Below are 57,671 nucleotides of genomic sequence, written 5' to 3'. Positions count from 1 at the left end.
ACTGCCGCTGTTCATCATTTTGATCTTGTCACCGGGTTTAACAGTGCCTTCGAATAAACGGACACTTAAAACGACTCCACGGTAATCATCATAAACCGAGTCAAAGACCAGGGCCTTTAGGGGTCCTTCAACGTCTCCGTCGGGCGCGGGAATTTTGTGGACAATTTGTTCCAACAATTCTGGTACACCGATCCCCTTTTTTGCGCTGGCCAGAACGGCATCAGAGGCATCCAAGCCAATCACGTTTTCGATTTCTTCTCGGACCTTTTCCGGTTCAGCCGAGGGCAAATCAATCTTATTAATGACTGGCACAATTTCCAAATTGTCATCAATCGCCAGATAAACGTTCGCCAGTGTCTGAGCTTCGACTCCCTGTGCTGCATCGACAACCAGGACGGCACCCTCACAGGCAGCCAGACTTCGAGAAACTTCATAGGAGAAGTCAACGTGTCCTGGGGTATCAATCAAATGAAACTCATAGTCGTGGCCGTCTTTGGCATGATACGTCAATTCCACGGCGTTTAATTTGATCGTAATGCCCCGCTCACGTTCGAGGTCCATGTTATCCAGTAATTGATCTTTCATATCCCGCTTGGCAACGGTATCCGTCATTTCCAGAATTCGATCGGCTAAGGTCGATTTCCCATGGTCGATGTGAGCAACGATGGAAAAGTTTCGAATATATTTTTGGTGATTCTTCATTTTATCTAAATCCATGTTGTATTCTCACTTTCATTTGTTTACTGATAATAATTATACCAGCCATTCCAGTTTATCCAAAGTTAAACGGAACCAGCAGGGTTGCCTTGACATAAAAAGAGGTCAAGCAACGGCAAAACAGCCGGCTGACCCCTCCACATGATCATGTTATTTATCAAAAGCATCTTTCATCTTGTCAAAAAAATTACTACCGCCCTTGCCAGCAATGTTGTCACCACTGGCCTTGGCGAATGCTTCCAAGGCAATCTTTTGATTCTTATTAAGCGACTTGGGTGTAACCACATTAACGGTCACCCGCTCGTCGCCATTACCGTTACCACGAAGGCGAGGCGCACCCTTACCTTTGAGACGGAAAGTTGTCCCGGTCTGGGTTCCGGCTGGTACCTTTAACTCAACATCGCCATGAACCGTTTTGACTTTGATCTTGCCACCAAGTGCTGCTCTGGCAAAAGTGATGGGCTGGTCAACGTAGATTGTTGACCCATCACGCGTAAAGTCTTTGCTGGGTTTGACTCGGAAGACAATGTATAAGTCACCGTAAGGACCACCATTGTCCCCGGCTTCACCTTGGCCTTGAAGACGCATTTGCTGACCGTCATCAATTCCGGCTGGTACGTTGACTTCAAGTTCGTGACGCTCATCAGTTTTACCACTACCGCCACAGGTTGGGCACTTTTCCTTGATTTCTTTACCAGTCCCATGACAAACCGGGCAAACTTGACGGGATTGCATTCTGCCAAGTGGGGTGTTGGTCTCAGTGGTAACGTAACCACGGCCGCCACAGTTGGAACAAGTGACTGGTGAAGTACCAGGCTTGGCACCCGTCCCGCCACAAGTCTTACACTGGGCTTCACGGTTGTACTTGATCACGGTCTTCTTACCGAAAATGGCTTCCTCAAATTCAAGGGTCATCTGGTATTGAAGATCACGGCCCTGTTGGGGTGCGGACGGATCTGCCCGCTGTTGGCCGCCACCAAAGAACTGACTGAAAATGTCATCAAAACCAAATCCACCAGCGCTACCGCCAAAGTTACCAAAGCCCCCGCCTTGGCTACCGCCGCCAAAGCCGGCACCGGCACCATCAGCTGAACCGTATTGGTCATAGTTGGCGCGCTTTTGTGGGTCACTCAATGTCTCATATGCTTCATTGATTTCCTTAAATTTTGCTTCAGCATCCGGCGCTTTATTGATATCTGGATGCCACTTTTTAGAAAGCTTACGATAGGCGTGTTTGATTTCGTCATCGCTGGCGTCCTTGGAAACTCCAAGAATATCATAATAATCTTTTTCTGCCATTAGAAACTCCCATCCTCATTCAATTCATTAACCATGATAATATACCATATTTTAACAAAAAGCCAAAGCCAGCCGGCCTTGACTTCTCATTACAATATCTGATTATAAATTACTTTTTATCATCATCGTGAACTTCGTGGAAGTCGCCGTCAACGGTGCCGTCGTCACCTTTGCCGTCGGATTTGTCATCAGTTGAACCACCCTTGGCACCTTCGCCGGCAGCAGCACCGCCGTCTTTAGGAGCCTGTTGTTGATACAGCTTGACAGCCAAATCTTGAACAATCTTGTTCAAATCGTCCTTCTTAGACTTCATTTCGTCAACGTTATTGTCTTCCTTAGCTTTCTTGAGGGCATCACGTGCATCTTCAGCCTTCTTGATTTCGTCATCGGAAACCTTACCCTTGACGTCTTTGAGAGTCTTGTCAGTCTGGAAGATCAATTGGTCGACTTCGTTGTTCAAATCAGCTGATTCCTTACGTTGCTTATCAGCCTCTTCGTTTTCTTTAGCTTCCTTCATCATCTTTTGAATCTCTTCATCGGAAAGGCCTGATGAATCTTTGATGGTGATCTTCTGCTCTTTACCGGTTCCCTTATCCTTGGCAGAAACGTTCACAATGCCGTTCTTGTCAATATCAAACTTAACTTCGATTTGAGGAACCCCACGAGGAGCAGCCGGAATGTCAGTCAACTGGAATTGACCCAACGTCTTGTCGTCAGCAGCCATTGGACGTTCACCTTGAAGAACGTGAATGTCTACGGCAGGTTGGTTATCAGCAGCTGTTGAGAAGACTTGTGACTTGCTGGTAGGAATGGTCGTGTTGCGATCGATCAGCTTGGTGAAGACACCACCCATGGTTTCAATACCCAATGACAATGGGGTAACATCAAGCAAGACAACGTCTTTAACATCACCGGTGATCACACCACCTTGAACAGCGGCACCCAAAGCAACGGCTTCATCAGGGTTGATTGAGTGGTTTGAATCTTTACCAGTCCATGATTTGACGGCTTCTTGGACGGCAGGAATTCGAGTTGAACCACCGTTTAAGATCACTTGATCAATGTCTGAAGTACTTAATTTGGCATCTTTCAAGGCATTATCAAATGGGACCTTGGTCTTGGCAACCAAGTCGGCAGTCAATTCGTTAAACTTGGCACGAGTCAAGGTTGTTTGCAGATGCAATGGACCGTTGTCACCGGCCGAAATAAATGGCAAACTGATTTCTGATTCAGTAACACCAGAGAGATCCTTCTTGGCCTTTTCAGCGGCATCCTTCAAACGTTGCAAAGCCATCTTATCTTTGGATAAGTCAACGCCATTATCCTTCTTGAAACCGTCAACCAACCAGTCAATAATTCGTTGGTCAAAGTCATCACCACCAAGATGTGTATCACCATTGGTTGAGAGAACTTGGAAGACACCGTCACCCAATTCAAGGATGGAAACATCAAACGTCCCACCACCTAAATCGTAAACCAGAATCTTTTCATCTTTCTCCTGTTTGTCCAAACCATATGCCAATGCAGCGGCAGTTGGTTCGTTGATGATTCGCTTAACGTTTAAACCGGCAATTTTACCAGCATCTTTAGTCGCTTGACGCTGTGCATCATTGAAGTAGGCAGGAACAGTGATAACGGCATTTTCAACCTTGTCACCTAAATAATCTTCAGCAAAGTCCTTGATGTACTGTAAAATCATCGCAGAAATTTGTTGAGGGGTGTATTTCTTGCCTTCAATGTCAACAGTGTAACCTTGTTCACCCATGTGACTCTTGATTGAGCGAACCGTGTTAGGGTTGGTGATTTCTTGTCGCTTGGCAACTTCACCAACTTGTGGCTGACCATCTTTAAATGCAACAACTGATGGTGTCGTACGGGCACCTTCCGGGTTTGGAATAATTTTAGGCGCGCTGCCTTCAAGAACAGCAACGGCAGAGTTAGTAGTTCCTAAATCAATACCAATAATTTTATTACTTGCCATAAATAATCCTCTTTTTCTTTTAAAGTTTTATTTTGCTACAACAACCATCGCTGGTCGAAGCACTCGGTCCTTCAAACGATATCCGTCTTGGAGGACCTGAACAACCGTGTCAGCTGGATGATCATCATCTGCCGGCGCCGTTTGAACAGCCTGATCGAATTTGGGATCAAATGGTTTGTTCAACGCATCAATCACCTCAACGCCATTATCAGACAAAGCCTTGGTGAAATGCTCGTAAACCATTGAAACCCCCTGCTTAAGTTGCTTGCCGCTTTCGTCAGTGACATCAACTTTAAGTGCTCGCTGCAGGTTATCAACAATGGGCAGGATATCATGGGCCAGCTGCTGGCCGTCATACTTGATTAAATCAGCCTGTTCCTTCTTGGCATGGGTTTCAATATTTCGCATATCGGCTTCCGCACGAAGGAACTTATCTTCCATTGCATCAAGTTTCTTTTGTAAATCGACTACCGTTTGTTTCAACTTTTTAATATCATTTGCGTCTGGGCTTTTGGCCTGATCAGCCTTTTTTTCCGGCTTAGCTGCCTTTTTGGCTGCCTTGGCTGGTTGAGTTGATTGGTCCTGTGTTGGCCCACTTGGATTCTTCTTAACCGAATCATCTTTGTTTTCTGCCAAACAATCGCCTCCTTAAATTATTGATTATCGTCATCGTAGTAGCCAAGTAACTTCTTGGTCAATTCTTCCCGCAAAGCACCAACAATTCCGATGACCTTTGAGTAAGGCATTCTGGTTGGTCCAATGACTGCAATCACGCCATGACCATACTCTTTCAAATCATAAGTTCCTGTGATAATACTATAATCTTTTAACAGGTCGTTGCGCAGCTCGCCGCCAATTCTGACCTGAACATCTTTAGAGTTGGGATCAATAATCTTTGAAACCGAGTCCTCGGTGCCCAGTAAATTGTAGAGTGGCTTAAGCCGGTCAACATTTTGCCGTTCCGCAAACTTCAATAGATTCAGTTCACCATCAACGTGAACTTTATCTCGGCCCGCTTCGTCCAGCATGTCCCCGAAGATCTTCAAGAAGCCTTCGGGGGTCTGAATATATTTGGTCATCAACATTGGAATATCAAATTTTAACTTGTCCATGACATCCTTGAGCGGCTTGCCGACCAGTTCGCTGTTAATGATATTCACAATGGTTTCAAGTTGCTCGGACGAGACGTTGGCCAGCCTGAAAATCTTATCAATGACGTGACCTGTGTTGGTAACGATGATGGCCATTACCTGACGATCATCCAACTTGACCAACCGGAAACCGCCAAGTTTCAAGTTATCGCCAGACTCTGGATTAAAAGTCAGCGCCATGTAATTTGTCAAATCTGACAATACTTTGGCTGACTCCTGGACAATCTCGTCAATCCGATTGAACTCACTGTTAAAAGAAGTTTTGATTAAGTCTTCCGCACCTTCGTCCAGCGGGTCCGGCTGAACGAGGTTATCAACATAGTAACGATAACCTTCGATCGATGGAACCCGTCCGGAAGAAAAGTGAGTCTTCGTAATTAAGCCCTTTGATTCAAGTGCAGCCATATCATTTCTGACCGTCGCGGAACTAACGTGGGTCGGAAACTCCTCAGCCAATGCCTTGGAACCAACTGGCATTCCCGTTCTTGTGTAATCACGAATGATTATTTGAAGAATATCTTTTTGCCTATCCGTTAGCACCCAAATCACCTCTTTTTAGCACTCAATATAACCGAGTGCTAAGGCACATTTATAATTTAACAAACCGTCTGTTATAAGTCAAGGGAATATAGCCTTATTTTAGCATTATTTTGTGTAGAGTGCTAATAGTGCTAATTCAAGATCTCAGGATGCTGCTCTAAGTACTCACGGGTCGCAACTTTGTCTTTATCCAACTGATCAATTAAATCTTCAGGAGTCTGAAATTTGATCTCAGCTCTTAAGTATGAAAGCCAGTTCACGTTGACGACTTCACCATAGATGTTGCGGTCAAAATCCATCAAATTGATTTCCACCGTCATCGGATGAACATCCGAGAAGGTCACATTCTTGCCGATTGAAGCCATTCCCAAGTACTTTTTGTCGGCAATTTCGACGGTAACCACGTAGATTCCAATCGTTGGCAGCCATTGATATTCTGAGTGTTCAACGTTGGCAGTTGGATAGCCCAACAGTCGCCCCCGCTCCTCGCCGTGGACAATGACGCCACGGGTTTGAAATGGGCGCCCCAACAATTTGGTAACACTATCAACGTCACCTGAATCCAATTCAATCCGAATCCGGGTCGAACTGACCTTTTTATCATTAATGTCGACAGACGGCACTGTGATGACGTCAAAAGCCCCTTTAACAAATTTGGGGAAATTGGCCATCGTGGCCACTTTTTTATCACCATAGGTGTGATCAAAACCAGCCACGACTGCCACTGCATTGAACCGCTTGAGAAAGTTGTTGATAAATTCTTCCGGAGTTTGACTTTGAAAATCATACGAATAATTCACCAGAAAGACTTGGTCAACACCAAAATCTCTTAGCAGCTGCATTTTATAATCATTCAGCGTCAAATATCGCTGTTCATGGGGCGACATTTTTCGGTAGACAATTGCCGGATGATGATCGTATGTCAACACCGCCAACTTGGCACCGCGCTTTTCAGCCTCGGTTTTTGCCCGTTGTAAAACTGCTTGGTGACCTTTATGAAAGCCATCAAAAAATCCCATTGCAACGACAGTCGGGCCATCGACCTTAAAATCATCAGACAACGGATAGTGTAATCTTGAAATTTGCATTGTTAAAAACCACCTTCATTAAGCTAAAAACATTCTAAACGGTCTGTATTGACCGATTTGTTCATCCAATCGGTATAACGCTTTCACCTGTTGTTGATAATCTAATCGAACCACCGGCGCGTGGGTGGGACTGATTGATTGGTCCAAGAAGCCACCATGAGAAACGATTGACCAGCGGCTGTCGTCCAATTGATAACCGGGATATTCCGCCAGTGCTTCAGATAACGGATGAAGGACGATACTCAGGTCTTCCGCAGCAACGGCTTCTTTGACTTGAGCCAAAGTGGATGTCTGTGAAATATCAAAACCACCGCTTTTAATTCTGGTCAGATCAGACATGACAGACGGCAAGCCAACCCGTTTTCCAAAATCTACTGCCAGCGTTCTAACGTAAGTCCCCTTTGAACAGCCGACTTCAAAATAGATTGTCTGCGTGTGGGCAGCGTCATCATACGTTGCCGGCTTAATTTGCTTAAAATAATCAATATGAATCGGACGTGGATCCCGGTCAATGGTGATCCCCTTGCGCGCATATTCATAGAGCTTGTGGCCATTGACTTTGACGGCCGAATACATCGGCGGCGTCTGCAGAATGTCACCGGTCAATTGAGCCAGAGCGGCGTTAATCTGTTCATCCGTCAGCGGCGTTTTAACCGGCACCTGTTCAATCAAGTGACCGTCCAGATCCTCACTATCATAAGCAACTCCCAGGGTAATCGCACCGCGATATACTTTTCCGGACTGCATTAACAGTTCACTGATCTTGGTCGCCTGGCCGATACAAATTGGCAGCACCCCATCGACATTTGGATCCAAGGTGCCGGTATGGCCAACTTTTTTGGTGTGCAAAATTTTTCTTAACTTGCTGATGCAGTCGTGACTTGTCATGCCACGTTCTTTATATAGTGCAATTACGCCATCCATTCGAATTCTCCTAATTTTTTCATGTAAGAAAATTATATCACAAAAAAACTGCCCAGCCATTCAGGCGTGGGCAGTTGAGATGATTATTCACCATCTTGATTTAATTTATTAATTAATCGGTCAATCTTGTCACCATACTGAACTGATGTGTCCAGCTCGAACTTGATTTCCGGTGTTTTATAAATGCTTAACCGATGACCAAGTTCGCCGCGGATTAGTCCGCTGGCTTTTTCCAATCCCTTTGCAGTTGTTTCTTCGTCCTCTTTTTTATCGGACAAAATACTGTAATAAATGGTCGCCTGCTGGAGATCACCTGTGACTTCGACACCAGTTAAAGTGACGCCCTGAACTCGAGGATCGCGGACCCGCTTTAACAGAATGTCGTTAACTTCTTTTTGAATTTCCTGTTCTAATCGGCCAACCCGATAATGAGCCATCAAAACACCTCCAAATTACTTGACAGGCACTTGTTTCATGACATATGCCTCAATCACATCGCCGACTTTGATATCGTTATAATCTTTGATAGTTAAACCTAATTCAAAGCCTTGTTTAACTTCATTGACGTCATCTTTGAAGCGTTTCAAACTGTTTAATTCGCCGGTATAGACAACGACTCCGTCACGAATCAAACGAACTTTACTATTCTTCTGAACGACACCGTCAACCACCATACCACCAGCAATCGTTCCGACTTTAGAAGCCTTGAAGATGTCACGCACTTCAACCTCACCAGTAACTTGTTCAGTGTAGGTCGGAGCAAGCATCCCCTTCATTGCTGATTCAACTTCATCAATGGCGTTGTAAATAACTTGGTGAAGACGAATGTCAACGTGGTCGCTGTCAGCCTGTGACTTGGCTTGTGGTGTCGGTCGAACGTTGAAACCAATGATAATGGCGTTGCTGGCTTCGGCCAAGGCAACATCACTTTCATTAATCGCACCAACTCCGGAATGAATGATGTTGACCTTGACGCCTTCAACTTCAATCTTTTGCAGACTGTTAGCCAAAGCCTCAACTGAGCCTTGCACGTCAGCTTTGATTACGATGTCAACTTCCTTCATTTCGCCTTCTTTAAGCGAATCAAACAAGCTGTCCAAGGTAACCCGGGTGGTCTTTCGTCGTTCCTCAACTTGAGCTTCCTTGGCACGTTCTTCACCAACGGCACGAGCGGTCTTTTCATCATCAAAGACGACGTAACGATCGCCGGCTTCTGGTACTTCATTCAAACCAGTGATTGATACTGGGCTTGATGGCGTCGCTTTCTTAACATCGCGGCCACGTTCGTTCGTCATGGTCCGCACTCGGCCGAATGTATGACCAACAACGATTGGGTCACCGACGTGTAAAGTGCCTTGTTGAACCAGTAAAGTGGCAACCGGCCCCTTACCTTGATCCAGACGAGCTTCAATTACCGATCCGGCAGCGGGTTGATCCGGATCAGCCTTCAATTCCATCACTTCTGCTTCCAAGATGATCATATCAAGCAATTCGTCAATATTCTTACCAAATTTGGCTGAAATATCAACGAAGATGGTATCACCACCAAGTTTTTCAGGAACCAGACCATACTGCATCAATTGATCGGTAACATGTTGTGGATTGGCATCCGGTTTATCGATCTTGTTGATAGCCACAATGATTGGCGTCTTGGCAGCTTTGGCATGGTTGATAGCCTCAATAGTTTGAGGCATTACGCCATCGTCGGCAGCAACCACCAAAATCGTGATATCGGTAATATTGGCACCACGAGCACGCATTTCAGTAAAAGCGGCATGTCCAGGAGTATCCAAGAAAGTGATCAGGTTGTCACCGTGACGAACTTGATAAGCACCGATTGCTTGAGTAATTCCCCCTGCTTCACCAGCAGTAATGTGTGAATGCCGCAAGTGATCCAGCAAAGTGGTTTTACCATGGTCAACGTGTCCCATGATCGTCACAACTGGTGGTCGGGATACCAAGTGATCGGTATTCTCCATTTCTTTTTCAAAGATCTTATCCAAATCGGACAAATCTTCGTGGACTTTTTCTTTTGCTTCAATACCATAGTCGGCTGCCAAAATCTCAATCGTATCCTTATCAAGTGATTGGTTTTGGTTCACCATGACGCCGAGCATAAATAGCTTCTTAACAATTTCTGCTGGCTCACGATGCAACAATTTACCCAATTCCTGGGCGTTCATACCATCTTGATATTCAAGCACCTTTGGTAATGGACGATTCTTTCGTTCCGGTGCACCATGGTGTTCAACTTCACGCAATCGTTGATTCTTTTGCTTACGTTGTTTCTTGTTGCGCTTCTTCTTGGCTTTGCGGGAGCCGCCACGATTATTATTCCGGTTCAAGCTGCCGCCAAAACGACCACTGCCGGTATTGTGATTTGAGAAATTGTTGGAACTACGGTTTGTATTACTGTTATTATTCGAACTGGTATGATTGCTTGCAGTTGTATTGCTGCCAGTTGAATGACTGTTTGTATTACGGGTCGACGTATTGGATGAATTGTTTGAAGCTTGGTGATTGCGTCGATCATTATTCTGGTTGGTCCGGTGATTATTGGACTGGTTCGAATTGTTGGAATGATTTTGACTATTCGAATGGTTATTATTGTTGGAATGATTTCTTTGAGCAGTATTATTTGTGTTGCGAGCAACACTTGAGTGGCCGTTGTTACTACGGTTGCTCTCTGCATTTCGGTTAGCCTGCTGTGTGTTTCGGCTTACCGGATGGGACCCGTTGCTGTCATGGTGAGCAGCCGGTCGACTTTGTGCATGAGCAGTGGCATGTTCTTTTGGCTTTGAGCTTGCTGAATGAACATTGTTATTGCTGCTCTTATGGCTTGATTGACTGTTTCCAGTCGATTGATTGCCGCCTTTACTAAACATCGCCCGAATTTGACGCTCTTGGTTAGCGTCAACGGTTGACATGTGATTTTTGATATCGAAGCCCTGTTTATTACCACGGTCAACGATTTGCTTACTGGAGACATTCAGTTCTTTAGCTAATTCGTAAATTCGCTTTTTCCCCATATAATCACTCTCCTTTATTGTTATCGGTTAATTCAACCAATTTTTTTGCCATACCCCGATCGGAAATGCCAATAATGGTTCGTTTCATTCCAATTGCTTCACTAAGCACTGCTTTAGTGTAACTGTTATTCACGGGTATATGATAGTAATTTGACTTATCATTAAACTTCTTTTGAGTTGCCTTGCCGGTGTCTTCTGCGATAAACAAGAAAAAAATCTTGCCGCTGCGGATTTGAGACAAAAGCATATCTTGACCGGAGACAATTTTGCTTGCCCGCCGTGCCAGACCTAAAAAATTCAAAATTGCCTGATCATTGTCCATCTTCAAACAACTCTTTTCGGGCTTGCTTATGGTCAACATAGGCAATTAGATCGTCATAAAAGTTGTCATCCAAAGTTGTTGAAAAGACTTTTTCAAAAGTGTGTTCCGCTTTAGCTTTGCGGGCAATCTCAACGTTAATTGAGATGTAGGCACCACGGCCGGATTTCTTTCCAGTCTCATCGATTGAAACGTGGCCGTCTGAGTCACGGACAATTCTGACTAATTCCTTTTTCGGCGCCATTTCACCAGTAACGATATCTTTACGCATTGGAATTTTTCGTTTTTTCAAAAAATCGCCTCCTAAAAATTAGTCTTGAGTGTCCTCATTCGACTCATCGGGATTGGTATTAACATCCGCACCGTCTGTCGGGGCATCCTCAGTTGAATCCTCTGTTTGATCGCCTTGGTCGGAAGCCTCATCAGCTTCTGTATCATCGCTAGCGGCAGCGGCTTTGTCGGCAAGAATTTCCTTGGCTTCAGTTTCTGATTTGATGTCAATCTTGAAGCCCGTTAGCTTAGCTGCCAACCGAGCATTTTGCCCCTTCTTACCAATTGCTAATGACAACTGGTAGTCAGGCACAATGACCGTGCAGGCCCGCTCGTTGTCATCATCAAAGATAACATCAATGACCTCTGCGGGATTCAAGGAGTTGGCGATGTAAGATGCATCGTCTTCATCCCATTCAACGATATCCATGTTTTCGCCGTGGAGTTCGTTAACAATGGTTTGAACCCGCTGACCTCTTGGGCCAACGGCGGTTCCAACCGGGTCAATGTCGGAGTTGTTTGAGCGAACGGCAACTTTGGCCCGGTCGCCGGCCTCTCTGGCAATTGAGACAATTTCCACAGTTCCATCATAAATCTCGGGAACTTCTTGTTCAAATAAACGTTTGAGCATCCCTGTAGCCGTTCGGCTGACAAACACCTGAGGGCCCTTGGTCGCATTCTCAACTTTGGTGACATAGACCTTGATACGATCCTGTGGACGATAGACTTCGTTGGGCATCTGGTCTTTTGAACCCATAACGGCTTCAACTTTCCCCAGATTAACGTAAACAAATCGGGTGTCTTGACGCTCGACAGTTCCGGTCACCAATTCATCTTCATACTTGGAATATTCATCAAAAACGTTTTCCCGTTCAGCTTCCCGAACCCGCTGCATGATTACCTGCTTAGCAGTTTGAGCAGCAATTCGGCCAAAGTTCTTGGGGGTCACTTCAAATTTGATTTCGTCTCCCAGTTCGTAACCTTTGTTAATTTCAAGGGCCTCATCAAGAGATACCTGAAGCTGGTCATCAACAACATCGTCGACCACCGTTTTAACGGCGTAAACGTGCATCTCGCCTTTTTTGTCGTCGAATGACACTTCAACGTTTTGGGCCTGACCGTAGTTTCGTTTGTATGCAGAAACCAACGCGGCTTCCAAGGCTTCAATGACAACCTCTTTTTTGATGCCCTTTTCTTCTTCCAGAGCAGACAGCGCTCCTAAAAGTTCTTTACTCATTATTGTGTCTCCTTTAACTAAAATTGAATTGCAAGCCGTGCTTTGGCAATTAAGTTCCGCGGTACTTCCAACGTATCCTGCTTACCCCACTTATCATTTTGAAGCACCAGTTTGTCGTCATCCAACGACTTCAGGATGCCTTCAAATGTTTTATTGCCGTTAAGATTTTGATAGAGGGAAACGTGAATATACTCGCCAATTGCCTGTTTGAGTTCGGCGTCGTTTCTAAGTGGTCGCTCAGCACCCGGAGACGAAACTTCCAGGAAATAGGCCTGGGGGATCGGGTCGGGATCCATTGCATCCAGCTTTTCGCTTAATTCATCGCTGACCAAGACGCAGTCATCAATGGTAATGCCGCCTTTTTTATCAATATAAACCCGTAAATACCAGCTTTTGTTCTCTTTTACAAACTCAACATCGAATAAGTAAAATGAGTGTTTTTCCAGAATTGGTTCAACAACTTGTTTGACCGTTTCAACAACATTGCTCAAAAATAGGCCTCCTAAAAATTATCCATTAAAAAGAGCGAGCATCTCTGCTCACTCCCTTACAAGTTATTTAGTAAATTAACTATAACATATTCGATGATTCATTACAAGGCTGGCGCGTTTTAACGCCGATGTGCAAATCAATTATGCTCGCCTTACATCAAATCAAACAAGTTCAACTGATTTTCATCTGGCAATCCCGCCAGCACATTGTTCTCAGTCATGAAGTCAATCAAAGTTTTGGAAACTTTACCGCGTTTGGCTAAGTCTTCTTTGGAAATAAACGGCTTGTCCTCTCTGGCAGCAACAATTTGCTTAGCCACGTTCAATCCCAATCCTGGAACTGAATTAAATGGTGCAATTAACGTATCACCATCGATCAGCCATTGACTGGCATCAGACTTGTCCAAATCCACCATTTGAAAATGATACCCGCGTTCGAGCATCTCATTGGCCAGTTCCAAAACTGTCAGCAGGTTCTTCTCTTTGGTCGAAGCTTCCATTCCCTTATCATTAATCATCCGCATGGCATTTTTGACCGCTTCTTTACCTCTGCACATCGAGACAATATCAAAATCATCGGCACGAACGGAGAAGTATGAAGCATAGTAAACCATTGGGAAGTAGACTTTGAAATAGGCAATCCGAAGGGCCATCAAAATGTAAGCAGCCGCATGGGCGCGGGGGAACATATACTTAATCTTCAGACACGATTGAATATACCAATCAGGTATCTTGGCTTTCTTCATTTCGGCTTGCCAGTCGTCAGGAATTCCACGACCATGACGAACACTTTCCATAATCTGGAAAGACAATTCAGAGTCCAGTCCCCAATTGATTAAGTCGGTCATGATGTTATCCCGGCACCCAATCACGTTGGCAATGGTTGCCGTTCCGTTCTTAATCAGCTCATCGGCGTTACCCATCCAAACATCGGTTCCATGGGACAAACCGGAAATCTGAAGCAACTCGGAATAGTTACTTGGATGCGTCTGTTCAAGCATTCCACGGACAAATCGAGTTCCAAATTCCGGGACTCCCAGTGTTCCAGTCTTAGATTGAATCTGATCTTCAGTAACCCCCAAGATTTTTGGGCTGGAGAAAATCGACATCACACCGGGATCATCCATTGGAATCGTTTTTGGATCGATGCCTGACAAATCTTGGAGCATCCGGATCATCGTTGGATCATCATGACCCAAGATATCAATTTTCAAAATATTATCATGAATCGAGTGGAAATCGAAGTGGGTTGTTTGCCAAGCGGCATCCTGATCGTCGGCTGGATACTGGATCGGCGTGAAATCATAGATGTCCATGTAATCCGGGACAACGATGATTCCAGCCGGATGTTGGCCAGTGGTCCGTTTGACGCCGGTTGCGCCCTTTGCCAGTCGATCTTCCTCGGCTTGTCGGTAGACTTCACCCTTATCGCGTTCGTAAGCCTTAACGTACCCATATGCGGTCTTATCGGCCACGGTACCAATCGTTCCGGCACGAAAAACGTTCTTTTCGCCAAACAAAACTTTGGTGTAGTTATGGGCAATTGGCTGATAATCACCAGAAAAGTTCAAATCAATATCAGGAACCTTATTTCCGGTGAAGCCTAAGAAGGTTTCAAACGGAATGTTGTGGCCGTCACCAATCATCATGGTGCCGCACTTGGGACACTTTTTGTGTGGCAAATCATACCCGGAGCTGTATTCACCCTTGGTAAAGAATTCAGTGTGTTGACAGTTCGGACAACGATAATGTGGCGGCAGTGGATTGACCTCAGTAATTCCGGTGAGGGTCGCAACCAAACTGGAACCAACCGACCCACGGGAACCTACCAAGTATCCGTCCTTGTTACTTTTGGCAACCAGTCGTTGGGCAATCAAGTAAATCACCGAGAACCCGTTTCCGATGATACTCTTTAATTCTTTATCCAAACGATCAGAAACAATCTTAGGCAGTGGATCACCATACCAAGCGTGGGCGGTGTCCATCGTCCGTGACTTAATCTCGTCTTCGGCCCCTTCCATTCTTGGGGTGTACAACTTATCCTTCAATGGATGGACGTCCTCAATTTCATCAGCAATTTGATTGGTGTTGTCCACAACAATTTCTTCGGCCTTTTCTGGGCCCAAGAAGTTGAAGTCACTCAACATTTCATCAGTTGTGAGGAAATGAAGGTCGGGTAATTCTTGACGGTTCAGAGGATTGGCGCCACCTTGCGAATTAATCAAGATTTTTCGATAAATGTAATCTTGCGGATTGAGATAGTGAACGTCCCCGGTTGCCACGACCGGCTTGTCCAGCTCATCGCCAAGTTTGACCATATTGGTTAAGATTTGCTCAAGATTCTCATCATCGGCGATCAAACCGGATTCAATCAGTGGCGCGTAAGCACGTTTGGGCTGAACTTCAAGATAATCATAAAAGCCAGCTTTTTGGCGGGCCTCATCCAATCCCTTTTGCATCATGGCTGTAAAGACCTCACCCGATGAACAGGCAGAGCCGACAATCAAGCCATCCCGGTACTTCTCCAGTTGCGTCCGGGGGACCCGTGGAACCCGGTAGAAGTACTTGACGTTTGACAAGGAAACGATTTTAAACATGTTTTTGAGGCCGGCCTGGGTTTTGGCCAATAAAATGGCGTGAGACGGCCGAGCATGGCGGTACGCATCGTTATCAGTCATGTGATCATTAAGCTGATCGTGATAGACAATGCCGTATCGATCTTCAGCATCCTTTAAAAATAGATAGTTTAAGTGGCCGGTGGTTTCAGCATCATAGATTGCTCGATGGTGGTGTTCCAAACTGACATCAAATTTCTTAGCCAAGGTATTCAGTCGATAACCCCGTAAATTAGGGTACAAAAATCTGGCCAAAGTCAAAGTATCGATGATTGGGTTTTGCATCTCATGCATGCCATGACGAACGTAGCCGGTGTTCATGAACCCCATATCAAACGTCACGTTATGGCCGACGACAATCGCATCGCCACAAAATTCCCGGAAAAGTTTGAAGACTTCTTCCTCAGACTTTGAGCCGTGAACCATCTCATCGGTAATTGACGTCAGATTCGTCGTTCGTTCCGACAAATGGAAACCCGGGTCAATAAATTCTTCAAATTGATCAATCACGTTACTGTTCTGCATTTTAACGGCTGAAAGCTCGATAACGCGGTCATAAATGGCTGATAAGCCGGTTGTTTCAGTATCAAAAACGACGTAAGTCGCATCCTTTAACGGAACGTGCTTATCATTGTAAGTAATCGGAACGCCGTCATCGACCAGGTTAATTTCAACACCATAGAGCATCTTGATGTCATTTTTTTGGCCGGCATGAAAGGCGTCTGGAAATCCTTGGACACCCGCATGATCGGTGATTGCCAGGGCTTTTTGGCCAAAGTGCTTGGCCTGCTTGGCAAAGTCAGCAATGTTATTAGTGGCATCCATTTGGCTCATTGTGGTGTGCAGGTGTAGTTCAACCCGTTTCTTATCATCATCTGCAGTATCTTGACGGCTAACCGTCTTAATGGGGTTAATATCATAGGCATTCAAAGTTAGTTCATGAGAGTAGTTATCCTCTTGGACGCTACCACGAACCTTCACCCAATCGCCTTCGTTAACGCCTTCAAAGAGCGCTTCTTCACCTTTATTGGAAAATTTCTTTACTTGAATGGATGATGTATAGTCAGTAATCTTCAGCATCAAAAGCTGGCGGCCGGAACGCAATGCCCGGATTTCTTTATCGAAAATGTAGCCAGAGACAACCACAGAGCGTTCCTCTTCTACAATTTCTTCCATCTTCATTACGGGTAAATCATCTTTGATTCGCCGACCAATGGTTGACTTGCCCCCACCGTTACCACTCTTGGGATGAGCTTGAGCATTCTCCTTGATCGCTTGGTTAGCCTTCTTGACTAATTCCGCATTGGCAGCATCGTTTTTCTTCTTGAGGGCTTGAATGTTTTGCTGAGAAGAACTTTCATCGACGATCGTGTGAATTGTAAAGTCAGGAAAGCCTGCCCGCTGAAAGGCATCTTCAATTGGCCCCAAGGCAGTGTTGGTCATAAAGTCCTTGACGATGTCATTTTCAGCGACAAACTCCACCCGCGAATCGACAATGGAGGGAAACTTGTCTGCACATAATTCCTTCATTAACGGTGAGGTAACCCCACTATGTGGAACGACCCATTGCCAGTATTGCCGAAGCAGTTGTTCAGTAAAGGTATCATTTTTTGCAGAAATATTCAGTGAAACATCAGCGATTTCTTTAAACGCAGACTGTAGTCTGGCATTAAAATCGTTAAAAACCTCAAATGGCAGGATTCGTGGAAGTGAAATGTCAAATTGCCACCGCTGGCTTTGTTTATGAACTTCCAGGCGATCAATTTTAGCATCCTCAAAATAAGGCAATTCATTTGCCTGTGTCCATTGAAGCTGTTCAAGCAACTTTTCAAATAATTGATTTCGATCCAAACTCATCACAATACCTCTTCTAAAAATAACGGTTTAACAACAACTGGCTGGACACAAAACCCAAGTTTTGGTCCAACCAGTTTAGAAGTGACGAAAACACACGTCTATATTAATTAGTTACGACATCATTAGTCAAGATTCTTCAACATTTTTTTGATTGTGTCACTCAATTCGGTGACGTTAACCTCAACGGTTTCGCCAGTTTTTCGGATTTTGATTTCAACAATTCCCTCTTCAGCCTTTTTCCCGATTGTTACTCTCAGTGGAATTCCCATCAAGTCAGAATCTGCAAATTTAACCCCGGCCCGTTCTTTGCGGTCATCGACAAGAACCTGTAATTGATCAGCTGTTAATTGGGCTTCAATTTGATGAGCTAAATCCATTTGAACGGCTTTTTTGGCATTAATAGGGATGACGTGAACATCAAATGGGGCAACCGCTTTGGGCCATACCAACCCATTTTCATCGGCATTTTGTTCAGAAATTGCTGAAAGTAGGCGGCTGACACCAATTCCATACGATCCCATGATGACCGGCACAGCGCGCCCATTTTCATCCAAGACGTTGGCTTTGAGACTCTTCGAATAGCGCGTACCCAGCTTGAAGATATGGCCAATTTCAATGCCACGGGTAAATTTCAGTGTTCCCTTACCATCAGGTGTTTTCTCGCCTTCTTTGACAACTACAAAATCGTCCACGTCATCAATCCGGAAATCACGATCAGAATTGGCATTGACATAATGGTAACCATTTTCATCGGCACCAACAACGGCATTCTTCATGTTGGCAACCCGTTGATCAGCGACGATTCGAACATCCTCACCAACGCCAACGGGCCCTAAAGAACCAAAGTCTGCCCCCAAATAGGTCTTGGCTTGTTTGTCAGTGGCCAACTCCAGAAAGTCAGCCCCCAGATAGTTCTTTAATTTAACGTCATTGACATCGTAGTCACCGCGGACAAGGACCATCACCGGCTTCTCATCGGCAATGTACAGCATCGATTTGATGGTTTGCTTATCTGAGACTTTTAGGAAAGCAGCCACCTCGGCAATGGTTTTCGCGTTGGGCGTTTCAACCTTCTTAAGGTCTGCTTCAGGTTCAGTTGAAGGCTGGTCGTCGACTTTTGATTTGGCCATTTCCAAGTTGGCAAAATAGTCACTTTCATCGGAATAAACAATTGTATCTTCGCCGACAGCAGCCATAGCAGAGAATTCTTTGGAATCAGATCCCCCCATTGCACCGCCATCACCGATGATCACTTTGTACTTCAAACCAATTCGATCAAAAATATTGCGATAAGCCTGCTCCATTGCATTGTACGTTTTATCCAGATCCTCATCGTTAGTGGCAAATGAGTAAGCATCCTTCATAATAAATTCACGGCTTCGCAGTAATCCATACCGCGGACGATTTTCATCGCGGTACTTATTTTGAATTTGATAAAGAACCAGTGGCAGCTGTTTGTATGATTTAATGGAATCGCGAATTAACGCCGTAAACGTCTCTTCGTGAGTTGGTCCCAAAATAAAATCGGTTTCATGGCGATTTTTAAATTTGAATAGCTCTGGGCCATATGTATCATAGCGCCCTGACTCTTTCCAAAGATCAGCCGGCAAAATGTCGGGCATCAGCATTTCATGAGCTGATGTTTTTTCCATTTCCTGGCGAATGATGGTTTCAATTTTGTTTAAAACGCGATAGGCCAATGGCAAATATGCGTACATACCTGCAGAAATCTGGCGGATATAGCCACCACGAACTAACATTTGATGACTTAAAGCTTCGGCGCCTTTGGGGGTTTCTTTTAACGTTGGGATCAGCATCTGTGATTGTTTCATTTATAAGGTTCTCCTTCAAAATTAACTTGTTTAATGTAAAAAGTATCTCTCAATATCATTCCAAGTAACCAGAATCATCAACAGCATCAAGAACGCGAAGCCGATCAATGTGATAACAGTTTCCGTTGTTTGAGAAACCGGCTTTCTTCTGATAGCTTCCAAAATGTTTAAAATCAGTTTACCACCGTCCAAACCAGGAATTGGAATGAGGTTGATAATTGCCAGGTTGAGTGAGAGAAATGCGAGGAAGTTCAAGACTCCTGAAAGTCCCATCTTGGCTGCTTGGGAAGTTGTCGCAAAAATTGCCACCGGCCCACCCAAATCGTTGAGACTAAAGTGGCCGCTAACCATGCTCCACAGGGCGCCAAACAGCTGCTTGGCGACTGTCCAAGTCGTCGTGAAGCCTGAAAGGATCTTGGCTTTAAAGCTGGTATCCATTGTTTGAGTAATGCCAATGAAGCCTGTCTTTTGACCGCCAGAAGTCTGGGCTTTGGGTTTCATGGTTAAGACTTTATCCTGACCATCCCGCTGGACCTTCACAGAAATTTGCTTATCAGCTTTTGATCGGATCTGAACAGTAAGATCCTGCCAATCAGTGGTCTTGTGTCCGTCAACCTCAACGATTCGATCACCGGATTTGACACCGGCAGTCCGGGCGACTGAATCAGTGGGCATGACATTGACTTTATTGGTATTGGATGCAACACCACCTTGAACAAAACCTAAAATTGTATATACCAAGATGGCAAGTAATAAGTTATTAAACACACCAGCAACGTTTGTCAGCATTCGATTAGGCAACGATGCCGACTGAAATTGAACATCTCGAGGAGCAATTTGTAACTCGGTCCCGTCTTTTTCGATAATAGTTGCGTCATGATCAACCGGATACGACTTAACTTGGGACTCATCACCATTTTCATATCCTTTGACATACAAATTATCGTCAAGATTGGTATCGGTGATGGTTAAGGGAATGCCCTGGAAAAGCGAGTGTTTATTGCTGGTGTTAATTGATGTTACCACACCACTGTCATTCAATTGAAGGGTCACCGGTGTCCCTGGTTTTAATTCGTCCTCACCGTCATCGGCCTCACCGGCCATCCGAACATAACCACCCAGCGGCAATAATCTTAGGGTAAAAGTTGTACTATTTTTTCGATAATAAAATACTTTTGGCCCCATCCCGACAGAAAACTCCCGGACAAGAATGCCCGAGCGTTTAGCGGTAATATAATGGCCAAACTCATGAAAGATCACAAGAATACCAAAGACGATAATGAAAACAATAATTGTAGTTATCAAGTGACACTTTCCTCCTAAAAACTAAATAACAGCTAACAAATGAAGCATTGGTAAAACAAAAAGTAAGCTATCAAAGCGGTCCAAGATTCCACCATGTCCAGGCAGAATCTTCCCCGAGTCTTTGACGCCATAATAACGCTTCAATGCAGATTCAATGAGGTCGCCAAATTGACCAGCTATAGAGAGAATAATCGTGAAGATGAACATTTGCAAGAGTGAGTGTCCGGCAATTGGGTAAAATGCGATAAATGCGGTACATAAAATGGTGGCTGCAAGTGAACCGCCGATTGAACCCTCCCAAGTTTTATTGGGGCTAATTCTTGGTGCCAACTTGTGTTTGCCAAACATTCTACCAAAAATGTACGCGCCACTGTCAGTTACCCAAACGATAAACAAAGCATATAGCAATACCGTCAGTCCAACTCCCCGCGCGGCAACGAAGTAGTGAAATCCCATACCGATATACAGCATGCCCAGGACAATTACTCCGGCATCATCAAATGAGAACAGGTTTCGACTCAGAACCGTTTGGAGAAGCAGCATCAAAACAAACAAAAAGAAGACAAAGTTTTGACTGATGTGTCCGGGTAAAAAGCTCGTCCATGCATCTGGCAGAATGAGTGAACAGACTCCCAAATAAGCAATAATTGATTCAGGTGAAATCAATAATTTCTTCTTCATCACCAATATTTCAGAGATGGCTACAATCCCAAGTGCCAAAGCGGCAATATCAACCCAGATTCCACCCATTACGATGATTGGAATAAAGATTAATAAAGCTACTACGGCTGTTATCACACGTTGTCTCAATTTGTTTCTCCTCTATTTACTAGTTTTAATTCCGCCAAACCGACGGTCACGCTGCTGATATTCCATGATCATTTGTTCAAAAACCGTTCGATCAAAATCAGGCCACAAAACATCAGTAAAAACAAGTTCACTGTAAGCAATCTGCCACAGCAAGAAATTGGATATGCGCTCTTCTCCACTGGTGCGGATCAGCAGATCGGGATCGGCTAAATCGCCGAGAAATCCGGTCATTAAATTTGCATCGATGGTTTGATCCGTGATCTGCTCTGGATCCAGTTGACCGCTGGCAACCTGACGACCAATTTGCTGGACTGCCATTCTGATATCCAAACGGCTGCCATAATTCAAGGCAAAGTTCAGAATCATCCCAGTACAGTCAGCGGTGTCTTTAATAGCGTCATTAACCGCCTTTTGAGTTTGAACGGGCAATTGATCCTTGATACCCATCACACGAACTTGAACATTATTTTTAACCAAGTCTGGCACGAAATCGTTGAAGAACTTAACCGGCAAGCCCATTAAATAAATGACCTCGTCATGGGGCCGTTTCCAATTTTCGGTCGAAAACGCGTATAACGTCAGAACCTTAACACCAAGATCACTAGCGACTTTGGTAATCGTTTTAACGGTTTCCATCCCGCGTTTATGACCAGCAATCCTTGGTAAATGGCGTTTCTGTGCCCATCGACCGTTACCGTCCATAATGATGGCAACGTGTGCCGGAATGTTGTCTGTTTTGAGTTGCGGGGTTGCTTGTTGATTGTCTTGTGTGTTCTTAAACATTTTACGCTCCTTAAAAACTGAATGTTGGCTTGGCTGTCAGATTCAAAAACAGCATGGGATCCTCGCGACATATCGTTAAACACCAAATGGCTGGAACAAAACCAAAGTTTTTTCCCAGCCATAAAATGCTATTCGTATTAGTCGGATTCGCCGTCTGGACGTTCAACCATTCGCCATTCACCGCGGTTTGCCTCAGCCAATGTGTTGAAATACTTCAACAGCTTATTGGCATCTTCCGGACTCTTTTGGCCCAGCAGGTTTAAGCCTTTGCCGGTTGTATAGGGTTCTGAAAGGTCCGTGATTTCATGGTCGTTTTCAATAGTTGCTGTAGAAAAGGCAATTACCCAGTCGTTTTCAACCAGTTGCGAAACGATGAAGAATAAGTTAAAGTCGTCGTTTACATATGCAGGCATTGCATATAAACCATCTTGAACCGGCTGCAAGTGGCCGCCGTTATAATCCAAGACGCCCAAATTGTCCTCAGTAACAGGCGTATTCAGTTTAAAGAGCATCTTGCCAAATTCATCGGTTCCAGGGACAACCGCAATTTCATCGTTATCTGAATTATTATTGTTATTATTATGATTATCTGCCATCGTATTGACCTCTTTCTAGCCGTTCATGACTTCTTGTTCTTTGTCGGCGACAATTCCGTCGACACCTTTAATTGCATCATCAGTCAATTTCTGAACTTGATCTTCATAGCGATGCAGTTCGTCGTCAGTGATATCTTCACTCTTATTGCTACGCTTGAGTGTGTCCATTGCCTCTCGACGGACATTTCTGATGGCAACCTTACTCTTTTCACCGGTTGCCTTGACCTGCTTCGCAATTTCCTTACGCCGATCTTCAGTTAATGCGGGAACAGCCAATCGAATTGCCGTTCCATCATTAGCCGGACTGATGCCCAAGTCTGCTTCATAAATGCCTTTTTCGATGCCTTCCAAGGCACTTTTATCGTAAGGGGTAATCAAAATCACCCGTGCTTCTGGAATGGTAATCGAAGCGATTTGGTTTAAGGGCGTTGGTGCACCATAGTAATCCACCATGACCCCACTCAACAAGCTGGCGTTGGCATGACCGGCACGGATACTGCCCATATCATGTTCCAATACCTCACGGGTATTCTTCATTTTTTCTTTCGCTTCAGTTAATACTGATTGTGCATCTGCCATAAATTATTTCTCCTTCACAGTTGTTCCGATATTATCACCAGTCACGACCTTACGGATATTGCCGGGCTTGTTCAAATTGAAGACCACCAATGGAATGTGATTATCCATCGACAGAGAACTAGCCGTAGAGTCCATCACTTTAAGGCCTTTTTCCAAAATATCCATATATGAAAGGGTATCAAATTTAACTGCATCTTTGTGAGTTCGGGGATCGGATGAATAAATGCCATCCACACCGTTTTTAGCCATCAAGATGGCGTCAGCACCAATTTCGGCAGCTCGCAACGCTGCAGTGGTATCCGTTGAAAAATAAGGATTACCGGTGCCGGCAGCAAAAATCACGACCCGGCCCTTCTCCAGATGGCGAACAGCCTTCCGACGAATATAAGGCTCGGCAATCTGCCGCATTTCAATTGAAGTTTGAACCCTGGTCGGAACTCCCAAATGTTCAAGGTTGTCTTGGAGGGCCAGCCCGTTCATTGTTGTTCCAAGCATGCCAATATAGTCTGCTTGAGCACGTTCCATACCCATCTCGGCACCGGCTTCACCACGCCACATATTGCCGCCGCCAACAACGATTCCGATCTGGACACCCAGGTTAAAGATATCTTTTATTTCTTGGGCGACGTTTTTGATAACAGGTGGATTAATACCAAAGCCGCGGTCTCCGGCCAATGCTTCTCCACTTAATTTTAAAATAATTCGGTTGTATTTTACTTCAGACATCCAAGTGCCTCCCATAGTTAATCGTTACTACCAATTTTAGCATATTAACGTTGCAATCAACAAGAAAACAGGGATATTCAAGAATTCTTATCAAATATTCTCAGCCAGTTCACAGAGATGTTTCAGAAAACAGGGTTGAGTTATTCATGATGGTAAATAAAAAGAGTTAGGAAAAGCGGAATGCTCTGTCCTAACCCCTATTATTTGGTTACATCAGTATCTTTGGAAAAATGATTTATAAACTAAATTCGCTCAGCTTACTTCAATTGATCGCGAACTTCATCTTCGAAGCTTTGGGTCTTCTTTTCGATGCCTTCACCGACTTCGTAACGAACGAATTTAACAATTGAACCGCCCTTGGAAGCAACGTATTTGGAAACCGTGACGTCTGGGTCTTTGACGAAGTCTTGATCTTCCAGGCAAATTTCGGCCAAGAATTTGTGGAGACGGCCTTCAACCATTTTTTCAACGATCTTTTCAGGCTTGCCTTCATTTAAAGCTTCTTGAGTCAAAACTTCCTTCTCATGAGCTAAACGGTCAGCAGGAACTTCTGCTTGATTCAAATATTCCGGATTAGTTGCAGCAACATGCATGGCAACATCCTTGGCAGTTTCTTCGTCAGCGCCTTTTAATTGAACCAAAGCACCAATCAGTCCACCATTGTGCAGGTATGAACCAAAGACTTCGTCATCATTTTTTTCGACAACTTCAAAACGACGTAAAGTAACTTTTTCACCAGTCACTTGAGTCGTTTCAATTAAATCGTCCTTAACAGTTCCTTTGTCGGTCTGCAATGCCATTGCTGCATCAACGTCTGCAGGCTTGTTGGCAACGATTGCGTCACTAACACGTTTAACTAATTCTTTGAATGGATCACTTGACGCAACAAAGTCGGTTTCGGAGTTGATTTCAACGATTGCAGCGGTATTACCCTTAACTGCGATGGTTGCCAAACCATTGGCGGCAACGCGATCACTCTTCTTCTCAGCTTTAGCAACTCCTTTTTCGCGCAAAACTTCAATTGCTTTGTCGAAATCGCCTTCAGTTGCAACCAAGGCCTTCTTAGCGTCCATCATACCGACACCGGTCTTCTTACGTAAATCCATTACTTGAGATGCTGAAATTTTTGCCATCTTAGTGGCCTCCCTTTAATTGTGACTAATAATTGTGACTAAAAACTGACTCCACACCAAGGCCAAATTGGTCCAAAGCGGTAGAGTCAGCCCGAGTGCTAATATTTATTTGTTAGAATCGTTGCTGCCTTCTACGGCGTCTGCAATGTCTTCAATTGAATCTTCTTTTTTGTCTGCTTTGGCGCCATCTTTACCTTCAAAGGTCTTTTCGTTAACGTCATCTTCGCCTTGGCGACCTTCAATGATTGCGTCAGCCATCTTTGAAGTGATCAAACGAACGGCACGAATAGCATCATCGTTTGATGGGATAACAACGTCGATTTGATCTGGGTCAGTGTTGGTATCAACCATTGCCACGATCGGAATGTTCAATTTCATTGCTTCGTGAACAGCAATTTGCTCTTTACGAGGATCAACGATAAACATAACGTCTGGGATCTTAGGCATGTCTTCAATACCGCCCAAGAATCGTTCCAATTTCTGTTCCTGCTTGATTAAAAGAGAAACTTCCTTCTTAGGAAGAATGTCAAAAGTACCGTCAGTTGACATCTTCTTCAAGTCCTTCAAACGCTTAACACGTGATTGAATGGTTTCCCAGTTGGTTAAAGTACCACCAAGCCAACGATTGTTGACGTAGTATTGACCGGCACGGGTTGCTTCTTCAGCAATTGAATCCTGAGCCTGCTTCTTAGTACCAACAAACAAGACAACGGCGCCCTTGGCAGCTTCGTCCTTCATGAAGTTGTAAGCAACATCGATTAACTTAACAGTCTTCTGTAAGTCAATGATGTAAATACCATTACGTTCAGTAAAGATATAGTCCTTCATCTTTGGATTCCAACGACGAGTTTGGTGACCGAAATGTACTCCGGCTTCCAGTAATTGTTTCATAGAAATAACAGCCATGATGTAGCCTCCATATTGTTTTTTTCCTCCCCAACGATCATTTGAATTAAGAACCATCCCTGGCAACTCTCAACCCATTACGTCAGGTGTGTATTTAAAACACCTTTAAAAGTATATAAGAAAAGCCGCGGAAGCGCAAGCACAAATACCCGGAACAGATTAATTTTTTGTCAAAATTGTTAAATTTCGATGAATCATGTTAGAATGATATTTCGTGGCGAGGAGGAATTTATACATGATTAAAGCCATCGTTTTCGATATCGACGATACTTTGTATGATACAAAGCCCGCATTTGTACAGGCTTTCGAAGAAACATTTAATCTAAATTTACCAGAAGAACAGATGAATCAGATCTTTGCCAACTACAATGAGCAGGAACAGTTGGCAATTGCAGAATCCAACTCAGACTCCGATTTGAAATTATCTGACGAAGAAATCAACTATCATTCATTACACCACACGTTTAAAAAGTATGATTTGCCCGGACTGACACAAGAATCTGCGAAAGCCTTTTCGGAGGCCTTTGAAACGGCCAGCAGCTCCATTCATCTATTTGATGGATTGACCACTGTCTTTAATACCCTGACCACCAAGTTCAAGTTAGGCATCATCACCAACGGAAGCAATGATGTTCAACTTGCCAAAATCATGAAGCTCAAACTTCATCATTGGTTTAGCCGCGAACAAATCATTACCTCAGAAGATGCGAAGGCTAAAAAACCGGACCCGCTTATTTTTACCTTGATGAACCGAAAATTCAATTTACGGGGCAATGAGATGATGTACATCGGCAGCTCCTATTTTGAAGACATTGTGCCCGCAAAAAAAGCCGGCTGGGAAACCGTGTGGTATAACAGCCATCAAAGTCCAATCGCAGATCCTCAAATCATTCCCGACCAGACAGTCAAAACACCGGAAGAATTAAAAGACTTACTCATGGATTTGGCTGCTCAAATAGACTAACCTAATTTAAAATAAAAAGGTTTCAATCAGATATCCTCTGACTGAAACCTTTTTTGTATATCAAGCCGGTTAAATTAAAGTTCAACCAACTTGTCTGATTTACCAGTATTAATTAATGATTTGTTTGCGTCCATGGCGAAGTAGACCATGTTACGAGCGGCCCGTTTTGTGTAGAAGGCAATATGTGGACTTACCAAAACGTTTTCACGTTTCATCAAGTTCTTGAGTCGTTCGTCAGGGATCTTGTCAAAGCTGCCAAAGTCGGTATTGAAAATACCAACTTCGTTTTCATAAGTATCAAGGGCAGCACCGCCCATTTTACCTGAATCAAGGCCGCGAATTAAAGCATCAGTGTCAACAAGGGCACCACGAGCTGGGTTAAGGATGAAGACACCGTCTTTCATTTGAGCGATTGTCTTATCGTTAATCATATGTTCGTTTTCCTTGGTTGCAGGCGCATGCAATGAAAGAACATCTGATTGAGCATAGAGTTCTTCAGGAGTATCAACATAAACCCCTTCTTTTTCAAGCTCTGGATTATGATAAATATCATAAGCAATTACTTTGGCACCAAAGCCTTTGTAAATGCGCATTGCAGCCCGGCCAATCCGACCAGTTGCAAAGACACCAACAGTCATTTGGTTCAATTCGTCAGCAATATCTGGTGCCCAACGAAGGTCACCATTTGCTTGTTTGCGGTCGAATGTGTTGGTCCGACGAAGTAATCTCATTAACTGAGTTACAGTAAATTCGGCAATTGCTTCTGGAGAATATGCAGGAACATTGGTAACTTGAATACCGTTACGCTTGGCAGCGTCGGCATCAATATTATCAACACCTACGTTACGAAGTGAAAGGTACTTGATACCAAAGCTGCCCAGCTTATCTAATACAGATGCAGTGTAAGGCTTTTGTTGGTATGTAACCACACCATCAGCACCTTTTGCTTGGTCAACAGTTGAGTCGTCAAGTAATTCACCGGTTGAAGCAACTTCAACGTCGGGATTTTCTTCACTCCACTTGTCTAAATAAGGTTTCTCATCGTCACGAATGCCATATGCAATAATTTTCACGAATATTACCTCCTAACAGAATACTTAAAGTATAACACTTTTTGATAATAATTTTCACTACTTTTCGTAGTTTGTTCAATAATTCACTCTAATTTTATCCCCGCTTGAGCTAAATGGGCAATTTTTTGAGCCCGACTCAATTGTTTAAAGGCGTATTCAGCGCTCAAGGCAGCGTGTTTGGTGTCAAATTGTTGCTTGAACAAAATTTTGATTGGTCGGTGAGAGCGGGTGTATTTGGCACCCAAGCCTTTCACATGCTGTTGAAATCTTCTTTCAACATTCGTGGAAAAACCGGTGTACAAAGTGTCATCGGCACATAAAAGCACGTACATATAATACTTATCTGTTTGTTCCATAAAGCATCTTCTTTACTTCATCAGTATAGTCATCGCCGTCATAAGTAATAATATCGCGGTTGACTTTGAGACCGTTTGGCTTGCCGTCTTTAATCGCCTCAACCAGGACCATGTTGGCATCCTCTTTGATTCGGGGTCTGACAAATTGAAGCCGTTTTGGCTCCAGTCGGTGACTTCGTAACGCCACGATCAAATCCGTCAGCCGATCGGGCCGGTACACCATGAAAAGTTTGGCGTTCATTTTCAACAGTCCGGCTGCTGAGCTGACAATTTCATTTAAATTAGTGGTGATTTCATGCCGCGCGATGGCCAAGTATCGATTCGGATTCTTTTCGCTGGTCTTGTAGTTGACGAAATACGGCGGATTGCAGGCAACAACGTCAACAGAATCTTTTGGAATATATTGGTCGGCATTTTTGAGGTCGTCGTTGACCACTGATATCTGCTGACCCAAGTCATTGAGTTCAACGCTCCGATGTGCCATATCCGCCAGCCTTGTCTGAATCTCGATCATGGTGATGTGAGCAGCCGTTTTTTCACTTAAAAACAGTCCGACTGCCCCATTGCCGGCGCACATGTCGACAATTTGTTTGGTTCTGTGTTGCGTGGTCCGAACAAAGTCGGCCAGCAAAACCGCGTCCAATGAAAACGAAAAAACGTCTTTGCTTTGAATAATTTGGATGCCTTTGCTGTATAATTGGTCAATTCGTTCGTCTTCATGTAAGTTTACTTGCATATCGTTATGTTCCTTCACAAATTAGTTTGCCAAACGCTTCTATTTTAAGTTAATATAATTCTATCAGATATGAAAGAAGGAAATGAATTGTTTTATTCATTCATGAGAGTCCTTGTCCGAATCCTGGTGTTTATTATCAATGGCAATGCCCGTTATGAGCACAAGGAGCGACTGCCAAAAGGCAACTATATCCTGGTTGGCCCCCATCGCACCTGGTTTGATCCAATTTACTTTGCACTGGCGGGCAGTCCGAAAAAGTTTAGTTTCATGGCGAAAAAAGAACTATTCAAAAATCCAATTTTGCGTTGGATTTTGGTTCATGCCAATGCTTTTTCGGTTGACCGTGATAACCCCGGTCCTTCTGCCATCAAGAAACCAGTCCGAATTCTCAGAAAATCAGATTTGTCTTTGATCTTATTCCCATCAGGCACCCGGCATTCCAGCCAATTAAAAAGCGGCGCCGCCTTTATTGCCCAGCTGTCAGGTGTGCCGCTGGTCCCGGCCGTTTATCAAGGACCACTGACATTCAAACAGCTTTTTACTCGAAAACGGGTCACGATTGCCTTTGGAGAACCCATTACAATTGACCGTAAACAAAAATTAACGGATGATTTTCAAAAACAAATTGAAACGGAAATGCAAAGCGCGTTCGACGCCTTGGATTATGCCGTTAATCCGGATTTTAAATACGTTGATGTATCAAAAAAAGAAGAGTAAGTGAAATGACAAAAAGCCCTCACCAAGTTGGTGGGGACTTTTTGTCATTGAAACATTCTAATTTTTACCAGTTTGGTTTTGCATCGAATGCATCATTTGATTTAATTTCTTTTGGGAAGGTTTTTGACCCATTTGTATCATCAGTTGGCGCAATTGATCTTCGCTGAATGGTGGGTTTTCTTTGAGGTACTTTTCCATATACTTCCGAGCACCGTAAAAGCCACCAACCAAGCCCAAGATCAAGGCTAACACAACGATTAATATCCAAATCCAAGTTGCCAAGACAAGGCCTCCTTTATCATATCACTAAGTAATTTTACACAATTATGCCATAGAATTAAAGGGCTAATCAACAAAATCCCGATTCTTAGGGGAAAACTGCCCCCTAATCGTCCCGAAGACCTTTGTGACGTTGGACTTCCCTGACTTTTCCGGGCGTCACTTCCTTGCCATTCTTATCATAAACTTTCATCATTTCAATCTGTTTTTTGAAGTTTTCACGGAAGTGAGCAACGTATTTTTTACGCAAATCAGCCTGTTCCAACTTTTCAACTTCAGATAAGCCCTCATTTTTTGCTTTGTGGGCCAGTTCATTAATTCTTGGGATGAGTTCTTTGAAAACATCGTCACCGATTTTTGATTGCAATTCTTTTTTCTCTTGTTCGTTCATTAAAATTCCTCCATATCGACTATAATAACACAATTATTGATAGTTACGCGAACGTGTGTTTTGAAATGTGACCCAGGTTATGATATGATTTAGGTATTAAACAAAGACTTATGAGGTGTCTAAAATGTCAAAAACGACCAATGATCCCCAAAGTAAACAATACCAGATCCTTCACTTCATCTGGGAACGGGTTAATGAGCAGGGCTATCCACCAACGGTCAGAGAAATTGGTGAAGCCGTTCATCTATCCTCAACCTCCACGGTACATGGCCATATTGCTCGACTTGAGCGGAAAGGCTATATCGTGAAAGATCCAGCCAAACCCCGCGCGCTGGAAGTCACCAGTAGTGGCTTGGATGTCCTGGGTATGCAGCCGCAGCAAAAACAGATTCCGGTTTTAGGAACTGTGACTGCCGGTGAACCGATCTTAGCTGTTCAGGAAGCCACCGACTACTTCCCGCTCCCGCCTGCTCTGGCACACAGTGATCAACCATTATTTATGCTGCAAATTCGGGGCGAAAGTATGATTAACGCCGGCATTCTCGATGGGGACTATGTGGTTGTCCGCAAACAGGAAAGCGCCGATAACGGTGACATTGTCATTGCGATGACCGATGAAAATGAAGCAACCTGCAAACGGTTCTTCAAGGAAAGCGATCATTACCGACTACAGCCAGAAAACGATACCATGGCGCCCATTATTTTGACCAAGGTCAGCATTTTGGGAAAAGTGGTCAGTTTGTACCGCAGCGATATTTCATAATTATTTCTACCTAAGGACTGTTCTGCTAACAGTCCCTTTCTTTTACCCTGAGTTCTGGTCCAGGACTTTTCGGCAATGCCCAACGAGCCCTTCTACCATCAATATTATGCCTGTTGATCTCGATAAACCAGCTGGTCGGCCTGTCTGCCAAGCAACACGAATCGACTGTCATCATCGGCAGCATCAAATGTAACATCTCCACCGGCGTTTGGCAATCCATTTGCATACATCGCTTCATACTCAGGAACAGACAGCCTCGTTCGGTTGGCAATCACTTGTTCAACCTGGCCGGCAAGGCTCTGCGGTTGGATTTCAGGGGCAATTGTACCACTGTAAAATTCCCCTTGAGCTCCCGATCCATAACTAAACAAACCAATTCGATCACCTGGCTGAAGCGTTTTGGAGTTGGCCAGTAGTGATAACAAGCTTAAGTAGAGTGACCCGGTATAGAGATTACCGACGAGGGCATTATACTTTTTAGAATGATCGAATTCTTTGAGCAGCTGTTGTGAGTGAGCACCATCATCGATAACCGTCCGAAGCGCTTTTAGGCCCATCTTGGTGAATGGCAGATGAAAAGCCATCGCGGAAAAATCACTCAGCGTCCGTTGATATTTCGCAGAGTAATCTTTAAATGTTTGGTTGAAGAAATCGATATAAATATCCGTTGAGTAATGCCCGTCGACAATTGCATCACGACGGTAAAACGGCCGCCAAAAATCCATAATATTTTCTGAGTAAAACGCACTTTGATTGTCCAAAGCTAAAATTTTTGGATCCTGACTCATCAGCATGGCAATTGCCCCGCCGCCTTGGGTGACCTCACCAGCTGTTCCAATCCCATATCGGGCAATGTCTGCTGCCAAGACCAACACTTTACTTTCAGGATGCATTGCAATATGATCGAAAGCCATCTGAACGCCGGCCGTACCACCATAACAGGCTTGCTTAATTTCAAACGATCTGGCGGAGTTGGATATTCCAAGCAACGACTGAACATAGATGGCCGCTGACTTGGAGTTGTCAACACCGGTTTCAGTTCCAAAGATCACCATATCAATTGCTTGTTTATCGTCATCGCTTAAAATCTTGGCGGCAGCATTGGCAGCCATCGTGACCACGTCTTGTGTTGGCGGGATTACCGCCTGGTTCTTCTGTCCAATCCCAATCAAATATTTATTGGGATCTTCCCCGCGGGCATTTGCCAAATCTGCCATATCCAAATAGTAATCAGAAGTAAAGAAACCCATTTTGTCGATTCCAATTGTCATAATACTCTCCTTTAAGAAAGAATGAGACCGAATATTTTAGGTGCAATATCCAGTCTCATTATGTATGCCGCTGATTGTTAATGATTATTTATTCGTAAAATGAATTTGGTAGGTGTCATTGCCGTTCATCGACTGGATCACTAAGCCTTCCAGTAATGGACCCGCATAGACAAAGCCTTCATGCTGATGGCCGGTTGAGATAAAGGTCCATTGAACAACTTGATTACCGCTCAAGGCTGAGCCGAAAACTCTGGCACCAGTCAACGTCCCAACCGAATTATCAGAAAGAACAACTTGTTGGTTTCCTAGATTTCCATTGACATTAATAGTTAACATTAAAATTCTCCTAGTTATTTCCTTTATACAACATAATAATATAGCATAATTGCAATGCAAATGCGAATTGGTTATAGTAAGCTTATACTTAAATTAAAATATGGAGATGATGATTATGAAAATTAATATCCATCGTTCCGCAACAAACAAGGTGCTTGCCGGCGTCATTGGTGGCTTGGCTGAGCACTTTCAATGGGATCCCACTTTGGCACGGGTCGTATTTGTCATTCTGGCATTTACCCCATTCTTCCCGGGAATCATCGCATACCTACTGCTTTGGATTTTGATGAAAGCACCAGAATAATTAGTGCTGTTTCAGTGATCTGCGGCCAAGCCAGTAGATGACTGCCAACCCACCAAAAAATAGGACAAAGAACAGTAGAAAGCATTCCAAGAAAAACGTATCCGGCAGCATGTTAATCACCGGATCGGTGTTCGGGTCAAAAATCCAGTCCTGGTTTCTAAATAATACTTCATGAAATGCCACAAATACCTGGTCAAAATTAACAAACATCAACGCGATAATCACTAACGAAACTGTGGTGACGACCTTAATTGGCGTCATCAACAGCCAAGTTAGTGATTTTTTGTTGAGCCGATGCAGTAGGTAGGCACCAGTCGGCACTAAAATCAGCCCAACAAAATTGTTGAACAGGATCAACCCTTTAACGTCCCGAAAGTGCTGCAGTCCCTTTGCAGAACTGAAGAAGTAATCCAGCTTTAAAGAAGGAATCCACGGCAACTGTAAATAGGCGATAATCCTGACATAATCATGATGCATCTGGCTAGCAGTGCGACCGGTAGCCGCAGCTAATTTGAGCGGATTAATATTGAGGTCAAACAGCCAAACACTGTTGACAGTCAAAAAGATGGCGAGGGCAAGGCACCCCAATATGATTAAAGTGCCATAGCCAATTTGTTTTCCAAGCATTTTCACATTTATAACCGCCAATCATCAAGTGAGTCAATCTGGTGAGTCGGCTGAACCGATTCTTTGGCAACCTGTTGCTTTGTCGAAAGTCCGGTATAAACCAAGAGCGTATCGACTCCGGCATTAATCCCAGCTTTAATATCCGTGTTGTAATTATCCCCGACCATCACGACGTCAGACTGTTCAAGGCCAATTTTTTTAATGGCACTTTCAATAATTCTGGCTTTGGGCTTGCCAATCATGATCGGTTCAACTTGGGTGGCATACTCGACAAACTTCACAACCGAACCGGCTCCAGGCATCATTCCACGCTCTTTGGGAATGTTTGTATCGGGGTTGGTACCAATGAACGTCGAACCGCTTCGAATGGCTAAGACGGCCTCTGAAAGCTTTTCATAGGTTAGGTCTGAATCCAGCCCCACGACCACGTAATCCGGATGATCGGCTTCCAAACGATAATCGTTGGCTAAGATAACTTGTTTCAAGCCCATTTCACCAACGATGTAAACAGATGAAGCATCCCCACTACGATGCTCATTCATGTAATCAACCGTCGCCATCCCTGATGTATAGACATTTTCCGGTTTGACGTGAATATCATGGTTATCAGCCAGGTTCTTAACCACGTCTCTGGGGAGCTGAGTGGAATTATTCGTCACAAATAAAAATGGAATATTGGCCTTCTGCAGGCGCTCAATAAATCGTTTGGCGGCCGGAATGCGTTTTTTACCGGCATACACAGTCCCATCAAGATCAATAAAATAGCCCTTATAGTTTGTCATCAAGTCAATCCTTCTAATTATTTTTTACTCTCACGAATAATAAAGTGGTGCTTTTTTGATTTTTCTTCAGTCTTCACGACCATATTATGGCGCTTTTCAACTGGCTTATGGGCGGTAACCTTCTTTTCTTCAAAGGCGTGGTTCCGATGATTGCGATGATTACTCCGGTTGCGGGAATTATGAGACCGGTTTGATCGATGGTTACCTCGATTATTCCGGGATTTTCTGATCACCGGTCGGGCCTCAAGATTATGAACGACAAAATAAGCGGCACCGAAGTTGACGTCCTCCAAAATCCAGTCGTTGAGTGCAGAAATAAACGGGCCGGAAGTTTCAGTTCGGTCATCATTAAAGAATCCCCGCAAACGTAATTTGCCGTATCCCCAGTCACCAACAATGTAATCATACTGACTAAAAGCCGGATTGTACCGACGAACGAATTCGTCAAAGTCAAAACCATCCGTGTGATTGGTATCCAATTCATACTTATGATCATTGATTAAGAATTCTGTTTCACTGACTCGGTTGATTCGTGCCAATGGCTTTCGATTCTCGTCTTGTTTCGCAACGAGTTCATCTAAGGTTTTTCTGTCCAAAGTAACCCTCCTTTCACTGATTAAGTGGATAATGTTTGGCGAGATAATCCCCAAACACATCCCTTAAATTTTCATCGTATAAAATTTCGTTGTGGCCGATAATCTCCAATGTCGGGAAGAACGGAATAAACAAATAGTGGTCCGGCATGGCAATCTGGTATGTTTTCGCCGGTGAAACCAACTCTTCATGGAAAAAGAGCTGGCCGGCATCTTGATCATACCGCAATCCGCCATAATGTAGCTGGCCAAAATATTTGCCACGAAAGCCCATCCCTTTTTGTGGGAATTTGGTCAAAAAGTTCTTGTTCTTTTCCATTTCTTTGATGAGGCGCCAGAGATTATAACCGTCCAAAGTGACCCGCATGACATGCATCGCGTGGGGCAACATCTGATGCAATTGATTTCGATCAACAATCCCTTGAGGCAGGTCGGTTAAAAATAGGCCCGAACTTAAAATGGCAGCGCGAGTATCGGCTTTTTCCATTATCGCATGCAAACCTTCGTTTACCAAGCGCGAATGGCCGATGAGATTAGTTGTCATGGGGGCTTTGATTCTGGCAAGTTTGTTGCGTGCCAGCAGTTTTTCACCGTGTTCTTGATATTCCTGAATTTCAGCATCATCTTCAGGTTCGCTGGGCAAATCAGCGGTTTTAATCACTTTGGCTTGACTGGCTACAATCCGATGGGAACCATCGATAGTCAGTGTAATCTCACCAATATAATGGCCCCATTTTTCGGCAGCTGCCAGTAGTGAATGATTCACTTTTTCACCGTGAACAAGTAAGTGATGCGTATGCGAGCCGATGATCACATCCAGCTGAGGAAACTGACGTGCCAATAGACGGTCGGTTGGCAGCCCCAAATGTGATAGTAACACACAGATATCATATTTGCCGGCATTGTCGGCGAGAATTTTAGGCAGGACCGTTTCCGGTTTGAGAGGCTCCCACCCCAAGATCGGATATGTCAGTAAATAAGGCGCTGTCAGCCCAATCAGAAGCACGCGTGTATGCTGCGGGGTGGTAATAATTTTGCTGGGATGAGCCCATTTGGGAATTGATTTGGTCTGCTGATCCAAAAGGTTTCCCAAAATGACGTCGAAATTGGCATCATTGTACAACTCGTCCAATTGCTCATGACTATTGGTCAAGCCCTCGTTATTGCCAATTGTGACGGCATCATAATGAATTTGGTTGAGCAACTCCACATTGGCCTTGCCGTTGGTTACCTCAGTGAGCGGGTGAACGCGATCAACCGCATCCCCCAAGTCGACAGTGATAACGGAAGAATCGGCTCGCTGAAGTTCTGCGCGTCGCGTGGTGATAAATTGACGAATACGTGGCCAATTTTCGAAATGGGAGTGCAGATCGTTTGTGTGTAAAATTGTTAGCTTCTCAGTCATCAAACCATCCAATCTTTTCTAAATTAGTGCCGCTTGGCAAAGTCTTCAGCTTTTCCGGCGACCATTTCTTCAATTTCAGCTTGGGAAAATGGCGTTCCAAACGGTGGCTTCTTTTTCAAATAATCAGTTTCCGGCGTATCCACACCGACATTGATATTTTCTTTAATCGGAACTGTATAATGATGAATGTGTCCATGTAAATTAATAATTTGTTTAACGATGCCCATCATCATCGGATAGTGAGTCATATAATACTGACGATGATTCATCTTGATGAGAACACCAACATCGTGAAACTCAAACTTTTGATGATTGCCCACGGGATGATTATGCTGCTGCAGATATTTGAACAAAGCACGGGAATCGTGATTTCCCTTGATCAAAACCAAGCGGCCATTCAATTGATCCAGCACTTCAAAAATTTTTTCCAGTGCCACTTTCTCAGGTCGGGTATGCAAAATCGCAATGTCACCAAGATGATACACCACATCGTTCTTGCCCACCCGACGATTCCAATTGTTAATGATGGTTTCATTCATATCCTCGACAGTCAGAAATGGTCGTGGTGCGAACTCGCTAACGCCAAGTAAACGTTCATGAAAGAAATGTGTATCAGCAGTAAAAAATTGCATGAACAGGTCCTCTTTCGTACATAAGTTATACCATTAATGATACCACCCAGCAGCCGTTTAGTAATGAAAAAGTATTCAAACAAAGCTGATAATACCAATGAAAAAAGCCAAGGCGCCGATGCCTTGGCCAATCATCATTTTTGGTTCTTCGTCAACTGTTGTTGGTGAACAAAATATTGGAGTTCTAATCACTTGGTGATTAGAGCTCTTTTTGTATGAACTCGAAAAGCGAACAGCACTCTTAGCCGGAATCTGAAGAAGTTTCGGTAACCAAATCCAGTGCGTTTAATGACTTTAATCTTGTTGTTTGAACCTTCTAAGGGCCCGTTGGTGTAATGGTGAGTAAAGGTATTGCCAATTTCATCATGATGAGTCGCTAGGGTCTGGAGGGTTGCCAACATCTCTTCCGAGCAGCCCTCTAAGTGATGGAATACTTGATTATAGTTGGGCCAATCACGGTTTTTGATGGTTTCACGTAACCGATTCATCACGTTGTAAGTTTGCTTGAGCTCGGGATCAATGTCCAATAAAGCATCAACCACATCAGTGGCAGTCGCTGGATAAGGGAAGTTTGTCCACTTACGGAAAGCTTCGTAGTTGAGGTGATTTTCCGGCGTTAATAATAGTTTCCAATAGCGTTTTAGGGCGTGATACTCGCGTGAGGAAGTCGCCAGGGTTTTCATGAGGCGCACCCGCGTCTTATTAAAAGCTCGATTTAAAGCGTTAACCAAGTGGAACGGATCGATGACAACGATGGCGTTCGGAAAGATCTGCCCCACCAATTTGGGATAGGTATAGTTCATATCGGTGACGATAATTTTCACATTTTCTCGCGCAGCCTGGTCGTAATGCTGGAAATACTTTTGAAGCTGATAGATGGTCCTAAAGGGTAACAGGTCGATCAATTCGTGGGTTTCCGCATCCATAAATTCAAAGCTCATCGCGTCGGTGGCGCTCTTAGTGCTTTTAACTTCGTCCATGAGGAGAACTTTTGGTAAATAGTGCCAGTTGGTTTGAAAGTCCCGTTCAGCGCGCAAGAGCTGCCGACCAACGAATGAATCCGAAGTGGATAACTCATCGGCAATGTGTTTGAGCGAAACCGGTTCGGTCAGTTTTTCTAAGCATTGTTTGCGGGTCGTATTTGAAATCGTGCAGTGTTTCGGCACCGCATTCGTCTGCGCCAGGAAATTGGTATGACAAGCCTTACAGTGAAAGTTTCGCCGATTGAGACACAGGATAACGGTGCTGCCCAATGTTTTTGCGAATCTAATGGTGGTCTTCCGCCAACCATAGCCAATAATTTGGTGATCATTGATAATCCCACAATTGCGGCATGCCTTGGGGGTGTAGTTTAGGGACCCCACCAATCGAATCACTCCATCATCACCCACTTGTCCTTCCTCAATTATTAAGTGTTCATCATCTATTCCTAACAACATTTTCGTAGTATCATTTGACATAGGGCATTTCCTTTCTTGACTTAATTCTGTGGTGGGAGCAAGTTAACGGACGGGAGATGTCCGCTTTTTTATTCTAATGATAAACAAAAAATCTGTCATCAGTAATAGATAAAAATCTATTACCAACAACAGATATTGTAGAACCTCATTTTTCAACTTCTTTAACCTTATCTGTCAGACTTTTGAAAATAAACAGTCCAATTAGCCAAACCACCGAGCCGATTAAAGCAATCAGCGTATCCGTCTTCATGGTCAAAACAACTGCCACAAAAGCCATGAAAATCAGTACAAAGTAATCGCTGATTGGAAAAAGCGGCATCTTAAATTTGAGCGATTTCTGACTGCCAGTTTTTTTAACCTGCTTTCGATACTTGATATGAGCCAACACAATCATTCCCCAGACAAACAGGAAACAAGTTGTAGCAACACTGGAAATGAAAGAGAAGACGTCGCCGGGCATCATAATACTCAAGAGCACGATAACCGCGATCACCAAGGTCGAAAAAAGAATTGCGTTAAACGGAATTTGACGGGCAGAAAGACGGCCGACTTTTCGACTGAATTTTGATTTACCGTTGTAGGTCAATGAAAACAGCATTCGACCAGTGGTAAATAACGAACTGTTACAAGCTGAAATTGCCGCAGTTAAGACGACAAAATTAATAATCAAAGCTGCGGACTGGATGCCCACACCGGCAAAAACCTGGACAAAAGGACTGGAAGTTGGCGAAACGTGCTGCCATGGGAAAATGCTCATGAGTGCCAACAGCGACCCAATGTAAAACAAGAGAACCCGGGTTGGCACTTCGTTGATACTCTTTGGAATTGTCACCAAAGGATCCTGGGTTTCAGAAGCCGTCATCCCAATCATTTCGATTCCGGCGAAACTGAAGAGCACCATTTGAAAGGACAAAACAAAACCCTTCGCACCGTTGGCAAAGAAACCGCCATCCACCACATTCATCAATGATGCGTGTCCGTATGGTGTTTTAAAATGGATTGCCACCAGGACGATTCCAATGACAATCAGTGCAACAATTGCGACGATTTTTACAATTGCCAGCCAAAACTCGGTTTCACCGAATGCTGATACAGCGACGATATTGATGATAAATAGGATCAATAAGAGGACCAGACCTGTCAGCCAGATTGGAATGTCCGGGAACCAAAACTGGACGTATAATCCAGAGGCTGTCACTTCTGCCATCGCAATGGCGATCCAACACATCCAATAGGTCCAGCCGATCACGAAGCCCATTTTTTCGCCTAAATATTTTTTGATGAAGAAAACAAACGAATTGCTTTCGACATCAGATACCAACAGTTCCCCCAGCGCCCGCATTAATAGGAAACAAGCCAGCCCGGCAATCCCATATGCCAGGATGATTGATGGTCCTGCTAAATGAATGGACTGGCCGGCACCAAGAAACAGCCCGGTTCCAATTGTTCCACCAAGGGCAATCAATTGAACATGTCGATTCTTGAGGCCCCGGGACAGTTGGTTGTCGTCTTCTTGATTTTCCACAATGTGCCTCCGTTTCTAAAAAATGACAATTTGGTTTATTAAACAATAAGGCTGGGACAAAAGGCAAAACCCTTTTGTCTCAGCCTCGTTTGTAACCCGCGACGTCCGAATTCAAATGGGGCTCAACGGATTCTATGCTTGAAAAAGCAACGATCTTCGCCCGTAATGATTGGGTATTAATGACGAACGTCCAAAAATTATTTCTGTGTTTTGCGTAATCTTTCGATATCGCGAACAATCATTAACTCTTCATCGGTTGGGATCAACAATGTCTTAACCGTTGAACCAGCAGCTGACAGGTCACGTTCTTCGCCACGGATGTTATTCTTTTCAGGATCAACTTTGATACCGAAGTAGCCCAACTTATCGGTAACTTCCTGGCGAATCATAATGTCGTTTTCACCAATTCCGGCAGTGAAGACCAAGGCATCAATCCCACCCATTTCAGCAATGTAACTGCCAATGTAGCGGATGATACGATTCTTAAAGATTTCGCGAGCGAGCATTGCCCGGTGATTAGTCTTCATAACCCCTTCAATTTCACGCATATCTGCGGAAACACCTGATAAACCGACCAAACCTGATTTGTGGTTCAAAATATCAACCATATCATCCATGTTTTTAATACCGGCTTTTTGCATCACATATTGTAATGCAGAAGGATCAACGTCCCCCGAACGAGTTGCCATCGTAATGCCGGCAACAGGTGAGAAGCCCATTGAGGTATCAAATGACTTGCCGTCTTTGATTGCGTCGATTGAAGCTCCGGCACCTAAGTGAAGGACGATTAATTTCAGGTCTTTCAGAGGCTTACCTAAAAGGGCAGCTGCTCTGGCAGAGACATAACGATAGCTGGTTCCGTGGGCACCATACTTACGAACTTGATACTTCTGATAATACTCGTAAGGCAAGCTATACATGTAGTTGACTTCTGGGAGTGTTGTATGGAATGAAGTATCAAAGACGGCAACACTAATGATATTTGGGAGAATCTTCTTAAACGCTTTGATGCCAAGCAATGCAGCCGGCTCATGCAGTGGTGCGAACTCCGTTAGTGACTCGATTTTTTTGATGACCTCATCGTCAATCACAACTGAATCCGGGAAGAGTTCCCCACCAGCAACAATTCGATGGCCAACACCGGTAATTTCACTATAGTCTTTGATGATGTCCAAACTTAACAGCTTATCAAGGACCAGTTGAATGGCCTGTTCATGATTATCAATATCTTGGGTATCTTTGAACTTCTTACCGTCACCGTACTTGATTGAGATATCTGATGCGCCCAATCCAATTCGGTCAATAGCACCGCTTGAAAGAACGGTTTCCTCAGGCATTTGGAACAACTTGTACTTTAAGGTTGAACTACCAGCGTTAATTGCAATTGATTTTCCCATAATAAATAATGCTCCTCTGTATTTTTTAAAAAGCTTGATAAACAATTTTATAATAAATCAGTTTGTTCCCAATCATCAATCTCGGTCAAGAACTTGGTAAAGGCTTGTTGGTCCTTAAATGATGGAAATTCCCCCAACATTACCGGATCCACCTGTTTGGCACCGTCGCCAGCATTTTGAAGAATCAAAATTGCCTTTTGGGCCGCAGCGTTTGCAAAGAGTTCTTTTGGTAAATTAAGTAATCCCTGCAGGTAAACCTTCCCTTGCATCCATTTAAGAAGCTGCTTGGCTTCGCTGGTTTGGAAAAGCTGACTTGGCACCAGGAAGAAACCAAACCCACCCGGCAAAACATGCTTCATGCCAAATTCAATCAGCAAATGGTGCACGTATGAATGACCCGTCTCTGAATGGGTAGCAAATCCCTTGGCATTAGCATCGATTGGATAGTAGCCAATCGGCAAATCACTAACGACTGCATCGACCACGGGAGCTAAAACATTTTGGATCGTATCCTCGTGGAAAAGCTCAGCGTGAATCTTTTGCAGCTCGACTGAGTCTGCAGCCAATTCAAACATTGCATCGTCATTTTCAATTCCGGAAATGGTTGGTGTAACGCCAATGCTGGTTTGAAGCTGATGATAAATTGCTGTTAGTAGATTGGCAGTTCCCATTGCCGGATCAAGAATGCTTAATTCTTTGCGGTCATGGAAAATTCCGGCAATAATATAGCCAATAACGTTGGCAATGGTATCAGGCGTCAGTTGGTAATTAGCCTGAATTGTGTCAACTCGAATCGCCTTGAGCACAGCCATTTGAATTGCTTTCCGGAAAGTTTCGGCAGTGAAGTCATCCGGATTAAAGTCTGCATAAATATTAGTCAGCTTTTTGGTATCAACTTCAGTCAGTTCGTCATCTTCTTCATCGTCACTCTGGATAAATCCCAGTGTTTCGATGAAAGAATCAAGATACGATTGATCCTTGGCTTTTTGAATCAATTCTGTCGAACGATTCAAGATATCAAAAAGCTGCTCAATTTTCCCTTGAGCCAGAACTCTCAACCCCTTTATTCAATAGTTGAACACTATTAAATACTACCAGATAAGCTGTCAATAATTCAAGTTAGATTGTTATTTCACAACCACAAAAAGGCCACTATTCGTGACCACTTGTGCGTTTTGGGTGAACATCTTTTTTGATTGGCTTTTCAAGAAATTGCCGTCTCATTTGCCGTTCATGCTCGGTGATACGATTAATTGATCCCAACTCCTGCTTATAAGCAGCCAGTTGAAACATCAAGCATGACATCAAAATACCGACAAAAATGACGGCCACCACCGTTAGGGATCCACGCTTATATTTATCAATCCTTGAACGGTAATTTTGAATAAGCTGAACACTTTTGGCCATTATCGAAAGTAACATCAGTTCTTAGACACCCCCCGCTCTTTGTCCAGCGTACCCATTGAACATTTGTCAACGACGGTACGTGACCCTTGTAAGCACCGGCCAATCGAACCATGTTTTGATACCGTTCAATTCGATAAGTTTTTTTCGTGACCGGACTGTACATCACGCACTTAGAGGGTTGACACTGCTTGATTTCAAACCGATAACGGTCAGATTCGATTATACTGAGATAAGAATGAAAATTGATCACGTTTTGCTTTTTTTCGTTCCCGGCATATACGATCATCGTCATGATCGTCCAAATGGCGAATACACCAATCACCAAGGTGATCAGGCCCTCAATTAATAAGTAGCCCGGCCGAGTATCAACCTTACTCACGGACAATTTCTGTTTCATATTTTTGCCTCTCAATTGTCATCACTTTTTCTGCGTTGGTAATTGTCTCATTCATTTGATGGGTGGTTTGGATGTAGAACAAACTGAAGGTGCAGATGATGGTCAGCCCGATTAATGAATCGATCACCGTAAAAGCCCGCTTATTTGTACCTTTCCACATGATAGCCACTCCATCCCATTTGAATTTTTTGATTGTATTTGACGTTACCATCCGAATCAAGCCAAATAAGCTTAGTTGGTGATGCAAACCCATCGTCATGGGCAATCATGCTTCGTTGTGATCTCACGTGAATGGAAGGCGGAACCGAAATCCGCTCCTCATTTACCTCGTCATAGTGAGTTTTCTTTACCTTCATCGGAAAGAAAATAACATCTTTATCGCGAATGGAGATTCGATAAGAAATGTTCTCGGCCTTTGCGTTTAATGTCATGCGGGTCCAAGCACTCTGAAATGACCGCCAAAACAACGCCTCACTTGGATTTCCAGACTGGACGACCTTGATCAGCATCAAATTAATCATCAAGACACCTAACACCACGCCTAAATAAACCACCAGCTCAATAACGGTAAAGCCACCCCTATTTTTGCACTTCATTATGAGTAATCTTCAGGCCTTCATCCTTGGCTTGTTTAACCTGCTTGGCGGTTAGATAGCCACCTTTTGTCAGGTCTGGAAAACTAACTGATTTGGCGGTTGGGTGCTGGCTGAAATAGGCGTCAATTTGTGCCTGAACAACTTCGGTCATTGCCGATGAATGAACAGACTGGGCATGTTTTCTTTGATTGGATAGATTTGGAATAATGATTAAAATCAATAATGAAATAATAAACAAAACGATGGTCATTTCTATTAGCGTAAAGCCTTCTCTCATTTTCTTAACGCGCTTTTTCATTTCAATACATTCCTTTCACTGAGTTATAAATTGGAATTAGCAGTTGAAAATACGTCGAAATAATCGTCACACCGATCACCACAAACATATCCGGCTGAATAAACCCAATCAGTTTATCGGTGGTCAGGATCATTTCGTCAAACATCAACCGTGAATAGGCCGTCATGGAATTGGCCATTTCCGGAATCGTGTTGCCGGAGCTCATAAATTTGATAATCTCATTGGGAATAAAATTGTGCCGGTCTACCAATTTTCTTAAGGACCCTCCCGAAAGTAAAGTGGCATGAAGCCTTTCACCTAAGAGATGAATCAGTGATCCCTCCTTGAACTCGGATAACGTGGCATAAATTTCCTTAACACTCAAACCGTTTTTCAGCAGAGTGGCCAAATTGCTGGCCAGATAATAAGCAATATATTTTCGAAACAATTTGCCGACGCCCGGAATTTTGACAATCATTTGGGCCTGGGTTATGGCATCCTGCCGACTCCAGTGAACTGTGCTGCCAATGATGCCGATCAAAATTGGGATTGGCGAAAGTCGAATCAGCTGCTGCCAGTACGTAACCGGTTGCTGATGATTGGCTGTGGGCATTAAATCCTGAATCTGTGGCAAAACGTAGACTCGAATCATCAAGATCAACGTTCCTAAGATCAGGCACAAAAATAATGGGTACACCAACATCGCTTTGATCTTTTTGAGTTGTTTGAGCCGCAATCGATCAAAGTTGGCCAGTTCGTTTAAAATGTCACTGAGTTGACCGTGCTTCTCCGCGATTAACAGCTGGTGATAAGCTTGAGTTTCAATCAGGAGTCGGACACTTTCCGAAAATTCCCGGCCGGACTTTAACGATCCAATCACCACATTAACGCCTCGGGACAATTGTTTGTCAGTGTCGGCGATAAATTTCAACGCTTGAGTCAGTGAGAATCCAATTGACAAAAGATTCGCCAAAGAGTCAAAAAAATTAGCTTGGAAAACCACCGGCCATTTCTTAACCGAACTCGAATCGTTGTGCAGTTTCCGGTGTAACCAGTTTTGCTTTAACAGCTGTTTTGAGTCCATCCTGCCATTCACCCCAATCGTATGTATTCATATTGACCAACTCTGAATAATCATGTCCCATCAACATTGCCGCTGTTTGCCGTCGGTGGTTGGAATCAGCCGCTGATAAGCGACGCCGGTTAAGGCTTGGGCAATAAATTCGTCGCTGATTCCGAGCTGTTTGAGCCGATCAATGACCCCAACCGGATCCTGAGCGTGGACGGTGGTGTAGACCAAATGGCCACTCAGAGCGGCTTTGATTGCTGCCTCTGCTGTCATTGCATCACGGATTTCGCCGACGATAAAGACGTCAGGCCGATGACGCAGGCCCACCTTAATCAAGTCGGTGTAGTCCATCCCTGCATCGTGATTAACCTGGAGCTGTAAAAAAAGCGGTTCCCTAATTTCAATCGGGTCTTCGATCGTCATCACAAATTGGTCGGAAACCATCTGATTTACCAAATTATAAATGGTGGTTGTTTTCCCAGAGCCGGTTGGCCCGGAAAAGACAATGAGTCCGCGTTTTCGACTCATTTCGGAAATTAGTTGAACTTGTTTTTCTTCAAAAAATGCCGCGTGCACATCATCAAGCTGATAGATAATCCGGATGACCAGTGACTCCAACCCCGTGAAATTACCGACCGAGGATAATCGTAAAAAATATTGGTTATCACCAAAATGCCAATCCATCGACCCAATTTGTGGCCGCCGTTGTTCACTTAATGCCATATCTGCGATGTACTTGCAATAGTTCATCATCCGTCTCGCCTGCAGATAGCCGATTTTATCCCAAACAACGACTTCGTTTGCATTACGAATTTTTACCAGGTATTCGTCTCCTTCAGGTAAAAAATAAAGATCACTGGCTTGTGTTTTAATGGTAGATTGTAAAATTAATCCGAACGCTGTTCGGGCAAAAAAGATCAGCTTCCTTTAAAATGGTGTTTACCACAAACCCATCTTTTAGGAGCTGATCTTTTGTCTAGTATAACCTATTCCGAACGAATTAAAATCGAAACCTTTTGTGAACTAGGGCTGTCCAATATCCAAATGGGCGTTCGGCTGAACCGATCACCGTCAACAATTTCTTATGAATTATCTCGATGTCAACCTTATCAGGCTGAATTAGCACAAACAGATGCCGAATACAAGCGATCACGATGTGGTCGGAAAACTAAGCTGAGCGATGAGTTAAAGCAAAAAATTCTCAACCATTTACGTCTAAGCTGGTCACCAGGAATGATTGCTCACGAATTTAAACTAGCTACTAAATCTATTTATAATTGGCTAAATCAGGGGAGAATTGATTTCTCCTTGAATGATCTACCTGAACATGGCGTACGCCAACGGCGTAACGTTGACCAACGATCCAAATATAATCAATCTTTGGGGCGATCAATTGAACAGCGTCCCATGATGATTAATCAACGTAATCGCATCGGCGATTTTGAACTAGATACAGTCGTTGGTCCTCGTGGGCATAGTAAGGCAGTTTTATTAACTTTAATCGATCGCAAATCACGGTTCCTTTGGGCATACCGGTTAAAAGATCGGACGACAGCGACTGTTAATGAAGCACTAACTAAGTTCCTAACCACTTTTAATGGTCCGGTGCACAGCTTTACTGTGGACCGTGGCACTGAGTTTAGTGGGCTAGTATCACTTGAATCACAATATGGTATTAAGACCTATTACTGCCATGCTTATACGCCAGCTGAGCGCGGCAGTAATGAACGATTTAATCGGAACTTACGCTATTTTTATCCTAAGGGGACTTATTTTGAGCACATTAGTGCTCAAGGCTTGAAAACCACCTTACTCGAAATTAATCAGAGACCACTTAAAATACTTGACTGGCAAACACCTTATCAGGTCATGCTGACCAATTTGTCAAAAAATTCGGATTAAATTTGCAATCTACCTAATGGCTTCATTCAAAAGACCATTAACTTGCTGACTAATTTCCATTTCATTCACCTCACATGTAATACATACGAATGAAAAGTTGAATTTTATTTATCAAAGCATAAAAAAATGACCGATCAAATGATCGGCCATTGAGACACTGAAATCATATTAAATTATTCTTCTGGTAAAGTAGCGGCTTCGTAAACGTCTTGGACGTCGTCGTTTTCTTCGAGTTCGTCAATTAAACCAGTGTATTGAGAAATCTTGTCCTCTGGAACTTCTGTCGTGTTTTCAGGGAAAAGACGAACTTCGGCAGTATCCAAGTCGTAGCCTTTTTCCTGCAAAGCGTCGCGGACGTCGTCCATTGATTTGGGATCAGTGAAGATTTCGAATTCATCATCACTGGTCTTCATATCATCGGCACCGGCATCAAGCGCGTCCATCAACATTGTGTCTTCGTCGGTGTCAAGACCATCGCGCAGAATCACAATATAACCCTTTCGATCAAACATGTATGAAACTGATCCACTTGTTCCAAGGGTTCCGCCATGATGAGTGAATGCAGAACGAATTGCGGCAGCAGTTCGGTTCTTGTTATCAGTCAAAGCAGAAACCATGATGGCTGTACCACCAGGACCATAACCCTCGTAAGTAATTTCTTCGAACTTAGCTCCACCAATACCGGAAGCCTTATCGATCGCACGTTGAACGTTATCCTTTGGCATATTGGCAGCCCGTGCTTTTTCCATCACTAGACGCAACTGAGGATTGTTTTCTGGATCAGGATCACCTTTTTTAGCGGCTTGATACAAGTCACGTGATATTTTTTGGAAAATTTTTCCACGTTTAGCATCCTGAGCGTTTTTACGCCCCTGAATGTTATGCCATTTTGAATGTCCTGACATAATAACTCCTCTTTTCTAAAATTTATTAGCTGGTTACAAACATACGTCAATATTCTACCAGATACGCCCCCCTCTTTCAAGAAAGCGCGGCCAAATATGTGGCGGCTTTTCAAACCAGTTTCCAGAACAAAAAGAGCGAATCGCCACGGTCCACTCCTTTGATTTGATACCTGATTATTTGGTAGATTCACGCTTCATCAAACCGTATGGGAGCAACACATTTTTTTCGTCAACCGGTTCGTTGTGCATCAATTTAGTCAACAGACGCATGGCAACGGCACCAATGTCATACAATGGCTGTGTAATTGAAGACATCTTTGGTCGAACCATTTCGGTTAACTTGGTATCGTTACTGGTGATAATTTCAAAGTCATCAGGAACTTTGACATCGGCATCTGACATACCGTTCATGATACCGGCCGCCAACTCGTCATCGGTAACCATCGCAGCGGTGGCGTTAACTGCCATTAATGCTGGCTGAAGCAAGGTTCCGGTCTTGTATGTATCATCAGTTTCAAAGACCAGCTTCTCGTCGTAAGGGATTCCAGCGCTCTTTAAGGCCTGTTTGTAGCCTTTCAGACGGAATTTGCCGTTAATCGCCTGCTCCAAGGGGCCACAAACGAAGGCAACTCGCCGATTACCACGATCAATCAGGTTCTTAACCTCTTCTTGGACAGCGGCAACGTAGTCGATGTTGACTCTCGCGTAGAGATCTTCTTCATCTACTGATCCGGCAAACACGATTGGCGTTTTAGTTCGCTTGAATTCTTCACGGAGCTTATCGTTAATTTCGTTACCCATGAAAATAATGCCGTCAACTTGTTTGGAGAGCAAGGTATTTAACACCTTAACTTCTTTTTCGTTATTGGAGTCTGAATTGGTCAGGATAATATTGTATTTATACATGGTCGCAACATCGTCAATCCCACGCGCCAATGAGGCAAAATACATATTGGTTACATCTGGGGCAATGACGCCGACAGTCGTGGTTTTCTTACTTGCTAAACCTCTGGCAACGGCGTTGGGCCTGTAATCCAATTTTTCGATTACGTCGAGCACTTTTTTCCGGGTTGCCGGCTTTACATTGGCATTTCCATTAACTACTCGAGAAACGGTTGCCATCGACACGCTTGCTTCTCTGGCAACGTCATAAATTGTAATTGTTTGTTTATCCATAAAGATAGCCCTTTCTTTCTCGTTAGAATATGTTTTCATCGATTTTCAAAACATCATCTAATATACCAAATAAAAAGGTTTTCAGCAAATTGAAAACGTTTTCAGTTAAATCATAAACTAAGATTGCTGAAAATTCAAGTGAAAACGGAACTTTACGGCGATAATTGAGAAGAATTTTGTATGATATACTGTGGATAAAATAATGAAGGAGTGATCCTATGAACAAGATAGAACAAATTCAACGGTGGCTGGCTGATAACGGCCAAGACATCGCACTGATTACCGACCCTAAAACGATCCAATACCTCACCGGATTTTATAGTGATCCGGTTGAAAGAGTCTTACTGATGGCCATTTTTAAAGATCAGGAACCATTTATCTTTGGCCCGGCACTGGAATCAGAAGCCATTAAAGATACCGGCTTTTCATCCCCAGTCTATGGCTACCTCGACCACGAAGACCCTTGGGTGATGATTGCCGATCAAATTCATGCCAGAAATACCGACGACAGTCATTTTGCAATTGAAAAATCCCAGCTCCAGGTAGAACGATTGGAAGCTCTCCAACAAGTTCTTCCCAACGCGGATTTCTCAGCGAACCTGACCCCATTGATCGAACAAATGCGGTTAATTAAATCGGCTGACGAAATTGAAAAATTGAAAATTGCCGGCAAGTGGGACGATTTTGCATTACAAACCGGATTTGAAGCCGTCCAGGTTGGTAAAACAGAAGACCAAATCGCCGCCGATCTCCAATATGCACTGATGAAAAACGGGATCATGGAACTCAGTTTCCCTTCCCTTGTTCAAGCCGGCCCCCACGCCGCAGAACCCCATGGGGCAACCAGTGAAAATAAAGTCCAGAATAACCAGCTGGTCTTATTTGATCTCGGAACTGTCTGGGACGGCTACATTAGTGATGCTTCGAGAACTATCGCAGTCGGTAAACCGGATGAAAAATCAATGGACATCTATCAAGTTTGTCTGGAAGCACAGCTGGCTGCCCAAGAAGCTGCTAAACCGGGAATAACCGCTGAGGAACTGGATAAGATTGCTCGCGATGTCATCACCAAAGCCGGCTACGGGGAATACTTCATTCATCGGTTGGGTCATGGGATGGGCATGAGTGAGCACGAATTCCCATCTATCATGGCTGGCAACAAGATGGAACTTCAACCGGGGATGTGCTTCTCAATTGAGCCTGGCATTTACATTCCAAACGTTGCTGGTGTCAGAATTGAAGATTGTGTTCACATTACCGAAGATGGCTGCGAACCATTTACGCACACAACCAAGGAATTACGCTACATTGAACAATAATTAACAGCATCAAAAAAACAACCTCATTGTGCCTTATCTCAACAGCTGAAGTTTGACTTTGACTGTTTGGATAAATTGCACACTGAGGTTGTTTTTTATTTGTTATCGTTGTTATCGGAGTCGTCAGTGATTGGAATCTCATTATCGCCGTCATCCTGGTCAGATTGTGAATCCAAATCATCAGCAGCCTTGGGAATTCCGGTATCTTGGAAGGCATCTTTAGCGTCAACAACAATATCATCCTGATTGTCGTCAGCGTCGTCATCATCGGCTGCTTGGTCGGTACCAAAAGATTTAGCTTTGTCAGCGAATTGCGTTTTGGCATCATTGACAGTCCCTTTGGTATTTTGCATTTCATCATGAATCACATCTTTTAAGTCGCTGACGGCATCGTTGGCGTAAAACGCGTAGTCAACTGCCCGATCCCGCAACTCATCAGCCTTTTGACGGGCGTCTCGTTTGAGTTGGGCCTTCTTTGCTTCATCCAATTTTTGGTAGGCTGCATATAGACCGGCACCCAATGCACCAGCGAATAAGCCAAATGCTAATTTTTTACCCATTCTGATCATCCCTTCGATTGTTTATTTAGTTGTATCCTTTGAACCGTGTCGATTGCGGTACATGTTCCAGGCACTCTTGCCAAACTTACCGGCGAGCCCTGCTGAAACACCCTTTTTGCCAGTATCTTTAACCCGTTTAGTGAGGTTTTGAGTAGCGGTATTTAAACTTGACACACTCTCACCCAAATCAGCGGCGGCTTGAAAGACCGGTGTGACAATGTTCAATTTGTCATCAACATCCTTCAGTAAATCGTTGGATGTTGCCATAATATTATCAGTTTGTTTGGCAATGACGTCCACATTACTGGTCATTGTCTTAATTGTGCGGTTCACTTCTGAAATAGTTCTGCTTACCTTCATTAAGAATAAGCCAATGAAGATTACCAAAAGCAAAAATGCAATTGCGGCGATAAGGCCGGCTATTTGTCCAGCAGTCATTGATCTTCCTCCTTGTGCAACATTTACTTAAGAATAGCATTCCAGCAATGGTTTGACAATGAAAATGAACGAAGAGTGGTTTCTTTTGCAGAACCAATTTGCTAAGATGATATTATACACAAAGCGAGGAATCCCAATGATAAATACCTTAAAATTCACAGTTTTAGCCATTAATTGGCAAAAATATCTCAACATGGTTGACTGGGATCAGCTGGCCATGACGATTCTGGAAAAAGTCGGATTATTAATTTTATTCAGTCTGTTATTTTTACTCTTTCGTCGGATTGGTAAAGGACTGATTAATCATTTTTTCAAACGCTATCGGCGCAAATATCAAAATACCGTGGCAGAAAAACGGATCAAGACCTTTCACACCCTGACGCTGAACATTTTGAACTACTGCCTATGGTTCTTCTGGATTTACTCCATTCTCTCAACGGTTGGGGTGCCAGTTGGAACCCTGGTCGCCTCAGCTGGGATCTTCAGCTTGGCAATTGGCCTTGGTGCCCAAGGATTTGTGACTGACATTGTCAGTGGCTTTTTCATTCTTCTTGAAAAGGAAATTGAAGTTGGCGAGTACGTCCAGATTGGCACGATTAGAGGAACGGTAACCGCAGTCGGACTGAGAACCACGCAGGTTGTCGGCGACGACGGCACGTTGAATTTCATCCCCAACCGAACCATCACCACCATTGCCAACATGTCTCGAAACAATATGACGGCGATGATTCAAGTTGGCATTTTCCCACAAACGCCAGTTGATAAAGTCACCCAAATTATCCGCCAGGTCAATGAAGAACAGATCCCCCACTATCCGGATATTATCGGAGATCCCAAGATTCTTGGCACCATTAGCCTCCCCAACGGCAAACTGGTCGTTCAGGTAAATATCACCACAAAAAACGGCAGCCAATACGAAGTTGCCCATAACTTTTTGGCCTTCTATCTAGCTGCAATTAATGAAGCCGGGATTCAACTGCCGGCGAGCCCAACAATGGTAAATGGACAAGCCAACTGATGTTTGAATAAAGTGACCAATTCTTAGAAAAACGAGATTGCCGGCAAATTTTGTCAGTAATCTCGTTTTTTGACTTAATTCAATTTTGTAACCATCAACGATATTCACCCAATGGATTATCGATTAATCAGACCCTTGGAGCCTTGAATCTTGGCGTGCTTGGTTTCGTTTTTGGATTTGTGATTATACACCGGCAAAGCGATGTAGTGTTTATTAAAGTTGTGAGCCAAATAATTAATTTCTTTAAATAGTTCCCGACGGGTAATGATTCCTTTAAAGTGATTTTCAGAATCAACGTAGACCAGAAAGTTTTCATCCACCAAATACCTGAGAATGGCTTCCAGGTTATCCCGCTCGTAAATCGTTGGGACATCCTTTTGCATGATTTGCTTAACTTTCACTGACTCAAGCGGTCGACTGGTAATGCCGGTATCCTGCATCATGAGTTCAGTAATCATGGGTAAAGAAACCAGTCCCATGAAATGGTTATCGTTATCTAACACGGGAATTTTTGCGTATTTAACTTTCGTCAAAACCATGAAGACGTGTTGGAGATCATTGTCTTGATTGACAGTTGCGACCAAATCAGCGGGGATTAAAATATCCCGGTGACTTTCACGCATCACGGTCTCAATTGGTTTATCGATCATGTAATCCTAGACTCCTTTTTGGTTAGAACGGAAAACGAAGTTCCAAATTCGCCACCGGTTCAAATTGGCGGTTGTAATATTGAACGGTGTAATTACGTTGATTCATGCTGATAATGGCATAGGTACCGCCCAACCCGGCGTATTGCCCACGTGGATAGGCAATGCTTCCAGGATTCACAAACAGCATCTGATCGTCAAAAACAGCTCCTAATTGATGAGTATGCCCAAAAAGGACGATATCGGCGGATAAGCTCCGCGCATATAATTCCAAATTAAGCAGGCCACCATTCACATTTTGATGATGCCCATGAGTCAAGAGGATTCGTTTGCCGCTAATTTCTTGAACCAGGTGGTCGGGAAATTCGGCAAAGTCCATATTCCCCTGGACAATCCGCAGTTGAGAAACTAATGGATCGTCCGCTAGTAATTCAGAATCGCCGCAATGGAAAATGGCATCCACTTGACCGGCGTATTTGTTCACCAATTCTTGGATAATGGCGCGATCTCCATGACTATCACTAACAACAACAATTTTCATGAGTCCCACAACCCCAACAATTTACGGATCAGGTTGCGGATGGCATTGCCCCGATGGCTAATCAGATTTTTATCATGGGTGCTCATCTCGGCGAGTGTTCGCTGCTGGCTGGGCACATAGAATAATGGATCATAGCCAAAATCGTTATTCCCACGGCGTTCACGTAAAATTTCGCCGTCGATTCGACCGCTGGCAACCACCTTGTCACCCTCAGGCGTTAAATAGACCAGAACAGATTCAAAGTAAGCCGTCCGATCCGTTTTGTTTTGCATTTCCTTCAAAAGCTTATCGTTGTTGACGTCATCATCGTGATCACCTGCATAACGGGCTGAGTGGACACCGGGTTGGCCGTTGAGTGCTTTAACCACCAGGCCGGAATCATCAGCGATCACCGCTTGATGCGTAAAGTTCATGATGCCGGTGGCCTTGAGGGTCGCATTTTCTTCAAATGTCGTGCCGGTTTCAGCGATCGTCGGCACATTTTCAAAATGCTTCAGTGATTTAATCGTGATTCCGGTTGGTTTAAAAGCATCCTCAAACTCAATGATTTTATGAGCGTTTTGTGAGGCAATCACAATCGATTCGGGTCTTTTCACGTTATCAAACTCCTTTAAATATCTAACTTAACGGCACTAATCGGTGTTCCCAGTAACTTGTCGGCAACTTTGGCGAAATCCGCCGGGTTCCCGGTGGTGTAAAATCTTCGAACACGCTGTTTTTGTGCGGGGGCAAAACCATCATGAGCTGCTAACTTTGCCTTGACTTGCTGAGCAGTTGCGACTCCCGGGTCAATCAACGTGACGGCATTGCCCATCACATTTTGAATTTCATTTTTTAAAATTGGAAAATGGGTGCAGCCCATGACCAAAGTATCAATCGGTTTATCCATAAACCAAGCCAGTCGGTTGTTCACGGCAACCTGAGCTTCAACGGTTCCGGCAAGCCCCTCTTCGACCATCGTGACAAATTCCGGACAGCCTAACGATGACACAACTGCTGATCGGTTGGCTTGTTTGATCAATCGCTGATAATCTCCGGAGCGGACGGTGCCGTTGGTGGCAATCACACCAATCTCCCCGGATTTGGAGGCTTCAACGGCCATTTGGGCACCCGGTTCGATTACGCCGATAACCGGAATCGGTAAAATTTTCTTTAAATATTCATATGCCGCAGCAGTGGCTGTGTTACAGGCAATTACAAACATTTTGATATTTTGTTCAACCAGATAGTCTGCAATTCTTTTTGTGAGTTTTCTGACGGTTTCAGAACTCTTTTGCCCGTACGGTAAATTGGCCTGATCGCCAATAAAGATGTACGATTCATTCGGGAGGATTTTGGTGATTTCCTTTAAGACGGTAAGCCCGCCGACCCCCGAGTCCATAACGCCAATCGGCCGATTATCCAACAGAATTCCTTCTTCCTTTGTCTCAATAACATTATTATCTTGCAAAAGAATCTTTACTTCAACTTACAAAACAAGATTAATGATTTTATTGTATAATTTATTTATTACATTTTGCATTGATGGAGATTAAAAAATGGATAACGAAGTATACAAGCATTTTATGACTGACGATACAATGAGAGACCTACTGGGCCAGGAATTAATTCGCGATTCACTGATTCCTGAGATTTTAGGCAAAGACGTCCACGAAATTTCCTATTGGGCCGGCAAGCATCTGGCAAGAGATCATCGTCTGGCAACCTATGAAGATTTGGAAACCTTTTTCAAACAATTTAAATTTGGCGACCTAAAGCTGCTTAAACGCTCTGGTAACCAGATCAGCTGGCAGCTAAGCGGCAAGATCGTCGCCCAGCGTCTCAACGCATTTGATGATCCTGATTTTTATCTGGAATCCGGATTCATCGCTCAAAGCTGTCAGTATATTCTTAACCAACAAGCCGAAGCTGAGCTCGAAAAGGCCAATGTTAATAAGGGATTTGTGCTTTTAAGCACCTATTTGAGCCCTGACAAGCCAACTGATGGTCAAGAAGCTTCTGCTATATTTGAAATCGTTCAACCCGATCCCGATGACAATTCCAAGCCTGATGATTAACTCATTGGAATCAAAAAGCCCACCACAAAACCTGATTTGGTTTTGCGGTGGGCTTTTTGACTGTCAAACCGCTTGAGACACCGAAGTCATTCTAAAGACTAGCCGGCATATTGATCAAGCACTTTTTTAACTTGGGCCTTTGGGTGATACCCAACGATGGTATCAACGACTTTGCCGTCTTTTTTAACCAACAAGGTTGGGATACTCATGATACCGAATTTGGATAAAGTTTCCGGGTTTTTGTCGGCGTCCATTTTAGTGAACTTAACATTATCCATTTCTTCTGCCAGCTCTTCGATGACAGGTGTCTGCATCCGACAAGGGCCACACCAAGTTGCCCAAACATCGGTTAAGGTGACACCTTCGGCAGTGTCTTTTTCAAAAGTTTGATCCGTAGTTTCTTTAAGCATATTAAAACACTCCAATCCTTTAATAGTTTAATACTAACAATTTTTTAGCAAAAAGCAAACAGATTGCACACAATCATTTTTATTTTAACTTCACAACCGTTGAACCATCCCCACCAGCATTCGGTGCAGAATAGCCAAAACTCTTTACCCGTGGGTTTCGTTTCAAATATTCGGTGACCCCTTTACGAAGCGCCCCGGTTCCCTTGCCGTGAATAATTGTCACTGAAGGGTAGCCGGCAAGTAGGGCCGAATCAATGTAGCGATCGACTTCTGTCATTGCTTCTTCGTATCGGTGACCGCGCAGATCCAAGGTCGGTGACATCCCAGTCGACCTGGTCCGGGACACGTGGGTCTGATACTGATTCTTATCTTGTTTGGCTGGAGTTGCCTTTTCCAAATCAGATTCTTCAATCTGCATCTTCAAAATGCCGATTTGGACGTCCCAAGTATGGTTCTTATCCTTCCTCAGCAACGTCCCCTGTTGACCATAAGATTTGACCAAAACATCGTCGCCGGGATGGAAATCGTGCTTGGCCTTTTCTTTTCTTAAAACCTTATTCTTTGTCAGACTCGGAGCAGATTCCAATTGATTGAGCGCCCCTTTGGCATCAATCAGCTCGTTTTCCTTAACGGCAACTTTACCGACCTGGGCCTGCTTTTGATGCAGATCATCAATAATTCGGTCGGCCTTCTTCTTAGCCTCTTCGACCACTTGATTAGCCTGTTGCTTAGCCTGTTCGACGAGCCGTTCCTTCTGACTTTCGTACTTGGTAAACTTGTCTTGCAGGTCATGCTGAAGCCGGGTTGATTCTTTCAGTTGTTGATCTAATTCATCAGCTTCATCGTGAGCCCGCTTAGTTTGCGCTGTCAGCTCTTCAATCATATTATTGATATCTTGGTTCTCGGAGTCGGTAAACGCCCGTGCCTGGTCAATAATGGCCGCTGGCATCCCAAGTTTGCTGGCAATGTTCAAGGCGTTACTTTGACCGGGAATTCCCAGTAAAAATCGATAAGTTGGCTGGAGTGTCTCAACATCAAACTCCATGGATGCATTGATAATCCCCTGCCGGTTGTAAGCAAACGCCTTTAATTCAGGATAATGGGTCGTGGCAATCAGTTCGCCGCCAATTTGATGAAAGGCATCAATAATCGC

At 43.9% G+C, this 57,671-nt stretch carries 63 protein-coding genes (2 of these 63 cut by a window edge); 8 read left to right on the top strand and 55 right to left on the bottom strand.

Translation table 11 applies throughout. From position 1 onward, the window contains the following. The 23 genes from lepA to rpsB form a co-directional block, all read right to left on the bottom strand. Positions 1-717, bottom strand: the 5' portion of a protein-coding gene (lepA, locus tag KE627_RS11060; protein ID WP_013727807.1) for a translation elongation factor 4. It extends 1,122 nt beyond the left edge of the window; only the first 717 of its 1,839 coding nucleotides appear in the window; its start codon is at positions 715-717; its stop codon lies off the left edge, out of view. Between the two features lie 150 nt (positions 718-867). Further along, positions 868-2,016, bottom strand: a complete 1,149-nt coding sequence (gene dnaJ, locus KE627_RS11055) for a molecular chaperone DnaJ (RefSeq protein ID WP_013727806.1) — start codon at positions 2,014-2,016, stop codon at positions 868-870. 109 nt (positions 2,017-2,125) lie between these two features. Further along, positions 2,126-3,997, bottom strand: coding sequence for a molecular chaperone DnaK (gene dnaK / locus KE627_RS11050; RefSeq protein ID WP_013727805.1), 1,872 nt, complete (start codon positions 3,995-3,997; stop codon positions 2,126-2,128). Between the two features lie 27 nt (positions 3,998-4,024). Next, entirely contained in the window at positions 4,025-4,633 is a 609-nt protein-coding gene (gene grpE, locus KE627_RS11045; protein ID WP_056939129.1) for a nucleotide exchange factor GrpE, read from the bottom strand. A gap of 17 nt (positions 4,634-4,650) precedes the next feature. Continuing rightward, positions 4,651-5,694: a heat-inducible transcriptional repressor HrcA gene (gene hrcA, locus KE627_RS11040; protein ID WP_041805892.1), complete on the bottom strand. Its 1,044-nt coding sequence runs from the start codon at positions 5,692-5,694 to the stop codon at positions 4,651-4,653. Positions 5,695-5,819: 125 nt separating this feature from the next. Beyond that, positions 5,820-6,776 carry a riboflavin biosynthesis protein RibF gene (ribF, locus tag KE627_RS11035; RefSeq protein ID WP_013727802.1) on the bottom strand — a complete coding sequence of 319 codons (957 nt, stop codon included), beginning with the start codon at positions 6,774-6,776 and terminating at the stop codon, positions 5,820-5,822. Between the two features lie 18 nt (positions 6,777-6,794). Beyond that, positions 6,795-7,700 (bottom strand): tRNA pseudouridine(55) synthase TruB, encoded by a 906-nt coding sequence (gene truB / locus KE627_RS11030; RefSeq protein WP_013727801.1) that lies wholly within the window; start codon positions 7,698-7,700, stop codon positions 6,795-6,797. Positions 7,701-7,783: 83 nt separating this feature from the next. After that, positions 7,784-8,137, bottom strand: coding sequence for a 30S ribosome-binding factor RbfA (gene rbfA / locus KE627_RS11025; RefSeq protein ID WP_013727800.1), 354 nt, complete (start codon positions 8,135-8,137; stop codon positions 7,784-7,786). A 15-nt stretch (positions 8,138-8,152) separates the two neighbouring features. Then, on the bottom strand, positions 8,153-10,729 hold the full coding sequence (infB, locus tag KE627_RS11020) for a translation initiation factor IF-2 (RefSeq protein ID WP_056939128.1): 2,577 nt from the start codon (positions 10,727-10,729) through the stop codon (positions 8,153-8,155). A 4-nt stretch (positions 10,730-10,733) separates the two neighbouring features. Then, on the bottom strand, positions 10,734-11,051 hold the full coding sequence (locus KE627_RS11015; RefSeq protein ID WP_013727798.1) for a L7Ae/L30e/S12e/Gadd45 family ribosomal protein: 318 nt from the start codon (positions 11,049-11,051) through the stop codon (positions 10,734-10,736). Next, entirely contained in the window at positions 11,041-11,340 is a 300-nt protein-coding gene (gene rnpM, locus KE627_RS11010) for an RNase P modulator RnpM (protein WP_014939899.1), read from the bottom strand. The genes KE627_RS11015 and rnpM overlap by 11 nt, the downstream gene beginning before the upstream one ends. An 18-nt stretch (positions 11,341-11,358) precedes the next feature. Continuing rightward, positions 11,359-12,555: a transcription termination factor NusA gene (gene nusA / locus KE627_RS11005; protein ID WP_013727796.1), complete on the bottom strand. Its 1,197-nt coding sequence runs from the start codon at positions 12,553-12,555 to the stop codon at positions 11,359-11,361. 17 nt (positions 12,556-12,572) lie between these two features. Beyond that, on the bottom strand, positions 12,573-13,046 hold the full coding sequence (gene rimP, locus KE627_RS11000; protein ID WP_013727795.1) for a ribosome maturation factor RimP: 474 nt from the start codon (positions 13,044-13,046) through the stop codon (positions 12,573-12,575). 152 nt (positions 13,047-13,198) lie between these two features. Beyond that, positions 13,199-17,518, bottom strand: coding sequence for a PolC-type DNA polymerase III (locus KE627_RS10995; RefSeq protein WP_056939126.1), 4,320 nt, complete (start codon positions 17,516-17,518; stop codon positions 13,199-13,201). Between the two features lie 122 nt (positions 17,519-17,640). Then, complete coding sequence (locus KE627_RS10990; RefSeq protein ID WP_013727793.1) at positions 17,641-19,350, bottom strand: proline--tRNA ligase; 1,710 nt, start codon at positions 19,348-19,350, stop codon at positions 17,641-17,643. Positions 19,351-19,380: 30 nt separating this feature from the next. After that, positions 19,381-20,655, bottom strand: a complete 1,275-nt coding sequence (rseP, locus tag KE627_RS10985; protein ID WP_014939894.1) for an RIP metalloprotease RseP — start codon at positions 20,653-20,655, stop codon at positions 19,381-19,383. Between the two features lie 21 nt (positions 20,656-20,676). Continuing rightward, a complete protein-coding gene (locus tag KE627_RS10980) occupies positions 20,677-21,465 on the bottom strand; it encodes a phosphatidate cytidylyltransferase (protein WP_013727791.1) in 789 nt (262 codons plus the stop codon). Positions 21,466-21,477: 12 nt separating this feature from the next. After that, on the bottom strand, positions 21,478-22,248 hold the full coding sequence (gene uppS / locus KE627_RS10975; protein ID WP_013727790.1) for an undecaprenyl pyrophosphate synthase: 771 nt from the start codon (positions 22,246-22,248) through the stop codon (positions 21,478-21,480). Positions 22,249-22,385: 137 nt separating this feature from the next. Next, on the bottom strand, positions 22,386-22,844 hold the full coding sequence (locus KE627_RS10970) for a hypothetical protein (RefSeq protein ID WP_013727789.1): 459 nt from the start codon (positions 22,842-22,844) through the stop codon (positions 22,386-22,388). Between the two features lie 15 nt (positions 22,845-22,859). Continuing rightward, positions 22,860-23,423: a ribosome recycling factor gene (gene frr / locus KE627_RS10965; protein WP_014939891.1), complete on the bottom strand. Its 564-nt coding sequence runs from the start codon at positions 23,421-23,423 to the stop codon at positions 22,860-22,862. Between the two features lie 3 nt (positions 23,424-23,426). Continuing rightward, positions 23,427-24,149, bottom strand: a complete 723-nt coding sequence (pyrH, locus tag KE627_RS10960) for a UMP kinase (RefSeq protein ID WP_013727787.1) — start codon at positions 24,147-24,149, stop codon at positions 23,427-23,429. A gap of 257 nt (positions 24,150-24,406) precedes the next feature. Next, positions 24,407-25,282, bottom strand: coding sequence for a translation elongation factor Ts (gene tsf, locus KE627_RS10955; RefSeq protein WP_013727786.1), 876 nt, complete (start codon positions 25,280-25,282; stop codon positions 24,407-24,409). 105 nt (positions 25,283-25,387) lie between these two features. Beyond that, on the bottom strand, positions 25,388-26,188 hold the full coding sequence (gene rpsB, locus KE627_RS10950; RefSeq protein WP_013727785.1) for a 30S ribosomal protein S2: 801 nt from the start codon (positions 26,186-26,188) through the stop codon (positions 25,388-25,390). A gap of 235 nt (positions 26,189-26,423) precedes the next feature. On the opposite strand from rpsB, the gene KE627_RS10945 reads away from it, so the two are divergent. Next, on the top strand, positions 26,424-27,152 hold the full coding sequence (locus tag KE627_RS10945) for an HAD family hydrolase (protein WP_013727784.1): 729 nt from the start codon (positions 26,424-26,426) through the stop codon (positions 27,150-27,152). A 74-nt stretch (positions 27,153-27,226) separates the two neighbouring features. On the opposite strand, the gene KE627_RS10940 is transcribed toward KE627_RS10945, so the two are convergent. From KE627_RS10940 to KE627_RS10930, 3 genes are all read right to left on the bottom strand, one after another. Continuing rightward, positions 27,227-28,225, bottom strand: a complete 999-nt coding sequence (locus KE627_RS10940) for a D-2-hydroxyacid dehydrogenase (RefSeq protein WP_056939125.1) — start codon at positions 28,223-28,225, stop codon at positions 27,227-27,229. Positions 28,226-28,308: 83 nt separating this feature from the next. After that, complete coding sequence (locus tag KE627_RS10935; RefSeq protein WP_013727782.1) at positions 28,309-28,581, bottom strand: GIY-YIG nuclease family protein; 273 nt, start codon at positions 28,579-28,581, stop codon at positions 28,309-28,311. Further along, a complete protein-coding gene (locus KE627_RS10930) occupies positions 28,565-29,317 on the bottom strand; it encodes a tRNA1(Val) (adenine(37)-N6)-methyltransferase (protein WP_013727781.1) in 753 nt (250 codons plus the stop codon). The genes KE627_RS10935 and KE627_RS10930 overlap by 17 nt, the downstream gene beginning before the upstream one ends. An 87-nt stretch (positions 29,318-29,404) precedes the next feature. Between KE627_RS10930 and KE627_RS10925 the strand changes: the two genes are divergently transcribed. Further along, a complete protein-coding gene (locus KE627_RS10925) occupies positions 29,405-30,034 on the top strand; it encodes a lysophospholipid acyltransferase family protein (RefSeq protein ID WP_013727780.1) in 630 nt (209 codons plus the stop codon). A 57-nt stretch (positions 30,035-30,091) separates the two neighbouring features. Here the strand turns inward: KE627_RS10925 and KE627_RS10920 are convergent, their stop codons facing one another. Both KE627_RS10920 and KE627_RS10915 read right to left on the bottom strand, forming a co-directional pair. Further along, complete coding sequence (locus KE627_RS10920; protein WP_013727779.1) at positions 30,092-30,316, bottom strand: YneF family protein; 225 nt, start codon at positions 30,314-30,316, stop codon at positions 30,092-30,094. A 103-nt stretch (positions 30,317-30,419) separates the two neighbouring features. Continuing rightward, positions 30,420-30,704 (bottom strand): DUF896 domain-containing protein, encoded by a 285-nt coding sequence (locus KE627_RS10915; protein ID WP_013727778.1) that lies wholly within the window; start codon positions 30,702-30,704, stop codon positions 30,420-30,422. A gap of 124 nt (positions 30,705-30,828) precedes the next feature. On the opposite strand from KE627_RS10915, the gene lexA reads away from it, so the two are divergent. Next, positions 30,829-31,467, top strand: a complete 639-nt coding sequence (gene lexA / locus KE627_RS10910) for a transcriptional repressor LexA (RefSeq protein WP_013727777.1) — start codon at positions 30,829-30,831, stop codon at positions 31,465-31,467. A 104-nt stretch (positions 31,468-31,571) separates the two neighbouring features. On the opposite strand, the gene KE627_RS10905 is transcribed toward lexA, so the two are convergent. Then, positions 31,572-32,738 carry a hydroxymethylglutaryl-CoA synthase gene (locus KE627_RS10905; protein WP_013727776.1) on the bottom strand — a complete coding sequence of 389 codons (1,167 nt, stop codon included), beginning with the start codon at positions 32,736-32,738 and terminating at the stop codon, positions 31,572-31,574. A gap of 84 nt (positions 32,739-32,822) precedes the next feature. Beyond that, complete coding sequence (locus KE627_RS10900; protein ID WP_013727775.1) at positions 32,823-33,074, bottom strand: hypothetical protein; 252 nt, start codon at positions 33,072-33,074, stop codon at positions 32,823-32,825. Positions 33,075-33,189: 115 nt separating this feature from the next. On the opposite strand from KE627_RS10900, the gene KE627_RS10895 reads away from it, so the two are divergent. Next, the gene (locus tag KE627_RS10895; protein ID WP_013727774.1) at positions 33,190-33,378 is read left to right on the top strand and encodes a PspC domain-containing protein; all 189 of its coding nucleotides are present in this window, start codon (positions 33,190-33,192) and stop codon (positions 33,376-33,378) included. Here the strand turns inward: KE627_RS10895 and KE627_RS10890 are convergent, their stop codons facing one another. The 15 genes from KE627_RS10890 to comGA all read right to left on the bottom strand — a co-directional run bounded on the left by KE627_RS10890 (position 33,379) and on the right by comGA (position 46,418). Beyond that, on the bottom strand, positions 33,379-34,005 hold the full coding sequence (locus tag KE627_RS10890; RefSeq protein WP_041805891.1) for a TIGR01906 family membrane protein: 627 nt from the start codon (positions 34,003-34,005) through the stop codon (positions 33,379-33,381). 8 nt (positions 34,006-34,013) lie between these two features. Further along, the gene (locus KE627_RS10885; protein WP_013727772.1) at positions 34,014-34,787 is read right to left on the bottom strand and encodes a TIGR01457 family HAD-type hydrolase; all 774 of its coding nucleotides are present in this window, start codon (positions 34,785-34,787) and stop codon (positions 34,014-34,016) included. Between the two features lie 17 nt (positions 34,788-34,804). After that, complete coding sequence (locus KE627_RS10880) at positions 34,805-35,383, bottom strand: YutD family protein (protein ID WP_013727771.1); 579 nt, start codon at positions 35,381-35,383, stop codon at positions 34,805-34,807. Between the two features lie 13 nt (positions 35,384-35,396). Next, positions 35,397-36,785, bottom strand: a complete 1,389-nt coding sequence (locus KE627_RS10875) for a bifunctional metallophosphatase/5'-nucleotidase (protein WP_013727770.1) — start codon at positions 36,783-36,785, stop codon at positions 35,397-35,399. Between the two features lie 23 nt (positions 36,786-36,808). Continuing rightward, entirely contained in the window at positions 36,809-37,417 is a 609-nt protein-coding gene (locus tag KE627_RS10870) for a metallophosphoesterase (RefSeq protein WP_056939124.1), read from the bottom strand. Positions 37,418-37,605: 188 nt separating this feature from the next. Next, positions 37,606-38,877, bottom strand: coding sequence for an ISL3 family transposase (locus KE627_RS10865; RefSeq protein ID WP_035181568.1), 1,272 nt, complete (start codon positions 38,875-38,877; stop codon positions 37,606-37,608). Between the two features lie 145 nt (positions 38,878-39,022). Next, entirely contained in the window at positions 39,023-40,402 is a 1,380-nt protein-coding gene (locus KE627_RS10860; protein WP_013727768.1) for an amino acid permease, read from the bottom strand. A gap of 197 nt (positions 40,403-40,599) precedes the next feature. Beyond that, entirely contained in the window at positions 40,600-41,799 is a 1,200-nt protein-coding gene (locus KE627_RS10855) for an acetate/propionate family kinase (RefSeq protein ID WP_013727767.1), read from the bottom strand. Between the two features lie 47 nt (positions 41,800-41,846). Beyond that, entirely contained in the window at positions 41,847-42,857 is a 1,011-nt protein-coding gene (locus KE627_RS10850) for a class I SAM-dependent methyltransferase (protein ID WP_056938886.1), read from the bottom strand. Positions 42,858-43,159: 302 nt separating this feature from the next. Next, positions 43,160-43,603, bottom strand: a complete 444-nt coding sequence (locus KE627_RS10845; RefSeq protein WP_013727765.1) for a ComGF family competence protein — start codon at positions 43,601-43,603, stop codon at positions 43,160-43,162. Beyond that, positions 43,578-43,763, bottom strand: coding sequence for a hypothetical protein (locus KE627_RS10840; RefSeq protein ID WP_013727764.1), 186 nt, complete (start codon positions 43,761-43,763; stop codon positions 43,578-43,580). The genes KE627_RS10845 and KE627_RS10840 overlap by 26 nt, the downstream gene beginning before the upstream one ends. Next, positions 43,744-44,199, bottom strand: coding sequence for a hypothetical protein (locus KE627_RS10835; RefSeq protein ID WP_013727763.1), 456 nt, complete (start codon positions 44,197-44,199; stop codon positions 43,744-43,746). The genes KE627_RS10840 and KE627_RS10835 overlap by 20 nt, the downstream gene beginning before the upstream one ends. Then, a complete protein-coding gene (gene comGC, locus KE627_RS10830) occupies positions 44,183-44,497 on the bottom strand; it encodes a competence type IV pilus major pilin ComGC (protein ID WP_014939874.1) in 315 nt (104 codons plus the stop codon). The genes KE627_RS10835 and comGC overlap by 17 nt, the downstream gene beginning before the upstream one ends. A gap of 1 nt (position 44,498) precedes the next feature. Continuing rightward, the gene (locus KE627_RS10825; protein WP_056938884.1) at positions 44,499-45,560 is read right to left on the bottom strand and encodes a type II secretion system F family protein; all 1,062 of its coding nucleotides are present in this window, start codon (positions 45,558-45,560) and stop codon (positions 44,499-44,501) included. Between the two features lie 60 nt (positions 45,561-45,620). After that, a complete protein-coding gene (gene comGA / locus KE627_RS10820) occupies positions 45,621-46,418 on the bottom strand; it encodes a competence type IV pilus ATPase ComGA (protein ID WP_249291344.1) in 798 nt (265 codons plus the stop codon). Between the two features lie 99 nt (positions 46,419-46,517). On the opposite strand from comGA, the gene KE627_RS10815 reads away from it, so the two are divergent. Then, positions 46,518-47,447 (top strand): IS30-like element ISLpl1 family transposase, encoded by a 930-nt coding sequence (locus KE627_RS10815; RefSeq protein WP_146971951.1) that lies wholly within the window; start codon positions 46,518-46,520, stop codon positions 47,445-47,447. A gap of 173 nt (positions 47,448-47,620) precedes the next feature. On the opposite strand, the gene KE627_RS10810 is transcribed toward KE627_RS10815, so the two are convergent. Both KE627_RS10810 and ccpA read right to left on the bottom strand, forming a co-directional pair. Then, a complete protein-coding gene (locus tag KE627_RS10810) occupies positions 47,621-48,352 on the bottom strand; it encodes a YebC/PmpR family DNA-binding transcriptional regulator (RefSeq protein ID WP_013727759.1) in 732 nt (243 codons plus the stop codon). Between the two features lie 174 nt (positions 48,353-48,526). Then, a complete protein-coding gene (gene ccpA / locus KE627_RS10805; RefSeq protein ID WP_056938883.1) occupies positions 48,527-49,528 on the bottom strand; it encodes a catabolite control protein A in 1,002 nt (333 codons plus the stop codon). Positions 49,529-49,746: 218 nt separating this feature from the next. Between ccpA and KE627_RS10800 the strand changes: the two genes are divergently transcribed. Next, on the top strand, positions 49,747-50,847 hold the full coding sequence (locus tag KE627_RS10800) for a M24 family metallopeptidase (RefSeq protein ID WP_013727757.1): 1,101 nt from the start codon (positions 49,747-49,749) through the stop codon (positions 50,845-50,847). Positions 50,848-50,942: 95 nt separating this feature from the next. Here the strand turns inward: KE627_RS10800 and KE627_RS10795 are convergent, their stop codons facing one another. Both KE627_RS10795 and KE627_RS10790 read right to left on the bottom strand, forming a co-directional pair. Continuing rightward, positions 50,943-51,407 (bottom strand): hypothetical protein, encoded by a 465-nt coding sequence (locus KE627_RS10795; protein ID WP_013727756.1) that lies wholly within the window; start codon positions 51,405-51,407, stop codon positions 50,943-50,945. Between the two features lie 21 nt (positions 51,408-51,428). Then, positions 51,429-51,845, bottom strand: coding sequence for a DUF948 domain-containing protein (locus KE627_RS10790; protein WP_013727755.1), 417 nt, complete (start codon positions 51,843-51,845; stop codon positions 51,429-51,431). A 136-nt stretch (positions 51,846-51,981) separates the two neighbouring features. On the opposite strand from KE627_RS10790, the gene KE627_RS10785 reads away from it, so the two are divergent. Continuing rightward, positions 51,982-52,863, top strand: coding sequence for a mechanosensitive ion channel family protein (locus KE627_RS10785; RefSeq protein WP_013727754.1), 882 nt, complete (start codon positions 51,982-51,984; stop codon positions 52,861-52,863). Positions 52,864-52,979: 116 nt separating this feature from the next. Here KE627_RS10785 and cbpB read toward each other — a convergent pair whose 3' ends face one another. The 4 genes from cbpB to murI are packed head-to-tail and all read right to left on the bottom strand — an operon-like array spanning position 52,980 to position 55,501. Beyond that, a complete protein-coding gene (cbpB, locus tag KE627_RS10780; RefSeq protein ID WP_013727753.1) occupies positions 52,980-53,513 on the bottom strand; it encodes a cyclic-di-AMP-binding protein CbpB in 534 nt (177 codons plus the stop codon). A gap of 22 nt (positions 53,514-53,535) precedes the next feature. Further along, entirely contained in the window at positions 53,536-54,051 is a 516-nt protein-coding gene (locus tag KE627_RS10775) for a metallophosphoesterase (protein ID WP_013727752.1), read from the bottom strand. Next, on the bottom strand, positions 54,048-54,647 hold the full coding sequence (locus KE627_RS10770) for an XTP/dITP diphosphatase (RefSeq protein WP_013727751.1): 600 nt from the start codon (positions 54,645-54,647) through the stop codon (positions 54,048-54,050). Before KE627_RS10770 ends, KE627_RS10775 begins: the two co-directional genes overlap by 4 nt. 14 nt (positions 54,648-54,661) lie before the next feature. Next, entirely contained in the window at positions 54,662-55,501 is an 840-nt protein-coding gene (gene murI / locus KE627_RS10765) for a glutamate racemase (RefSeq protein WP_133286495.1), read from the bottom strand. An 88-nt stretch (positions 55,502-55,589) separates the two neighbouring features. Here murI and KE627_RS10760 point away from each other — a divergent pair, with 88 nt between their 5' ends. Then, the gene (locus KE627_RS10760; RefSeq protein WP_056938881.1) at positions 55,590-56,108 is read left to right on the top strand and encodes a DUF2507 domain-containing protein; all 519 of its coding nucleotides are present in this window, start codon (positions 55,590-55,592) and stop codon (positions 56,106-56,108) included. A gap of 98 nt (positions 56,109-56,206) precedes the next feature. On the opposite strand, the gene trxA is transcribed toward KE627_RS10760, so the two are convergent. Together trxA and KE627_RS10750 are read right to left on the bottom strand one after the other, a co-directional pair. Further along, positions 56,207-56,518: a thioredoxin gene (gene trxA, locus KE627_RS10755; RefSeq protein WP_013727748.1), complete on the bottom strand. Its 312-nt coding sequence runs from the start codon at positions 56,516-56,518 to the stop codon at positions 56,207-56,209. 79 nt (positions 56,519-56,597) lie between these two features. Then, positions 56,598-57,671: the 3' end of an endonuclease MutS2 gene (locus KE627_RS10750; RefSeq protein WP_056938880.1), read on the bottom strand. It continues 1,293 nt past the right edge of the window; the window shows 1,074 of its 2,367 coding nt (coding positions 1,294-2,367); its start codon lies beyond the right edge, outside the window — the gene reads right to left on this strand; it ends in the stop codon at positions 56,598-56,600.

It is taken from the genome of Lentilactobacillus buchneri (assembly GCF_018314255.1).
Lineage (GTDB): Bacteria > Bacillota > Bacilli > Lactobacillales > Lactobacillaceae > Lentilactobacillus > Lentilactobacillus buchneri.
This window is presented reverse-complemented; position numbering and strand designations above follow the sequence as displayed.

Excerpts from the sequence above, each read along its gene's own strand:
- dnaJ (WP_013727806.1), bottom strand. The coding sequence starts at position 2,016 with ATGGCAGAAAAAGATTATTATGATATTCTTGGAGTTTCCAAGGACGCC.
- dnaK (WP_013727805.1), bottom strand. The coding sequence starts at position 3,997 with ATGGCAAGTAATAAAATTATTGGTATTGATTTAGGAACTACTAACTCT.
- ribF (WP_013727802.1), bottom strand. The coding sequence starts at position 6,776 with ATGCAAATTTCAAGATTACACTATCCGTTGTCTGATGATTTTAAGGTC.
- truB (WP_013727801.1), bottom strand. The coding sequence starts at position 7,700 with ATGGATGGCGTAATTGCACTATATAAAGAACGTGGCATGACAAGTCAC.
- rbfA (WP_013727800.1), bottom strand. The coding sequence starts at position 8,137 with ATGGCTCATTATCGGGTTGGCCGATTAGAACAGGAAATTCAAAAAGAA.
- infB (WP_056939128.1), bottom strand. The coding sequence starts at position 10,729 with ATGGGGAAAAAGCGAATTTACGAATTAGCTAAAGAACTGAATGTCTCC.
- KE627_RS11015 (WP_013727798.1), bottom strand. The coding sequence starts at position 11,051 with ATGGACAATGATCAGGCAATTTTGAATTTTTTAGGTCTGGCACGGCGG.
- nusA (WP_013727796.1), bottom strand. The coding sequence starts at position 12,555 with ATGAGTAAAGAACTTTTAGGAGCGCTGTCTGCTCTGGAAGAAGAAAAG.
- KE627_RS10995 (WP_056939126.1), bottom strand. The coding sequence starts at position 17,518 with ATGAGTTTGGATCGAAATCAATTATTTGAAAAGTTGCTTGAACAGCTT.
- KE627_RS10990 (WP_013727793.1), bottom strand. The coding sequence starts at position 19,350 with ATGAAACAATCACAGATGCTGATCCCAACGTTAAAAGAAACCCCCAAA.
- uppS (WP_013727790.1), bottom strand. The coding sequence starts at position 22,248 with ATGTTTAAGAACACACAAGACAATCAACAAGCAACCCCGCAACTCAAA.
- KE627_RS10970 (WP_013727789.1), bottom strand. The coding sequence starts at position 22,844 with ATGGCAGATAATCATAATAATAACAATAATAATTCAGATAACGATGAA.
- frr (WP_014939891.1), bottom strand. The coding sequence starts at position 23,423 with ATGGCAGATGCACAATCAGTATTAACTGAAGCGAAAGAAAAAATGAAG.
- pyrH (WP_013727787.1), bottom strand. The coding sequence starts at position 24,149 with ATGTCTGAAGTAAAATACAACCGAATTATTTTAAAATTAAGTGGAGAA.
- tsf (WP_013727786.1), bottom strand. The coding sequence starts at position 25,282 with ATGGCAAAAATTTCAGCATCTCAAGTAATGGATTTACGTAAGAAGACC.
- rpsB (WP_013727785.1), bottom strand. The coding sequence starts at position 26,188 with ATGGCTGTTATTTCTATGAAACAATTACTGGAAGCCGGAGTACATTTC.
- KE627_RS10945 (WP_013727784.1), top strand. The coding sequence starts at position 26,424 with ATGATTAAAGCCATCGTTTTCGATATCGACGATACTTTGTATGATACA.
- KE627_RS10935 (WP_013727782.1), bottom strand. The coding sequence starts at position 28,581 with ATGGAACAAACAGATAAGTATTATATGTACGTGCTTTTATGTGCCGAT.
- KE627_RS10930 (WP_013727781.1), bottom strand. The coding sequence starts at position 29,317 with ATGCAAGTAAACTTACATGAAGACGAACGAATTGACCAATTATACAGC.
- KE627_RS10915 (WP_013727778.1), bottom strand. The coding sequence starts at position 30,704 with ATGAACGAACAAGAGAAAAAAGAATTGCAATCAAAAATCGGTGACGAT.
- lexA (WP_013727777.1), top strand. The coding sequence starts at position 30,829 with ATGTCAAAAACGACCAATGATCCCCAAAGTAAACAATACCAGATCCTT.
- KE627_RS10905 (WP_013727776.1), bottom strand. The coding sequence starts at position 32,738 with ATGACAATTGGAATCGACAAAATGGGTTTCTTTACTTCTGATTACTAT.
- KE627_RS10900 (WP_013727775.1), bottom strand. The coding sequence starts at position 33,074 with ATGTTAACTATTAATGTCAATGGAAATCTAGGAAACCAACAAGTTGTT.
- KE627_RS10895 (WP_013727774.1), top strand. The coding sequence starts at position 33,190 with ATGAAAATTAATATCCATCGTTCCGCAACAAACAAGGTGCTTGCCGGC.
- KE627_RS10890 (WP_041805891.1), bottom strand. The coding sequence starts at position 34,005 with ATGCTTGGAAAACAAATTGGCTATGGCACTTTAATCATATTGGGGTGC.
- KE627_RS10885 (WP_013727772.1), bottom strand. The coding sequence starts at position 34,787 with ATGACAAACTATAAGGGCTATTTTATTGATCTTGATGGGACTGTGTAT.
- KE627_RS10875 (WP_013727770.1), bottom strand. The coding sequence starts at position 36,785 with ATGACTGAGAAGCTAACAATTTTACACACAAACGATCTGCACTCCCAT.
- KE627_RS10870 (WP_056939124.1), bottom strand. The coding sequence starts at position 37,417 with ATGCAATTTTTTACTGCTGATACACATTTCTTTCATGAACGTTTACTT.
- KE627_RS10865 (WP_035181568.1), bottom strand. The coding sequence starts at position 38,877 with ATGTCAAATGATACTACGAAAATGTTGTTAGGAATAGATGATGAACAC.
- KE627_RS10855 (WP_013727767.1), bottom strand. The coding sequence starts at position 41,799 with ATGGGAAAATCAATTGCAATTAACGCTGGTAGTTCAACCTTAAAGTAC.
- KE627_RS10845 (WP_013727765.1), bottom strand. The coding sequence starts at position 43,603 with ATGAAACAGAAATTGTCCGTGAGTAAGGTTGATACTCGGCCGGGCTAC.
- KE627_RS10840 (WP_013727764.1), bottom strand. The coding sequence starts at position 43,763 with ATGTGGAAAGGTACAAATAAGCGGGCTTTTACGGTGATCGATTCATTA.
- KE627_RS10835 (WP_013727763.1), bottom strand. The coding sequence starts at position 44,199 with ATGAAGTGCAAAAATAGGGGTGGCTTTACCGTTATTGAGCTGGTGGTT.
- comGC (WP_014939874.1), bottom strand. The coding sequence starts at position 44,497 with ATGAAAAAGCGCGTTAAGAAAATGAGAGAAGGCTTTACGCTAATAGAA.
- KE627_RS10825 (WP_056938884.1), bottom strand. The coding sequence starts at position 45,560 with ATGGACTCAAAACAGCTGTTAAAGCAAAACTGGTTACACCGGAAACTG.
- KE627_RS10810 (WP_013727759.1), bottom strand. The coding sequence starts at position 48,352 with ATGTCAGGACATTCAAAATGGCATAACATTCAGGGGCGTAAAAACGCT.
- ccpA (WP_056938883.1), bottom strand. The coding sequence starts at position 49,528 with ATGGATAAACAAACAATTACAATTTATGACGTTGCCAGAGAAGCAAGC.
- KE627_RS10800 (WP_013727757.1), top strand. The coding sequence starts at position 49,747 with ATGAACAAGATAGAACAAATTCAACGGTGGCTGGCTGATAACGGCCAA.
- KE627_RS10795 (WP_013727756.1), bottom strand. The coding sequence starts at position 51,407 with ATGGGTAAAAAATTAGCATTTGGCTTATTCGCTGGTGCATTGGGTGCC.
- KE627_RS10790 (WP_013727755.1), bottom strand. The coding sequence starts at position 51,845 with ATGACTGCTGGACAAATAGCCGGCCTTATCGCCGCAATTGCATTTTTG.
- KE627_RS10785 (WP_013727754.1), top strand. The coding sequence starts at position 51,982 with ATGATAAATACCTTAAAATTCACAGTTTTAGCCATTAATTGGCAAAAA.
- cbpB (WP_013727753.1), bottom strand. The coding sequence starts at position 53,513 with ATGATCGATAAACCAATTGAGACCGTGATGCGTGAAAGTCACCGGGAT.
- KE627_RS10775 (WP_013727752.1), bottom strand. The coding sequence starts at position 54,051 with ATGAAAATTGTTGTTGTTAGTGATAGTCATGGAGATCGCGCCATTATC.
- KE627_RS10760 (WP_056938881.1), top strand. The coding sequence starts at position 55,590 with ATGGATAACGAAGTATACAAGCATTTTATGACTGACGATACAATGAGA.
- trxA (WP_013727748.1), bottom strand. The coding sequence starts at position 56,518 with ATGCTTAAAGAAACTACGGATCAAACTTTTGAAAAAGACACTGCCGAA.